Origin of the sequence: Acinetobacter sp. YH12072 (assembly GCF_013419565.1) — a bacterium.
Taxonomy (GTDB): Bacteria; Pseudomonadota; Gammaproteobacteria; order Pseudomonadales; family Moraxellaceae; genus Acinetobacter.
The window spans coordinates 1-57,671 of the sequence record NZ_VOZV01000020.1; the positions used below are offsets into that span (position 1 = coordinate 1).

At 35.7% G+C, this 57,671-nt stretch carries 53 protein-coding genes (1 of these 53 running past the window's edge); 16 read left to right on the forward strand and 37 right to left on the reverse strand.

Annotation, left to right across the window (positions count from 1 at the left end; genetic code table 11):
* Positions 1 to 223 precede the first annotated feature (223 nt).
* The 23 genes from FTU19_RS16325 to tviB all read right to left on the reverse strand — a co-directional run bounded on the left by FTU19_RS16325 (position 224) and on the right by tviB (position 25,692).
* Positions 224 to 577, reverse strand: coding sequence for a beta-1,6-N-acetylglucosaminyltransferase (locus FTU19_RS16325; protein WP_373684947.1), 354 nt, complete (start codon positions 575 to 577; stop codon positions 224 to 226).
* Between the two features lie 186 nt (positions 578 to 763).
* A complete protein-coding gene (galE, locus tag FTU19_RS09840) occupies positions 764 to 1,780 on the reverse strand; it encodes a UDP-glucose 4-epimerase GalE (RefSeq protein ID WP_180130964.1) in 1,017 nt (338 codons plus the stop codon).
* A 22-nt stretch (positions 1,781 to 1,802) separates the two neighbouring features.
* A complete protein-coding gene (gene pgi / locus FTU19_RS09845; RefSeq protein ID WP_180130967.1) occupies positions 1,803 to 3,458 on the reverse strand; it encodes a glucose-6-phosphate isomerase in 1,656 nt (551 codons plus the stop codon).
* Positions 3,458 to 4,714 carry a nucleotide sugar dehydrogenase gene (locus tag FTU19_RS09850; protein WP_180104984.1) on the reverse strand — a complete coding sequence of 419 codons (1,257 nt, stop codon included), beginning with the start codon at positions 4,712 to 4,714 and terminating at the stop codon, positions 3,458 to 3,460. Before FTU19_RS09850 ends, pgi begins: the two co-directional genes overlap by 1 nt.
* A 15-nt stretch (positions 4,715 to 4,729) precedes the next feature.
* Positions 4,730 to 5,605: a UTP--glucose-1-phosphate uridylyltransferase GalU gene (galU, locus tag FTU19_RS09855; protein ID WP_180130970.1), complete on the reverse strand. Its 876-nt coding sequence runs from the start codon at positions 5,603 to 5,605 to the stop codon at positions 4,730 to 4,732.
* A gap of 26 nt (positions 5,606 to 5,631) precedes the next feature.
* Positions 5,632 to 7,506 (reverse strand): nucleoside-diphosphate sugar epimerase/dehydratase, encoded by a 1,875-nt coding sequence (locus FTU19_RS09860; RefSeq protein ID WP_180130972.1) that lies wholly within the window; start codon positions 7,504 to 7,506, stop codon positions 5,632 to 5,634.
* A 135-nt stretch (positions 7,507 to 7,641) separates the two neighbouring features.
* Positions 7,642 to 8,811, reverse strand: coding sequence for a DegT/DnrJ/EryC1/StrS aminotransferase family protein (locus tag FTU19_RS09865; protein WP_180130976.1), 1,170 nt, complete (start codon positions 8,809 to 8,811; stop codon positions 7,642 to 7,644).
* Between the two features lie 17 nt (positions 8,812 to 8,828).
* Positions 8,829 to 9,836 carry an ATP-grasp domain-containing protein gene (locus tag FTU19_RS09870; RefSeq protein WP_180130979.1) on the reverse strand — a complete coding sequence of 336 codons (1,008 nt, stop codon included), beginning with the start codon at positions 9,834 to 9,836 and terminating at the stop codon, positions 8,829 to 8,831.
* Positions 9,837 to 9,844: 8 nt separating this feature from the next.
* Entirely contained in the window at positions 9,845 to 10,732 is an 888-nt protein-coding gene (locus FTU19_RS09875) for a 1-aminocyclopropane-1-carboxylate deaminase/D-cysteine desulfhydrase (protein ID WP_180130982.1), read from the reverse strand.
* A complete protein-coding gene (locus FTU19_RS09880; RefSeq protein WP_180130985.1) occupies positions 10,729 to 11,280 on the reverse strand; it encodes a GNAT family N-acetyltransferase in 552 nt (183 codons plus the stop codon). The genes FTU19_RS09875 and FTU19_RS09880 overlap by 4 nt, the downstream gene beginning before the upstream one ends.
* Positions 11,258 to 11,890, reverse strand: coding sequence for a sugar transferase (locus FTU19_RS09885; protein ID WP_180130987.1), 633 nt, complete (start codon positions 11,888 to 11,890; stop codon positions 11,258 to 11,260). Before FTU19_RS09885 ends, FTU19_RS09880 begins: the two co-directional genes overlap by 23 nt.
* A 15-nt stretch (positions 11,891 to 11,905) precedes the next feature.
* Entirely contained in the window at positions 11,906 to 13,036 is a 1,131-nt protein-coding gene (locus tag FTU19_RS09890; RefSeq protein WP_180130990.1) for a glycosyltransferase, read from the reverse strand.
* Positions 13,033 to 13,911: a glycosyltransferase family 2 protein gene (locus FTU19_RS09895; protein WP_180130993.1), complete on the reverse strand. Its 879-nt coding sequence runs from the start codon at positions 13,909 to 13,911 to the stop codon at positions 13,033 to 13,035. Before FTU19_RS09895 ends, FTU19_RS09890 begins: the two co-directional genes overlap by 4 nt.
* A 2-nt stretch (positions 13,912 to 13,913) precedes the next feature.
* On the reverse strand, positions 13,914 to 14,924 hold the full coding sequence (locus FTU19_RS09900; RefSeq protein ID WP_257225447.1) for an EpsG family protein: 1,011 nt from the start codon (positions 14,922 to 14,924) through the stop codon (positions 13,914 to 13,916).
* Between the two features lie 39 nt (positions 14,925 to 14,963).
* Complete coding sequence (locus tag FTU19_RS09905) at positions 14,964 to 16,082, reverse strand: glycosyltransferase (RefSeq protein ID WP_180130999.1); 1,119 nt, start codon at positions 16,080 to 16,082, stop codon at positions 14,964 to 14,966.
* A gap of 45 nt (positions 16,083 to 16,127) precedes the next feature.
* Positions 16,128 to 17,102, reverse strand: coding sequence for a glycosyltransferase family 2 protein (locus FTU19_RS09910; protein ID WP_180131002.1), 975 nt, complete (start codon positions 17,100 to 17,102; stop codon positions 16,128 to 16,130).
* A gap of 2 nt (positions 17,103 to 17,104) precedes the next feature.
* On the reverse strand, positions 17,105 to 18,178 hold the full coding sequence (locus FTU19_RS09915) for a polysaccharide pyruvyl transferase family protein (RefSeq protein WP_180131005.1): 1,074 nt from the start codon (positions 18,176 to 18,178) through the stop codon (positions 17,105 to 17,107).
* 61 nt (positions 18,179 to 18,239) lie between these two features.
* A complete protein-coding gene (locus tag FTU19_RS09920; protein WP_180131008.1) occupies positions 18,240 to 19,340 on the reverse strand; it encodes a glycosyltransferase in 1,101 nt (366 codons plus the stop codon).
* A gap of 42 nt (positions 19,341 to 19,382) precedes the next feature.
* Positions 19,383 to 20,519, reverse strand: a complete 1,137-nt coding sequence (locus FTU19_RS09925; RefSeq protein WP_017401304.1) for a polysaccharide pyruvyl transferase family protein — start codon at positions 20,517 to 20,519, stop codon at positions 19,383 to 19,385.
* Between the two features lies 1 nt (position 20,520).
* Positions 20,521 to 21,855 carry a Coenzyme F420 hydrogenase/dehydrogenase, beta subunit C-terminal domain gene (locus FTU19_RS09930; RefSeq protein WP_017401305.1) on the reverse strand — a complete coding sequence of 445 codons (1,335 nt, stop codon included), beginning with the start codon at positions 21,853 to 21,855 and terminating at the stop codon, positions 20,521 to 20,523.
* Positions 21,852 to 23,369, reverse strand: a complete 1,518-nt coding sequence (locus tag FTU19_RS09935; RefSeq protein WP_017401306.1) for an oligosaccharide flippase family protein — start codon at positions 23,367 to 23,369, stop codon at positions 21,852 to 21,854. Before FTU19_RS09935 ends, FTU19_RS09930 begins: the two co-directional genes overlap by 4 nt.
* A 1-nt stretch (position 23,370) precedes the next feature.
* Positions 23,371 to 24,396, reverse strand: a complete 1,026-nt coding sequence (locus FTU19_RS09940) for an NAD-dependent epimerase/dehydratase family protein (RefSeq protein WP_180131011.1) — start codon at positions 24,394 to 24,396, stop codon at positions 23,371 to 23,373.
* 18 nt (positions 24,397 to 24,414) lie between these two features.
* Positions 24,415 to 25,692, reverse strand: a complete 1,278-nt coding sequence (gene tviB / locus FTU19_RS09945; protein ID WP_180131014.1) for a Vi polysaccharide biosynthesis UDP-N-acetylglucosamine C-6 dehydrogenase TviB — start codon at positions 25,690 to 25,692, stop codon at positions 24,415 to 24,417.
* A 298-nt stretch (positions 25,693 to 25,990) separates the two neighbouring features.
* Here tviB and FTU19_RS09950 point away from each other — a divergent pair, with 298 nt between their 5' ends.
* From FTU19_RS09950 to FTU19_RS09960, 3 genes are read left to right on the forward strand one after another with little or no spacing between them, the layout of a single operon-like run.
* Positions 25,991 to 27,091 carry a polysaccharide biosynthesis/export family protein gene (locus FTU19_RS09950; protein WP_180131016.1) on the forward strand — a complete coding sequence of 367 codons (1,101 nt, stop codon included), beginning with the start codon at positions 25,991 to 25,993 and terminating at the stop codon, positions 27,089 to 27,091.
* A complete protein-coding gene (locus FTU19_RS09955; protein ID WP_180131019.1) occupies positions 27,091 to 27,519 on the forward strand; it encodes a low molecular weight protein-tyrosine-phosphatase in 429 nt (142 codons plus the stop codon). Before FTU19_RS09950 ends, FTU19_RS09955 begins: the two co-directional genes overlap by 1 nt.
* A gap of 35 nt (positions 27,520 to 27,554) precedes the next feature.
* Positions 27,555 to 29,756, forward strand: a complete 2,202-nt coding sequence (locus FTU19_RS09960) for a polysaccharide biosynthesis tyrosine autokinase (protein ID WP_180131021.1) — start codon at positions 27,555 to 27,557, stop codon at positions 29,754 to 29,756.
* A 184-nt stretch (positions 29,757 to 29,940) separates the two neighbouring features.
* Here FTU19_RS09960 and FTU19_RS09965 read toward each other — a convergent pair whose 3' ends face one another.
* The 13 genes from FTU19_RS09965 to rfbB all read right to left on the reverse strand — a co-directional run bounded on the left by FTU19_RS09965 (position 29,941) and on the right by rfbB (position 43,808).
* Positions 29,941 to 30,873: an IS5-like element IS17 family transposase gene (locus FTU19_RS09965; RefSeq protein WP_180131023.1), complete on the reverse strand. Its 933-nt coding sequence runs from the start codon at positions 30,871 to 30,873 to the stop codon at positions 29,941 to 29,943.
* Positions 30,874 to 31,089: 216 nt separating this feature from the next.
* Complete coding sequence (locus tag FTU19_RS09970) at positions 31,090 to 31,728, reverse strand: sugar transferase (RefSeq protein WP_180131046.1); 639 nt, start codon at positions 31,726 to 31,728, stop codon at positions 31,090 to 31,092.
* A gap of 845 nt (positions 31,729 to 32,573) precedes the next feature.
* Positions 32,574 to 33,539: a GNAT family N-acetyltransferase gene (locus FTU19_RS09975; protein WP_257225448.1), complete on the reverse strand. Its 966-nt coding sequence runs from the start codon at positions 33,537 to 33,539 to the stop codon at positions 32,574 to 32,576.
* 72 nt (positions 33,540 to 33,611) lie between these two features.
* Positions 33,612 to 34,766, reverse strand: a complete 1,155-nt coding sequence (locus FTU19_RS09980) for a glycosyltransferase family 4 protein (RefSeq protein ID WP_180012097.1) — start codon at positions 34,764 to 34,766, stop codon at positions 33,612 to 33,614.
* Complete coding sequence (locus FTU19_RS09985) at positions 34,763 to 35,632, reverse strand: glycosyltransferase family 2 protein (RefSeq protein WP_180012099.1); 870 nt, start codon at positions 35,630 to 35,632, stop codon at positions 34,763 to 34,765. Before FTU19_RS09985 ends, FTU19_RS09980 begins: the two co-directional genes overlap by 4 nt.
* Positions 35,633 to 35,634: 2 nt before the next feature.
* Positions 35,635 to 36,777 carry an O-antigen ligase gene (locus FTU19_RS09990; protein WP_180131025.1) on the reverse strand — a complete coding sequence of 381 codons (1,143 nt, stop codon included), beginning with the start codon at positions 36,775 to 36,777 and terminating at the stop codon, positions 35,635 to 35,637.
* A gap of 131 nt (positions 36,778 to 36,908) precedes the next feature.
* Positions 36,909 to 37,796: a glycosyltransferase gene (locus FTU19_RS09995; protein WP_180131050.1), complete on the reverse strand. Its 888-nt coding sequence runs from the start codon at positions 37,794 to 37,796 to the stop codon at positions 36,909 to 36,911.
* Positions 37,797 to 37,811: 15 nt separating this feature from the next.
* Positions 37,812 to 39,056, reverse strand: a complete 1,245-nt coding sequence (locus FTU19_RS10000; protein WP_180131027.1) for an O-antigen translocase — start codon at positions 39,054 to 39,056, stop codon at positions 37,812 to 37,814.
* The gene (locus FTU19_RS10005; protein ID WP_180131029.1) at positions 39,057 to 40,172 is read right to left on the reverse strand and encodes a DegT/DnrJ/EryC1/StrS aminotransferase family protein; all 1,116 of its coding nucleotides are present in this window, start codon (positions 40,170 to 40,172) and stop codon (positions 39,057 to 39,059) included.
* Positions 40,173 to 40,259: 87 nt separating this feature from the next.
* Positions 40,260 to 41,348, reverse strand: a complete 1,089-nt coding sequence (locus tag FTU19_RS10010; protein ID WP_180131031.1) for an acyltransferase — start codon at positions 41,346 to 41,348, stop codon at positions 40,260 to 40,262.
* 95 nt (positions 41,349 to 41,443) lie between these two features.
* A complete protein-coding gene (locus FTU19_RS10015; RefSeq protein WP_180012109.1) occupies positions 41,444 to 41,869 on the reverse strand; it encodes an FdtA/QdtA family cupin domain-containing protein in 426 nt (141 codons plus the stop codon).
* A gap of 5 nt (positions 41,870 to 41,874) precedes the next feature.
* Entirely contained in the window at positions 41,875 to 42,750 is an 876-nt protein-coding gene (rfbA, locus tag FTU19_RS10020; RefSeq protein WP_104426847.1) for a glucose-1-phosphate thymidylyltransferase RfbA, read from the reverse strand.
* Entirely contained in the window at positions 42,750 to 43,808 is a 1,059-nt protein-coding gene (gene rfbB, locus FTU19_RS10025) for a dTDP-glucose 4,6-dehydratase (protein ID WP_104427030.1), read from the reverse strand. Before rfbB ends, rfbA begins: the two co-directional genes overlap by 1 nt.
* A gap of 747 nt (positions 43,809 to 44,555) precedes the next feature.
* Here rfbB and FTU19_RS10030 point away from each other — a divergent pair.
* The 11 genes from FTU19_RS10030 (at position 44,556) to FTU19_RS10080 (ending at position 54,873) form a co-directional block, all read left to right on the forward strand.
* Entirely contained in the window at positions 44,556 to 45,632 is a 1,077-nt protein-coding gene (locus tag FTU19_RS10030) for a polysaccharide biosynthesis/export family protein (protein ID WP_034170758.1), read from the forward strand.
* 430 nt (positions 45,633 to 46,062) lie between these two features.
* A complete protein-coding gene (locus tag FTU19_RS10035; RefSeq protein WP_180131033.1) occupies positions 46,063 to 48,246 on the forward strand; it encodes a polysaccharide biosynthesis tyrosine autokinase in 2,184 nt (727 codons plus the stop codon).
* 168 nt (positions 48,247 to 48,414) lie between these two features.
* A complete protein-coding gene (locus tag FTU19_RS10040; RefSeq protein ID WP_125279709.1) occupies positions 48,415 to 49,119 on the forward strand; it encodes an FKBP-type peptidyl-prolyl cis-trans isomerase in 705 nt (234 codons plus the stop codon).
* Positions 49,120 to 49,167: 48 nt separating this feature from the next.
* Entirely contained in the window at positions 49,168 to 49,857 is a 690-nt protein-coding gene (locus FTU19_RS10045; protein WP_005233205.1) for an FKBP-type peptidyl-prolyl cis-trans isomerase, read from the forward strand.
* A 163-nt stretch (positions 49,858 to 50,020) separates the two neighbouring features.
* Positions 50,021 to 50,755, forward strand: a complete 735-nt coding sequence (locus tag FTU19_RS10050; protein WP_180131035.1) for a dienelactone hydrolase family protein — start codon at positions 50,021 to 50,023, stop codon at positions 50,753 to 50,755.
* Between the two features lie 79 nt (positions 50,756 to 50,834).
* Positions 50,835 to 51,194: an HIT family protein gene (locus FTU19_RS10055; RefSeq protein WP_005233203.1), complete on the forward strand. Its 360-nt coding sequence runs from the start codon at positions 50,835 to 50,837 to the stop codon at positions 51,192 to 51,194.
* Positions 51,195 to 51,357: 163 nt separating this feature from the next.
* Entirely contained in the window at positions 51,358 to 52,386 is a 1,029-nt protein-coding gene (gene mutY, locus FTU19_RS10060; protein ID WP_218955199.1) for an A/G-specific adenine glycosylase, read from the forward strand.
* A 90-nt stretch (positions 52,387 to 52,476) separates the two neighbouring features.
* Positions 52,477 to 52,980 carry a M23 family metallopeptidase gene (locus FTU19_RS10065; RefSeq protein WP_373684951.1) on the forward strand — a complete coding sequence of 168 codons (504 nt, stop codon included), beginning with the start codon at positions 52,477 to 52,479 and terminating at the stop codon, positions 52,978 to 52,980.
* 15 nt (positions 52,981 to 52,995) lie between these two features.
* Positions 52,996 to 53,241 (forward strand): hypothetical protein, encoded by a 246-nt coding sequence (locus FTU19_RS10070; protein ID WP_004780440.1) that lies wholly within the window; start codon positions 52,996 to 52,998, stop codon positions 53,239 to 53,241.
* Positions 53,242 to 53,264: 23 nt separating this feature from the next.
* Positions 53,265 to 53,846 (forward strand): DNA-3-methyladenine glycosylase I, encoded by a 582-nt coding sequence (locus tag FTU19_RS10075; protein ID WP_111810710.1) that lies wholly within the window; start codon positions 53,265 to 53,267, stop codon positions 53,844 to 53,846.
* Between the two features lie 4 nt (positions 53,847 to 53,850).
* Entirely contained in the window at positions 53,851 to 54,873 is a 1,023-nt protein-coding gene (locus FTU19_RS10080) for an NAD(P)-dependent alcohol dehydrogenase (RefSeq protein WP_166135373.1), read from the forward strand.
* A gap of 86 nt (positions 54,874 to 54,959) precedes the next feature.
* On the opposite strand, the gene FTU19_RS10085 is transcribed toward FTU19_RS10080, so the two are convergent.
* Positions 54,960 to 55,850, reverse strand: coding sequence for a LysR family transcriptional regulator (locus FTU19_RS10085; protein ID WP_180131040.1), 891 nt, complete (start codon positions 55,848 to 55,850; stop codon positions 54,960 to 54,962).
* Between the two features lie 113 nt (positions 55,851 to 55,963).
* Between FTU19_RS10085 and dkgB the strand changes: the two genes are divergently transcribed.
* On the forward strand, positions 55,964 to 56,770 hold the full coding sequence (gene dkgB, locus FTU19_RS10090; RefSeq protein WP_180131042.1) for a 2,5-didehydrogluconate reductase DkgB: 807 nt from the start codon (positions 55,964 to 55,966) through the stop codon (positions 56,768 to 56,770).
* A gap of 9 nt (positions 56,771 to 56,779) precedes the next feature.
* Positions 56,780 to 57,671, forward strand: the 5' portion of a protein-coding gene (locus FTU19_RS10095) for an MFS transporter (protein WP_180131044.1). It continues 284 nt past the right edge of the window; 892 of the gene's 1,176 nt are visible here — the first part of the coding sequence; its start codon is at positions 56,780 to 56,782; its stop codon lies beyond the right edge, outside the window.

Sequence of the window (57,671 nt, forward strand, 5' to 3'; positions counted from 1 at the left end):
CTAGACAAAATGACACCAAATGAGTTTTACTATGATCAGCTACCCCAACAAAACAAGGTGGCTTAACTAGAGCGGAATATCACTTATAAATACGCTTTTAGTTGTTCAAACAAGTGGGACCACCTCTATCGGCACACAGTGATTTTCTAAAGGCCAAATCATAGTCTTTATTATTTTTTATAAAGTCTAAAATATATTGAACCGCCTGATGGCTTAATATAAACTATAAAGATCCTTTATATAGTTTCGGCAACCCTTCTATATTTTGAGTATATAAACCAAGTTTATGTAAAAAAATAATTAGCTTACATTTGATTTTTTCTAAAATTGATTTTTCTTTAATAAAAAAGAAGTCTGGATACAAATATTTAATCCGGTTTTTTGGATCTGCTTGAAGTTCATAACCGATATATTCCTGATCACTGCTTAAAAGATATTTTTCTATACTTTCAATAGACATTAATGGAATATCATCACCGGACAATAAAGAGAAATACTTATATTCAAATTGGTTAGCATAATTTAAAAGTTTTAGAGTGGCCTCAATTTGAGTATAACCACCCCAATGCACATCCACTCTTTCTGTCTAAAATTCTATTTGTGAGCTGCTTGGTAACGATCTCTTTATATGATCAAGATCTGATTTTTTATCTACATGAATTAAAATTTTACTATTAGGACTTTTAATCAGCTCATTTACAAGATAAACAAGTGGATTAGTTAATTGATGACACATAATCCCATAAATAAAATTCATATTTTATTATCCATATCCATGGGGATTCTGCTTTTGCCATTTCCAGCTATCAGCTAGCATATCCTCCAAACCATACTGTGGTGCCCATCCTAATTCTTCTATTGCACGTTTATTATCTGCAAATGAAGTTGCCACATCACCTTCACGACGTGATACAAATTCAAATGCAATATTTATTCCATTTACTTGTTCAAAAGTATTTTTAACTTGAAGAACTGAACTTCCATTCCCTGTGCCAATATTCCAAGCTCTACATCCTTGAGATGTTAGTCGGTTGTTTAATGCACATAAATGTGCATTAGCTAAATCAACCACATGAATATAATCACGTACTCCAGTCCCATCTACTGTGTCATAGTCATTACCAAAAATAGATAGTTTTTCACGACGACCTACAGCGACTTGAGTCACATAAGGCATTAGATTATTTGGAATCCCTCGTGGATCTTCTCCAATCTGGCCACTTTTATGTGCACCCACCGGGTTAAAATAACGCAATAAGGCAATTGACCAACGTGTATCTGCAATCGCTAGTTTTTCTAGAATCTGTTCTACAATTAATTTAGTATACCCATAATTATTACTTGGCATACCTGTTGGCATTTCTTCATTTAACGGAGAAATATTGGCTTCGTCATAGACAGTTGCAGACGAGCTAAATACCAGTTTAAAAACCTGAGCTCGCTCCATCGCTTGCACCAGGCTAATTGAACCAGCAATATTATTATCAAAATAAGCTAATGGAATTTGTTGACTTTCACCAACTGCTTTTAAACCAGCAAAATGAATCACCGCATCAATGGTATTTTCCTGGAATATTCGATCTAAGATCTGACTGTCTCGAATATCACCTTCGACAAATTTCAGGCTTTTTTGAGCCAACTGCTGGACACGATTTAAAGACTCAACCGAGCTATTGGATAAATTATCCAATACTACGACGTCATGCCCAGTATTTAATAGTTCCAAGCAGGTATGTGAACCAATATAACCTGCTCCACCCGTTACTAAAATTTTAGCCATATCTTTCCTAATTCAATTTTAATCAAGCTTTTAGGATTTTAATCAAACCCTGGGTTGAACCATCTAAACCGCTAATATCAGTTTGCTCACCATTCAGTATAGGCAATAACTGATTGGCAATTTCCTTACCTTTTTCTACGCCCCATTGGTCAAATGGATTAATATTCCAAAGCACCGACTGCACAAAAACTTTATGCTCATACAATGCAATCAGCATTCCGAGGCTATAAGGGTTTAGTTCCTGTAATAAAATAGTGCTGCTTGGCTGGTTACCCTCATATTGTTTATAGGCTGGTAAGCCCTGTAACTCAGTCTGATCCAAGGCATCATTACCAAATGCCAGTAAACGTGATTGTGCCAGACAGTTAGATAAAGCCAGATGATGCTGTTCAATCAAAGCATCAGCATTATCGACATAGGTATATTGCTGACTGTTATAACGTTTTACAGGAGCAATAAAATCACAGCTGACTGCTTGGGTGCCTTGGTGTAACAGCTGGTAAAAGGCATGTTGGGCATTTGGTCCAACTTCGCCCCAAATAATCGGACAAGTGTCGAGCTGTACTTTTTCACCATTGCGCTGGATGGACTTGCCATTGGACTCCATTTCCAGCTGCTGTAAATAAGACGCAAAATATTTCAGACGTCCATCATAAGGTAAGATGGCATGGGTCTGTATATCCAGAAAATTTGTATTCCAGGCACCCAGTAAGCCCATTAATACTGGGATATTCTGTTCCAGAGGCTTGTACTGGAAATGCTGATCTACAGCATAAGCACCAGCAAGCAGTTGTTTAAAACCGTCCACTCCAATACTGAGTGCAATCGGTAAACCAATGCACGACCAGAGAGAATAACGCCCACCGACCCAATCCCATAACAATAGCTGATTTTCGGGTGCAATTCCCCAGGCTGTCATTTTTTCAGGTTTAGTGGATACCCCAATAAAATGATGCTTCACGATAGAAGGATGTTGGCCTAAAGATTTTTCCAGCCATAAACGCACTGTTTGAGCATTGGATAAGGTATCAATCGTTCCAAATGACTTGGAAGAAATAATAAAAAGTGTGGTTTCTGGACGTAACTGATGCAGCAATTCAGATAGCTGACTACCATCCATCGTGGAAACGAAATGCACATTCAAAGGTTTGGCAGATTGATATTTGAAATCCGAGAGCGCATGACTAACCATTAATGGTCCTAAGTCAGATCCCCCCACCCCGATATTCACTACATCCTGAATGACTTCACCGGTAGCGCCACGGCGTTGTCCGGCATGAATCTGCTCGACCAAAGCATACATACGGTCTAATTGAGCATGAACTTTAGCTGCCAAATCTTCATGCTGCTGGTCCTCTTTCGGCAAACGTAAGGCCCAGTGCATGGCTGCACGTTGTTCAGTATAGTTAATCGTCTGAGTGGAAAATAAAGACCCGATCCAGGATCTTAGATTTTGTGTCTCTGCCCACTCAATCAGATGCTGCACAGCATCATGATTGACTCTATGTTTGCTATAGTCAAAAACTACCTCCTCAAATTGTACCGAGTATTGGTTAAACCGTTCAGGATCTGCTGCAAAGAGTTGGCGTAAATGGATCGATTTCAATTGTTCTTTTACAGAATTCAGCTTTTTATAAGCATTATTGGTATTCTGGTCTGATTTAAGCTGGTCTAACATCAACGTCCCACCCCAATATAGTTAAAACCGCGTGACTTGATATAAGCAGGGTCATAGAGATTACGTCCATCCAGAATCAAAGGATGCTGCATCAACTTGCTGAGATAAGCATAATCCGGGCTACCATACTGTTTCCAGGCCGTGATTAAACACAATGCATCTGCATCTTCTACCGCCTGATACTGGTCTTCACATAAGATTAAATCAGTACGTTGACCATAAATCTGTTCAATATTGGTCAAAGCCTGTGGATCATGCAGTTTCACTGTTGCACCTTGCGCCCACAATGCTGCCAACATGGCATGTACCGGAGATTGCTGGATACTTGGGGTATTTTCCTTAAATGCAGCCCCCCAGATGGCGACTGTTTTCCCTTGCAGGTCTCCACGGAAATAATTCCACAACTTCCGGAATAGCAACTCTTTCTGTTGCTCATTAATATCCCACACCTGTTCCAGTAACTGGTTTTTCACCCCTGAATCCGCTACGGCGTGAGTCAGCGTCCGGATATCATGAGAAAAGTTTTCTCCACCAAAGCCCACCCCTGGAAATAAATAAGCTGAACCAATACGATTATCTGCCGCCATACCCTGACGGACTTGCTCAATATCAATTCCCAGTTTTTCAGCGACACTTGCCAGATCATTCATATAACTGATCCGGGTAGCCAACATGCCGGAAATACTCAGCTTGGTAAATTCTGCATCCAGAATAGGCATAAACAGATATTGCTGGGCACGAGGGAACAAGGGACGTAACAACTCTCTAACTTTGAGCTGTACATCAGGTTGATCGCAACCCACAATCAGTTGAGTGGCTTGAACGAAACTGCGAATAGCATTTCCTTCCTGAATAATATCTGGAAGATAGACCCAGTCATCATTCGGTAAAAGTTGCTGGAATCGCGCTGTACCATGCAAACCAAAGGTGGATGCATTAATCATCAGTTTAGGGTGTGCAAAGCAGGCATGATGAATGGTATTTAACATCTTAAATGCCAGCTGCTCTTCTGTCGCATTAAAACTAAAGAAAAAGACATCCTGATTAAAATTCAGATGCTGAAAATCACAACAGTTTAAAAAACCGGATTCTTCCTGTTTTTGTAATAATAGTTGTAAGGATTCATCCTGAAAGTAAGTCCGAGCAGGCTCACCTGTATTGAAGCTATTACACCATACGACCTGATGGCCACATTCAGCCAATAGAGCTGAAATAACCCCTGAGAATAAGGTTTTTCCTAATACTGCGACTTTCATAATATCCCTTTTTTATTATAAGGCGAGTTCCTGAATCAATGCTTTAAACTCTGCACCGAGTTTAGGATGATCTACGCCATAATGTAATACAGCCTTAAGATAGCCGAGCTTGCTACCACAATCAAAGGTTTGACCCTTCATCCGATAAGCTTCGACAACCTCTGTTTGCTGTAATAGTGCAATCGCATCAGTTAGCTGGATTTCATTGCCTGCCCCTTTCGGTGTCTGCTCCAGTAGTTGCATAATCTTTGCCGGAAGGATATAACGACCTACCACAGATAAATTCGACGGTGCGGTACCAATCGCCGGCTTTTCCACAATACCTTGCATCACCGTGCTTTCACCTTCCGCAGGCGAAGCAGGCACATCCACAATCCCATATTGATCAACCAGATGATCAGGAACTGCCTCAACCATGATTTGTGATGCCTGAGATTGTTCATAACGTTGAATCATGCGAGACAGGTCATTTTGAGTATCTTGCTCTTTAACCAGAACATCGGGTAACAGGACAGCAAAGTCATCATCACCAATCACAGCTTTAGCACAAAGTACCGCATGACCAAGGCCTAAAGGCTGTGGCTGACGTACGCTAATCACACTAACATGAGGGGGTAAAATTTCAGTAACTTCTTTAAGCAAATCGGTTTTATTTTTTTGCTCAAGTGTAGTTTCAAGTTCAAAGTTACGGTCAAAATAATTTTCAATTGATGCTTTGGAAGAATGCGTCACCAAAATAATTTGTTCAATTCCAGCTGCAATTGCTTCTTTTACGACATATTCTATTGCCGGACGGTCAACCACCGTCACCATTTCTTTAGGAATGGATTTGCTGGCCGGTAAAAAACGTGTGCCAAGTCCTGCAACAGGGAGAATTGCCTTTTTAATCATGTTATTCAACCTAATTATTTCCAACTTTAATTTACTTTAATTTCCTGACCACGCTGATAACCATCGACATAATGTTCAAGCTGCATTAAAGCCCAATCTACATCACTTTGAGTCGCTGTCAGCACATGCATACGATTAAATACTTCCAGAATTTCAGCTAAAGGATAATGTTTTTCTACCGATCTTAAAATTCGCTTATGTGAAGTAATCTCTGTATTTTCCTGGTCAATTAACAGCTCTTCATACAATTTTTCACCTGGACGCAATCCTGTATATTTAATTTCAATGTCACCATCGGGATTTTGACTGTCTTTCACCTTTAAGCCACTCAGTGAAATCATCTGACGGGCCAGATCCTGAATTCTTACCGGTTCTCCCATATCGAGCAGGAATACATCACCACCTGTGCCTAAAGCACCTGCCTGAATCACCAACTGCGAAGCTTCAGGAATTGTCATAAAGAAACGTGTCACTTCAGGGTCAGTGACAGTGATAGGGCCACCCTTGGCAATCTGCTGTTTAAATAATGGGACAACCGAACCCGATGAACCTAAGACATTCCCGAAACGTACAATACTTATCTGGGTTTGATTTTGTGCTTCAGCCATGGCCTGACAATAAAGCTCTGCCATACGTTTGGTAGCCCCCATCACATTGGTTGGACGTACTGCTTTATCAGTTGAAATCAGTACAAAAGTCTCGACCCCTTTTTTGACAGCTGCATTGACACTAAAGGCCGTCCCTACCGCATTATTTTTTAAGCCAGCCAATGGATTACATTCTACTAAAGGAACATGTTTATAAGCAGCAGCATGATAGACAGTTTGAACACCATATTGCTCAATGACCCGTTCCAGTTTACTTTCATCCACTACCGAACCTAGAATTGGAATAATTTCGCAGCTGGCACTAAGACGTAATTCTTTATCGATACTATATAAAGCAAACTCTGTCAGCTCATAGATAATAAGTTTTACCGGTTGATTTTTAATGATTTGACGACATAGCTCTGAGCCAATGGAGCCTCCTGCCCCTGTAACCATTACAACTTTATCTTTGATATTTTTTTCTAGTAGTTCTGCTACAGGAGGGACTGGATCACGTCCTAAAAGGTCAATAATATCGACTTCCTGAATATCAGAAACTCGAATTTCACCATTGACCAGTTTAGTCAGACCTGGAATTTCAGTAATTTTTAAATGGGCAGGTTCCAAGAATTTTACGATCTCGCTTTTACGGATACGCCCCACTGAAGGAAGTGCGATCAGAATTTCATCAATACGTAGTTTGGTAAAAGATTTTAATGCAATTTCTGGTGCATAAACTTGAATTCCCCCAATATTCTGACCGCTCAATGAAGGATTATCATCAATAAACATGACTGGTAAATGTTCATTAGAACGATTTAAAGTTGCTGCAACCTGCTGCCCTGCATAACCTGCACCATAAATCGCAATCCGTTTTTTCGATACTCCGGCATATAGATATGAACGAACAATAAAGCGGATCAATCCTCGACTAAACCAAACCCAGGCAAACATCATGAAGCCAAACATCAAAGGAATAGAAGTAGGAATGAACGCATGGGTCGCATACGCAAGCAAATACAAACCAATGACTGCCAGAACAGTGGCTAGCCCTAATTTAACAATAAAAAATTCATTAAAAGTACGAACAATAAAACGATAAACACCACAAACAAATAAAGCCAATACAGCAATGGTACTGACCCAAACTGTACCAAAAGGAATATTGGGAACAACTTCTGCACCCAAATCGAATTGACGAATGGCATAGCAAAGCCAGATCAGGACGGGAAATATGCAGAAGTCCAAAATAACGAGAAATGTCTGTTTAGCCGCACGTGGGGATTCAACTAAGGGTAGAATGATAGATTTCACTTGCTGTGTCTTCTCAATAATTATTTATAAATTTTTACCCCATATTAAATATTAGAGAGAATTGAGGTAAAAACTTGGATAAATGTTTAAAGTGTACCTATAAAGATACACTTTACATGATTGAATCCTAGAGAATTATATGCGACTAATCACCTGCTGAATAACATCTTTAGTTGTTTGAATATTATTTTCTGTTAATGTCGGATGGACCAAGAACATCAAACTGGTTTCACCGAGTTTTTGCGCATTTTGCAAACGCTGTGTCGGTCGCCATGCTGTACCATCAAAAGCATGCTCCAAATACACCTCGGAACAAGATCCACTAAAACATGGCACACCCAAGGCATTCATCTCTGTCATAATCCGGTCACGTGACCAGCCTTCAGGCAACTGATCTGTATTGACCTGTACATAACATTTATATGCGGCATGGACATACTCATCGGATGGGCGATGAACTGTAAAATATGGGCTATCTGCAAATGCAGCATAAATTTTTTCCATATTTGCATTACGCTGTGCTGTCCATTCGGACATCTTCTTCAATTGAATCCGTCCAATCACAGCCTGCATTTCCATCATGCGCCAGTTGGTACCAAAAGAGTCATGTAACCAGCGGAATCCCGGCGGATGCTGTTTGTTATATATACTGTCAAAGTTTTTACCATGATCTTTATAAGACCACATTTTTTTCCATAAGTTTTCATCATTGGTAGTGACCATTCCTCCTTCACCGCCAGTGGTCATAATCTTATCCTGACAGAATGACCAGGCACCAATATGACCGATTGAACCTGCAGATTTTCCTTTATACATGGCACCATGGGCTTGGGCACAATCCTCAATCACATACAGGCCTTTTTCTTTTGCCAATTGCATGATTGGATCCATATCACACATCCAGCCAGCGAGATGCACACAAATAATCGCTTTGGTATTAGGCGTTAAAACTGCTTCAATCGTACGACGTGAGATATTTTGCGAGTCCATTTCCACATCGGCAAAAATCGGATTTGCCCCAGCAGTTACAATGGAGCTAGCCGAGGCCAAGAAAGTGCGTGAGGTGACAATCACATCATCCCCTGCGCCAATTCCCAAGGCTTTCAAGGCTACATCCAAAGCCACGGTACCATTCGCCAATGCTACTGCATATTGTGTGCCAGCAAATTGAGCAAATTCTTTTTCAAATTCACGGCATTCCTGTCCAGTCCAGTAATTCACTTTGTTGGATAACAAGACTTGGGAGACAGCATCGGCTTCTTCTTGCGTAAAGCTTGGCCATGGTTCAAATGCAGTGTTTAACATGATGTATTCCCTAAAAATTAAATACGAATAAGACGATCACACTTAGAAAATACGAGATCAGCTTTATATTGATTAAAAGAACTCTCTAGTTTTTCACCAGTCAACCAAGCTAAATATGCCTGAATGGTATTCATACCGGCTTCATGTGAAAAAGGATATCCACCACCGAAACGTGGATTCAATTCCAACACATACAACTCACCACCTTCCTCGAATACATCACAATCTAAATTACCAATATGTTTTAAATTAGTTGATATTTTTTCGCCAATATCTGAAAAACGCTGGTCAATAACAGAAACCGCTTTATCTGTTTCTCCAGCCCGCATAGAAAGTTTTTTACGTACTACTGTCGTAAAATATTCTTGATCCAAGTCATTTACGATATCCATGCCATATTCTGGTCCATTCAATTTCTGTTGAATCAAGATGGCTGCATCTAATTCGTTCTTACTCGCCTCAAATAGAATTGTGTTCTTTAATTTAATCATTAGCAGCTTATAAGCTAATTCAAACTCTTCTAGACTTTCTGGAAATTCGATTCCAATTGAAGCACTTCCCCACCGTGGTTTTAAAACGAGTGGAAAAGTTAATTGACCTTCTTTAATCGCTAGTAATGCTTGATTATAATTAGTAAAAGTCTGGGGGGTATTAAGACCAATAGAAGCTAAGAAATCACGCGTTTTAATTTTATCAAAGCAAATATCAATTACCGAACTATCCGATACAATAACTTTTGCGCCCAGGTCAGCAAAGGCTTGTTTATGATGAGCGAGAATAGGTAACTCAAGATCATTTAAAGATATGATCGCATTGATATCATACTCTTTAACAATACTAAGTAAATTTGGAATATAGTCCTCACTATAAATAGAAGGAACAAGTAAGCTGATATCTGCATCAGACATTGCAGGAGCAAGATTACTCATATCCGTAGCCAAGACTATACCTTGACCATTTAATGCTTGCTTACAATAATTAATGAGATAATTACGACGGCCAGCACATGTAAATAAAATATTCATAATTCACTTTAAGCCAAAAAGTTAAAAATTCCGCCAGTATGCCAAAATACAATATTACCTTGTAAATTATGCTTTAAGACGTGCTCTTGCATACCCCAAAATGCCTTACCACTATATGTAGTATCTAAAGTAAAACCATAATTCTGAATTGAATTATCTGATATTTTTTTTAATTCATTATTATATTTTTCATAACCTCCACATAAATATTCATCTAAGACAATTACTTCATGTTTTCTTTGGATAGAAAAAGTATCACATAACATATTATAGAAAGTAGACACATGTTCTTGTGCAGATTGCTGATTTCTTGCTACTGATATACCAATCACTTTACAATCAATATTATTTTGAGATAAACCAGCCATAATCCCTGCTTGGGTAGATCCAGTACCACAAGCTACGAATAAGTAATCTATTAGTACTTCTGAATTTAATTGTTGAACAGCATCAATATAAGCTTTACCACCTTGAAGATTATGCCCACCTCCCCATAGATAATAAGGTTTTAAACCAATATCTTTATATTTACACATAGCCTGATCCATAGTGGGTCCAATATCTATGGGTTGGTCAACAAAAATAATATTAGCTCCTGACATACGCATAATTTTGGCATTGCCAGACTCTTTTAGAAACTTATCTTTATCACCATGTAAAACTAATGTACATTGCAAATGATGTTGCGCACAAAAAACGGCTGTTGCTCGACAATGGTTTGATTGAATACCACCTGTCGTTACTACAGCCTTATAGGAGTTATCTAAGATTTCTTGACCAATACTATCAATTTTTCGACCTTTATTACCACCGCCTAAAGATGGATATAAATCATCACGGATAATAGTAATATTTTGGTTAAGTTGTGATTGATATATTTTTTGATAAATAATCATAAAAGTCTAATCTCTTTATAGTCATAATTAACTTCATATTGAAATAAACTTTTATCTAGGTCATCTATGAAACAACCATAATAATAACGATCTATAAAACTATCTTCTCTTTTAGTTTCATTACGTAAGATTCCTTCTTTCTTAAAACCAATTTTTTCATATAATTTTTGAGATGCAACATTATCTGAATCAATATAAGCATAAACTTTATTTATTTTTAGAATTTCAAAAGCATAAACACATTGTAAGAATAGTGTTTTTTTACCTAGGCCTTTTGCTTTGGTATCTGGGTCAACAAAAATATAAGACTCCATTTTCAAGATATCAGCATCTAGTCCGGTTAAACCAGACATACTTAATACCTCGCCATCCAATGTCTCTAAAACAAAATCTACACGCTTATTATTATTCTTATTAAGGTCAAACCACTGAATTGTATTTGTTAATGAAACAGGTGGTTTGAAATGCATGGTAGAATAAATCCGCGCATCATTCATCCATTGCACTCGTAAAGATAAATCGTTTTTATTTAGTAATCTTAGTTTCATTTTTAGCTCGCTCAATATCTAAAGGCTTTCCAATAGCTCCTGGAACTACGGCAATATCCTTCCTTGCTATAACATTTTTAACAGTCAATAACGCTATTTTTATATCATTCATGAAGCTAATAGTTTCTACATATTGAGCATCCAACTCTAAACGACTATCCCAATCTAAAAAGTTTCTACCATTAACTTGTGCTAATCCTGTTATACCCGGCTTTATACTATGACGTAGAGCTTCTCGTTTCGTATAGTAGGGTAAATATCTTACGAATAAAGGTCTAGGTCCAATTAAAGACATATCACCTTTAATAACATTTAAAAGTTGTGGCATTTCATCTAGAGAGGTTTTTCTAACAAAACCACCAATCCTAGTTAGCCTTTGGGTATCAGGTAAAAGATTACCTTGATCATCTTTAGCATCATTCATCGTTTTAAACTTAATGATGTTAAATATTTTTTCATTCTTGCCAGGACGTTGCTGGAAAAAAAATGGAGAACCTTTATTTGCTATACTCAATAAAATCATTACTGCAATAAATACAGGACTTAATAAAGTAAATGCAATTAATGAAACAATAAGATCTAATAATCTTTTAAAAAAATGAGCATACATTATTCAGACCTTTAGCTATCCTAAGATGTTTTTATAATGCATAATAGCATGCTCTTGAACATCATTTCTTTCATAGTTTTTAGAAATCTTTGTAATGCAATTGATAGACATTTTTTGTAAGCTTGACGCATTAGCTATACAATAAGACATTTTATCGTATAAATCAGCTTTATCCCTTGGATATACGTAGAAACCATTAAACCCTTCTTCGATAATTTCTTCATAACCAGTAATTTTAGTTACAATAGCAGGTTTACCCATTGCATTAGCTTCAATTACAGATAAGCCAAAACCTTCCCTATAAGAGGGGGATACAAAGACATTCATGATTGATAAGAATTTTTTGACATCCCTTTGAAAACCGCACTCAATAATGTTTGGATTATTTTTTATAATACTTAAAGTTTTATTTTTTAGAGGATCCAATTCATGCTCATAACGTCCTACTAGAATAAGTTTAATATTTTTTTGAGATAAACTGTTAAAAGCTTCTACTAGCTCATTTATTCCTTTATCCGAAACAATTCGTCCAACAAAACCAAAAACAAAATCATTTTCACCTATCTCTAAATCTCTTTTTGTTTTCTGAATATTACACGAGTATTTAGTAAAACTTTTAACATCAATACCATTGGGACTTCCATTAAAAATTACTTTAATATTTTTATTTATAATCTCACTTTCTACTTTTAATTTTATTCCATCACTAACAGCAATTATATCTGTAGCACACCAACAGTTAATATATTCAATTAACTTTAACAGTTTCCTTTTTTTACCTTGTGCCCCCTCATATCTAAGACCATGTATATAATAAATTCGTCTTGGGATTCTTAAAATATATCCTACTACCAATGCTAATAACGATGCCTTTGGAGTATTACAATGAATTGCAAAAGGTCTATTAAAACTAAAAAAAATTAATATTTTTATAAATGAAATGATATCTCTCCAAGGAGAAATATCTCTTTGCATAGAGATACCTTTATATTTAACTTTCTCTTCATCAGCAATATCTTTCAACTTATGACTAAATGAACTAATTAAAGTTACATCATAACTTTGACCCAATTCCTTAATTTGTCCGCTAAAAAAATTTAATGAATTAGGTATTGTTGTTAATATATACAACTTTTTACTATTCATTTCAAAATCCTAGTTAATTGAAGATCGAAATCGGAATAATGTTCTGCTTTAATAGCTTCTTTATTTCTGAATTTATAAAGAACTTTCATAATTGATAAAAAATAAAAAGCATGAGTAACTAAAATTTTGCTATATATTTTTAATAAATTTAAAATATATTCATTATTTGATAATATTCCTTCATGATATTTTTTTATTACCTTAATTTGAGTTTTATAGGAATAAAGCATTTTCTTTCTTGTTACATTATCTTCTTCACGATAATAATATAAATAATCTTGCAAAAAACCAACTTTCAAATCATTTTTGATTATAGCACTAACCCAAAGCTCATAATCTTGAGCAGTATATATTTTTTCATTATATTTATTTCTTTTATACCAACTTTTTCTAACTAATAATGAGGCATGAACAATTCCCGAGCTCCCTAATAAAACTTGTTTTTTAGTAGGGGAAGATAACCTACACGTTCTCACTCCATTTAATTCATTATTATTAGATATTGAATATAGCGAAGTTGAAACGAGATCAATATGAGGATGATTAATTAAGTACTCTAATTGTAGCTGAATCCTAAATGGTGACATAATATCATCAGCATCCATTCTAGCTATATAATCATATTGAGCTACTTCAATAATTTCATTTAGTCTTGCAGGTAATTTTTTGTTTAAACCATCAGATAATACTCTAATACGCTTATCTTTATAAGATAAAGCTATCTCTAGTGACTTATCTGTTGAACCATCATCTATAAGTATTAATTCCCAGTTTTTATGGGTTTGAGCCAAAACGGAATCTATACAAAGAGCTAGATACTTTTCTGCATTAAAAAAAGGAATGCCTATGCTTACAAAAACATCATCAGCCTTCATGATTAAAATATCTCAAAATATGGGTTAATAATATAGGGTACATAATTTGCAAAACGATCTAAACGCAACATAAAGTATACTATGAGAAATATTATAACAAATAAATTTATCAACTTATTATTTAGATTTTTCAACACTATTGGAATAATAAAAATTAATGCAAGAATAAAATACGATAATAATCTTTGAGGACCCGAAGGATTTGTCTGAAGGAATGAAATACCTAGTATGAAAAATAGCCCACATGAATAAAATTGAAATAAAGCGTTAAACTCCTTATTATCTTTAATATTAATTTTATTTTTGATTAAATAAATCAAAAGAAAAACAACAAAATAAAATAATAAAATTAAAAATCCACCCGAACTATCAGAAACCTCAGTATATCCTGCATATTTTTCATTTGAGTCAGCAAGTAAGTTAATCATGCTTTTACTCAACAGTAATGAAGATAAAAATATAAATATTATTTTCCACTCAATTTTCCACTTTAAATTAACAATAAAATAAAATGGAATCATAAAAAGTGCACTAATATGAAAAAAACTAGCAAATATACATATTAAAAAATATTTAAGAAAATTTTTATTAATTAAAAACGGTAAAGACACAAAAAAAATTGCCATAGCAATACCTTGCCTTAAACCATTTAGAAAAAATGTATACCCTCCTAATGTAATAAAAATAAATATAGATAAAATATAATTTATACTATATTTTTTTATTACAACCATTTGTAAGAAAACAACAATTATAGAAGTTATAAAGAAAAGCCAAAAATAATTATGACTAATATTTAATATAATGTACTCTAGTAAAAGATAACCAGACTCCATACCTTCATGAAATTCATAATAATCTGGATCTAATTTATTGACAAAGTTTTTAACATACAATCCTGTATCTGTACCCACCGTAGAATTACGAATGGTGGCAAACACTATCAATGCAAAAGATGGTACCCAAAATGCATTTCTATTTAAGGATTTTTTTTCTAAAAAAATCCAAAACATCACAAATCCTAGAAGTAATAGATATGGAAACATTTTAGGTTAATTTCCTATATTCGATTTTTTTAGATCTTTATAAAAATTTAATAAATCTGTTGCATTTTTTTTAACATTAAAACCAGAAGCTTGTAGGCATGTATAAATTTCACTTTGAGAAACAGATTTGTTTTTTTGATTCTTTAAGGCTTCAACCCAAGTATCTACATTATCTAAAGACAAAAAATTTACCAAACCTAAATCTAAATCAACTTCTGGAGCTATTCTATCGGAAATTAAACTTAACAAGCCCACTGCTTGACTTTCAACTAAAACAACTGGAAAACCTTCATGCAAAGATGGCATTAACATAACATCTGCGCCCGCCATCAAATTTGGAACATCATTCCTGACACCTAAAAGAAAAACATTTTCCTCTAAACCATAATCTTGTATATTTTTCTTAATAATATCTTGGAAAGGACCTTGACCTACAATGAAAAAAGTAAAGTTAATACCTAGCTCTTTTAATTTTCTAGCAATTTTTAAAGAAAAATCATGATTTTTAACTTCATTCAATCTACCTACTTGGATAATTTTTAAACCTTGAAGATCACTTTTAACCGCTTTCCAAGAATTTTTATTAGTTAATGAAATTTCATTATATAGTTGCAAATCAATTGCATTATTTAATAACCAAACATTTTTTGATGTATTAAATAAATATTCAGCTGCTTCTTTACCACACGCAATTCTTTTTGTTGATAAACTTTTATTTAGATAGATTGCAAATTTTTCGTAAAAATTAGCTACAATCCCAGATTTAGCATTCTGTGTATTATGCGAATGCGAAATTCGATGTTTAACCCCTGCTTGTTTTGCTGCTAACAAGTGAAAAGCATTATTGAGTAACATATGTGCATGTACAATCTGATATTCAGAATGCTGCTTTAAAAAGCTTGTTAACTTAAACATGCGGTCAATAGAATTATTCGCAATTATTGGATAAATCTTTCCACCTAAGGCTAAAATTTCATCATCGTAGTCACCTTTTTGAGTGGTAAAAGTAATAAAGTCAAATTGGACCTGCGTACGATCAATATTACGATAAAGATTAATAAGCATAGTTTCTGCGCCAGCTCGGTCCATTTTTCCGACTATATGTAAAACTCTAATAGGATTCATTGAACTTTCCAAAATTAAATTTATTCCTTAAAGACTTAGGCTTAATCATCTCTTTATTAAAAAACGTAAAAGTTCTAACATTTTTAGACCTAATATATTTGGTAAGCTAACAATAAGATTGATTATTAAAATACGTATACTAATCTCAAATTTATAATTCTTAGTTTTTAAAACCTTATTAATTTGCTTTGCATCGTTTAAAGCTTGGCCTAAAAGGCCTTTATCGATACGTGTCAAAATACTCCATTGGCTTATCTTTACTTTATTGGCAAATTTCTCTTTTAAAGAAACTGCTTTATATTGTTCTAATAAATTTAAAACTAAACTATGAACTTTAAATAGATCTAAAAGTTTCTTACCTGAAGAACCTGTAATAGAAGTTTTTCGCTGTCTATATAGTAACAATTCAGCAGGAATATGGAATTTTTTATTAGCAACTAGACCTAGCTCCCAATGAAATGGCCAGTCCTCATAATACAATCCAATTGGAAAATATAGTCTTTTAGATTTAACTAAACTCGTCCTAATAAACTTTAGCCAAGCAAAATGTTGTTGATTAAAATAATTTTCACCTTGTTCTAAAACTTTCAAATTATCCACATTTGATAAGTCTAATTGTAGACTTAACTTGATACCATCTTCAAATGCCTTGAAATTATATGTTATAAGATCTGCATCATTTACTATCGCATATTTCACACATAATTCTATAAGTGATAAGTGAACTAAGTCATCCGAATCTACAAACATAATGTAGTCCCCTTTCGCAGCATCTATACCTGTATTGCGTGCTGCTGAAAGGCCACTATTCTTTTCATGACGAATAAGTTTTATACGCTGATCGTTAAGGTGCTTTGACAAAACTTCCAAGGATTTATCTGTAGAACAATCTTCAACCACAATAATCTCTAGATTCTCATATGTCTGTTGACGTATTGAATTCAAGCACTCATCAAGATATTGCTCAACATTATAAACAGGCACAATCACACTAACTAAAGGATTATTTTGACAATTCATTTTTAAGATAGAGCCTTAAGCAATGGTTTATATTGATTCAATTCAACAGGTGAATCAGTTAAATTACCACGAGGTTGAGATAAAAGTTGATCTATATATTTTGGAACCTGATTAAAATTTTCAAGTTCGACAAAAATTAGCCGTGGATGATCTTTCAACCAGTCCAAATAGGTTTGTCTTATTTTATGATTTGAATTGGGCAATACCAAGCAAGGCGTGCCTGAAAGGATACATAAAATCATACCGTGTAAACGATCTGTGATAACTAACTGAGCTTCAGCAAACTGCTGAATTTTATTAGAAAGCAATGTATTACATTCTGCTTTGCTTAAACCCGAACCACCTGCATGTGTATCTGTCTTAATAATAGTAAGACTGGTATCACCAATAGCACTATCTAAAATGGCATAGTGTTCAGCTTTTAAAGCACACTCCTTATCATTTCTTAGACAAGTCAAAATACCTTTAGGCTTTAAACTATTTACCACCCCTAACTGTTTAGCAGATGAACTCATTACAATATCAGGGACAAAACCAATCTTTACATTTTTTTGGCCATTGAATACGTCTTCTAGTTTCTTGTAAGTTATTAACTCTCTTGCAAAAACATGAATATCTGAATGACTAGCATATATTTTTTCTATCTTTTTAAGAGCTTTAGTAGACGATTGAGATTCCTCCCAATCTAAAGTTTGTGGAAAGCAAACAATTTTATTATATGGAAAACTTTGAATTACCAATTGTCTTAAATCCTCTATATCAGGATAAAGTGATCCCATATTACCACCACCAATAATGGTAATAATATCTTCAGAAGTCACCTGATTCTTAATTGAACCTAACCAAAGTCTAGTTTTACTGATAGGGACTGGAAAAACTTCATAATCTAGTAAATTTTCTTCTAGAAATTTTTCCTGAGCAGCAGAAATTGCTAGGTCACCAATATTTCCATAATCTGCCGCCAAGAAAATAAATGCCCGTTTCCTTACAGGTAGATCTACTTTTTCACAGTTCAAAAAAGTATGAATATATTGCTTAAACTTTAAAGGGAATATCTTTTTAATATGATTAAACATCCAAATAAATCCATAAAATTAATAAGATTTTCTAAAAAGTAGAACCCTAGTATTTAAAGTATTAACTTTTACTAGAGTATTTTATCTTTAATAAAAAATTAAGCAAATTAAACATTCTTGAATTAAGCAAAAATATTATTAAATATTGCCCTTTACTATCTACATTCCACTTCCACTTAGTGCATATCGTAAAAAAATTACTTTCAGAAATTCGTTTAAGTTCTTTTTTTCTTTCACTTTCAGGTAAATACATAATATTATTAATTAACCAAGGCAAAATATGTCCTAGATAGTATTTAGATATGTCTAATTTTACAACACTATCTAAAGTCTCATGCACTTTAAGTCTATTTTCAAAATGATGCTCCATATTTTCAAGCAATTCATATTTATAAGTAGGACTAGAGAGTGAACCCACATTTTCATAGTAAGAGTATAAAATATTTGAAATTCTTTTAATCGATTTAGCATTTTTTACAGCATATAAATTAAAAATAGTATCTTCACCTAATTTAATTTTTTGGTCAAAACGAATATTTTTGACTAAATTATAACTATATATTTTGGACCATGGATACCAAAATAACTCTTTATCATCTACAACATTAATTAACTTCTCATTTCCACCAAGCTCTCTTTTTGGTTCAGGAGAAAATTTTTTAACCTCTGTATTAGCTAAAATTTTTTCATAACCAAATACAACTAAATCAGGTTTATCAAGAGTAAACTTTTGTAAAACTTTAAAAAATTCAGGCTTAATTTCATCATCACAATCAACAAAACCAATATAGATGCCATTCGCTATTTCTAATCCAAAATTTCGTGCTGTAGATGCACCTTGATTTTCTTGATAGAAATATTTAATCCAAATAAATTTTTGAGTGAATTCATCAATAATATTTTTTGAGTTATCATTAGAACCATCATCAACTATTATCAATTCAACAAAAAACTCATTAACAGCATTAACAGCATTAACAGCATTAACAGCATTAACAGCATTAACAGCATTAACAGCATTAACAGCATTAACAGCATTAACAGCATTAACAGCATTAACAGCATTAACAGCATTAACAGCATTAACAATACTATTTAAGCATTTTTTCAAGTATTTTTCCCCATTGAAAATGGGCATAATTAAAGAAATATTATTTTTCAAAATACAGCACCTATATTCACAATATCTTAAATAATAAAAAAGTTAAAACAAAGAATTTTCAAGATAATCTAAAGATTTCCCCCTAAGTTCAATAATTTTATTATTGATATTATTATAATCTATTTTGCTATTTATTAAATTATCATTAATATCACCAATATCACTAACCATTCGACTTGTTAAGTTCAATTGACTTAAGAAAGAATTGAAACGTGATGCTCCTCTTTCTTTATTCACTATTGAGATAAATGGCTTATTAAAAATAATTGAGAATACTGTTCCATGAAAAGAGTCAGTGATAATAAAATCAGCAGCAGAAAATGATCCAATCCAATCCTCGATTGATGGATAAATATAATCTTCTAAATTTTCAACAAAACAACTATCTTTAACTTTATTTTTAGGTTGATTATAAAAAACTTTTTTATCTAATTTTTGGGAGATTATCTTAATTATTTTTTCCTTACTTTCATCTCTATCAAGTATATATACAAAAATTTTACCAATATTCTTACTACTATCCTGCTTAGAATTTAGTAATCCCATATATTCCCTTGTTTCTAATAGGAGTGTTGGGTCTAGAGTATGTTTAACGTCTATATCTAAATATTGCTGACATAAATGAACTGCAGAATTTTCTCGCACTGACACAGCATTAAACTTTTGTAATAGACTCTTAATATCTAGAGTTTTTTCAGAATTAAATTGCCATTCATCTATTCCGAATGATGCAGAGTATGCTATTTTTTTAATTTTGTTACTGTGATTTAAAAAATCCAAGAAAAAACTTTCAATTCTTGGTGAATATGCAACACGCCAAACCTGATCGCTTCCGACAATAACAGCATCAAAATTATTTTCATCAAAGTATTTCTTTAAATCATCTACTGAATAAAGAATAGGAGAAATATTTATATTATTACTTATAAAACGCGTATGTTCAATTCTTAAAGCTTTTAACTCTTTATCAAAAAAAGGATAATTAACTTTCTTGAATAATACTCTACTTTTAATTATTGAAAAAAATCTTCTAAAATCAGATGCTTTTTTCCACTGATAATTAAGAGTTTGTACTTCATAGCCCATTTGGAGTAATTTTTTTTGCAAAGCAAAATTTTGTAGGGTGCCACCAAAATTAACATGAAGAGGCTGAGTTAAAATTGCAATTTTTTTAGTCATTTTAAACACTCTTACCCAAAAGGATTTTTTTTAATTTATTTACACGATGATTCCATATAGTAAAAAACTTCAAATCTTCAAAATATGGCTTCATTTTCATTTTAAAATCTAAATTATCCCTAGTCTCTAACCAAATTTCTAGACTGTTTTGACGAGTTTTCAATCTTGATTTTTGAATAAAATTAAAAAAAATATTTTGTTTAGTTAAATATCTTTGCCGTTTTATAGGGAAATTTTTTCCAGATTTAATTGCATGCTCTACCCTATAAAGTAAACCTTTATGTCTATGATTAAAACTGCCATTTTGAGATAATAGTAGTTTTTCTTTATTTAACTTATCTAAATTAAGGTGCTTTTTATCTAATCCATTTCTTATTAGATTTTCTGCTATTTCAGTTCTAGTAATTACAATACTGTTACCTAAACCACTTTTATCATAAGGATCAATCCAGGCATCACCTAGTGAAATGTCTGCCAATTCAGTTACTACATCATCACAAAAATCACATGCATTTGATTTAAATAAACCCGTTCCCCACATATCTCCTAAAGAACGCATTTCTACCATATGAATTCTTTTGGTTAATTTTTCTTCACAGGAAAACTTATAATCCAAGGCATAACTCTGCTCGTTTTTCACTCTATATTGAGCATGACTATATTCACTTTGACAACCTGCTTCTTGTGCTAAGTAATCTGTATAATACTTACTCTTTAATCCCCCACAAATAATTCCTACCACAAATTTTATTTTTTCTTTTAATTCTGGATTATATATTTGCTTCAAACGTATTGCTTTAACAAAACAGGCAACCCCAGAAACTGCAACTGTTCCATCTATTTCCGAAATTTCTTGAAATAGCTTCTCTAGAGTTACAGGGGTATATCTTGTTTTTGATATCTGAGTAATTTCTTTAACATTAGAAAAGAATTGATAAGCATATTGCCCATCGACCTCCTTAACAATGAATAAATTATCTACTAATTTATTTTCTAACAATGTTTTGAATATATATGTTGCTATTCCACCAGATGAAGATGTTTCACGAAATTCCTTACTATATCCTGCATAGAGTTCATAATAATATCCAATTTTATCCTGATATTGATTTTCTGGTTGTTGTAGAAACATCAACCCTAATTCATCTTCATTTTTTTGCTGTAGTGCAAAAGGGCATACTTTTATCATTTTATCTTGAGTTGAATTTTGACCTAGTGAAGGTACAAGAAATCCCTCATTATTCCATACCATTTTTGCCTGATGACTTTTATCTTCAGAAATACAAACTCCACAACCCGTGCATAAATTATTTGCAACAATAGAATTAATACTCATTTTAAGTAACCCTTTATCTTATTTTGAATAAATTGTCTTTCTGCAGATGAAAGACCGAATAAAATGATACTGATCACTACAATTAATACTGTAACAACTGATGATATAAAAAATGAAATCATTTGATAATGTATTTCAAAATTTTTATTGAAAACCCAGGAAAAGATTCCAGAACTACATACTACAGAAAGTACTTTAACTAAAACTGATTTTATATATATTTCTATACTGAATTTAGTTAGTTGGCTTAAAAAATACAATCTTAATCCTAGGCTTATAAAAGACATCAACAATGCGACCCAATATACAACCCAAGGATCAGATAAAAATTTTAATGCTAAATAAGATAGAGGAAGGTTCATAAAAACTGAAATACTCACTACAACTTGGTATATTTTTATTTTCCCTGTTGCTTGTATTCCTGTCATTAATGTTCCTGAAAGACTATCTATCAGCATGACAACTAGCGCTAACTCTACAAAGCTTACTAAGTACTGTGGTATTTCATGGAGCCATAACTCTAATAAATACTGAAGATTAAATATGATTGGTGAAATAACAAGCAGGCAAAAAAAGAAACTAAATTTTGATCCAATGTTAATTAATACACTAGTACGTTCATAATTTTCTTGAGCATAACTTTTATATATTTGTGGATTAATAGCTGTTGTAACTGAATTTATTAAACCTACAATAACCCCACTTATTGTATTTGTAAGAGCATATACTGCATTTAAAGCAACTCCAAAAAATAAATTTAATAAAATATTAATACCTTGAAATTTGGCAACCGATGCAAAATTACCAAAAATATTCCAAGATGAATAAAAAAATATTTCTTTTAACAGTGAAATATTTTCAATCTTAATAATAGTATTTTGATTAAGTTTCTTCCAACAATACAATATATATATAACGCAAGTTAACAAACTAGAAAAAACATATAACAGTGTATATTTAACTAATAAAGGATCTGACAGCCAATATAAAATATAAACTATTAAAAGTTTAATTACTCCATTTAATAAAGATATTTGAGCATAAAAAGACATTTTTTCTTTAGCTAATATCAAAGCACTAAATGGTGACTGAAAAATAGTAATAAACACAGAAACTATAGCTAAATTAAAAATAAAATATGAAGCTTCTTTATATTCTAGATTAATGGATAGCAATCCATTCAAAATAAAATCTTTAGAAAAAAATAGGCTTAAACATACTATTATCCCTATCAATAAATGTAAAAATAAAATATTTGACCATACTTCATTTAATTTTTTTTGATCTTTATTACCGATATAGTAAGCTAAATACCTTTGACTTGATGAAATCATCGCGCCATTAATAAATGTGAATAAAGTAGCTATTCCAAATATTAAATTAAATAAACCATAATCTTCAACACCTAGTAGTCTAAGTACTTCTCGGACTGTAAATAAGCCAATTACACTTAATATTAGTGTACGAATGATTAGATATGAAGTATTTTTTAAAATTACAGTATTATTTGACATATTAATTCATTTTAGCTACATACCAATTTACTGCTTTCTTTATGCCTATACTTATTGTGTGACTTGGTTGATAATTTAGATTCAATTTAATTTTCTCAATACTAGCCTGAGAATGTCGAACATCACCAACACGAAAATCACGATATACAGGCTCTTTCGTATAAGTCACACCATTTTCATTTAACGCAGCTTTAATCGCATTAAACAAATCATTGAGTGTGGTACGATCTCCGACTGCTACATTATAAACCTGATTTTTAGCTTCATCATTTTGCGTAGTTGCTGCCAGAATATTGGCCTGCACTGTATTTTCAATAAAACAGAAATCACGGCTGGTTTCACCATCACCATTAATGAATACATCATCACCGGCAATCATGGCTGCGGTCCATTTCGGAATCACAGCAGCATAGGCACCATTCGGGTCTTGACGCTTGCCAAAGACATTAAAGTAACGTAAACCGATGGTTTTGAACCCATAAGTTCGGGCAAAGACTTCAGCATACAGTTCATTTACATATTTGGTGACTGCATATGGTGAAAGTGGCTTACCGATATTTTCTTCAACTTTTGGTAATGCCGGATGGTCACCATAAGTTGAACTGCTGGCAGCGTAAGTAAAGCTTTTGACGCGCGCATCACGTGCAGCAGTCAGCATATTTAAAAAGCCAGTAATATTGGCTGCATTGGTGGTAATCGGGTCAGCGATCGAACGTGGTACAGAACCTAAAGCAGCCTGATGCAAAACATAGTCCACCCCTGCACATGCTGTCTGGCAATCTTCAAAATTACGGATATCACCTTCATAAAACTTGAAGTTTGCCCACTGTTCAGGTTTGACCAGACTTTGCACTTCATCCAGATTATGCTGATGACCTGTGGCAAAATTGTCCAGACCCACCACATTTTGGTTCAGCTTTAACAGGGTTTCCAGTAAATTTGAGCCAATAAAGCCTGCTACACCGGTAATTAACCAGGTCTTAGGTGCTTGTTCTAATTGCTCACATACAGTTTGATATTGGCTCATGTTTATGGTCCCTAGAAATTACAGACGAAGGTCAGATTCAGATTGATCCAGTACATATTTCAGATCATATAAAATATGTATTGATTTACCCAGAGCACGTAATGCTTCGGCCCCCATGGCTTTAAACTGATCATGCGCAACAGCTAAAATAACTGCGTCATATTGACCTTCCTCAAGATTTGCGACTGGATTAATGCCATACTCATGTTGAGCTTCACTTGCATCCACCCACGGGTCATATACATCGGCAACAATATTGTATTCTTTCAGTTCATTCACAATATCAATAATTTTAGTATTACGAATATCCGGACAGTTTTCTTTAAAACTTAAGCCTAAAACCAGAACCTTAGCACCTTCGACCTGAATTTTCTTCTTGATCATCGCCTTGACTAGCTGGGTAACCACATAGGCACCCATGCCATCATTTAGACGGCGACCTGCCAGAATAATTTCAGGGTGATAACCAATAGATTGCGCTTTATGAGTTAAATAATAAGGGTCTACACCAATACAATGCCCACCTACCAAACCTGGACGGAATGGCAAGAAATTCCATTTGGTACCTGCAGCCTGTAATACTGCTTCAGTATCAATTCCCATTTTATTAAAAATCACTGCCAGCTCATTAATTAGAGCAATATTGACATCGCGTTGTGTATTTTCAATGACTTTTGCCGCTTCAGCTACTTTAATACTTGGTGCTTTATGCGTACCTGCTTCAATAATCAAATTATATACTTGATCAACGAACTCAGCGACTTCAGGAGTTGAGCCTGAGGTAATTTTTAATATATTGGTGACACGATGCAGCTTATCGCCCGGGTTAATTCGCTCAGGACTATAACCGGCAAAGAAGTCCTGATTGAACTTCAGGCCTGATACCTGCTCCAGAACCGGAATACAGGTCTCTTCAGTTGCCCCCGGATATACCGTAGACTCATAAACTATGACATCGCCATTTTTAAGCACTTTACCGATACTGGTCGAGGCTTTGACTAAAGGTGTTAAATCAGGCTGTTTATATTCATCAATCGGTGTGGGAACAGTGACAATAAAAAAATTACAATTTTTTAAATCTTCTAAATTAGCAGAATAGCTTAAATGAATAGCTTGTTTGAGTTCTTCTGGAGATACTTCTAATGTATGATCTTGGCCATTTCTAAGTTCATCAATTCGTTTTTGATAAATATCAAAACCTACTACTGGTACTTTTTTCCCAAATTCTACTGCAAGTGGTAAACCTACATAACCTAAACCAATCACCGCAATTTTTAAATCTGCAATAGATAGCATGTCAACGCCTTATTTATACGTGCTTATAGAGAGAAAATCTTCCGGCACGAATAGTATCAGAAAACAATAAAACTTCTATTATGATTTATGCTCAAATAACTTAAAATATAAAGTAATGTATATTTTTTGTGAAAATTTGGTGTTTTATTTATTATAATTATTGTCTGTTATAAACTTGACTTTTTCCCTTTAAAAAAATTGGTAATAAGTTACAAATTGTTATGTATATAACTGGTAACTTCGGTAGAATAACTCCAATTTGAATGAATCTAAAAATTAATATTATTTAGGAAAGCCTGTGCGACACTTTCGATTAGCTGTTTTATTGGCAGGTGGTATCACCACTACAGGGTGTGCAATCACCTCTGGTCTACAAACAAATGACTTACCTAGTGAGGGTGTTTATCAAACTGATCTCGGCACTACAGTAAATGTCATTAAGCTAGATCAAGAATCAATTATGGCTGCTCAACCAGCTATACAGAATATTCAACAAGAATATGCTCATCTTTTTAGTACGCCACACCACAGTTATCACTTGAGCTCAGGTGATGTATTATCTATATATTTATGGGCTTATCCGGAGCTTAGTTCTCCTGGGGGCATTAGTAGTGATCAATCTGCTCAAGCAAATGGTTTTCAAATTGATTCGGAAGGTTATATTCATTTCCCTATCATAGGCCGTTATCAAGCAGCTGGTAAATCACTGAAACAAGTCACTCGTGAATTACGCAATCAGCTGTCGCGTTATCTAAAAAATCCAGACGTAATAGTACGTATAGTATCATATCAAGGACAGCGTTACTCTGTTCAAGGAAATGTTATTAAAAGTGGTCAATTCTATTTAAGTGATCAACCTGTTAGTGTTTATACTGCCTTAGGGATGGCGGGTGGTATTAATACCCAACAAGGCGATAATACGTCTATTACATTGGTTCGCCAGGGACGCTCATATAATTTAAATACAGTAGAATTAGAAAAAGCTGGATTCTCTCTACATAATTTATTAATACAGCCTAATGACACCTTATATGTCAATAATCGTGAGAATCAAAAAATTTACGTTATGGGTGAGTCAGGTAAAAACCAGTCCCTACCTATACGTGACCAAGGTATGAGTCTTAGCGATGTAATTGGGGAAAGCTTGGGATTAAATCCACTTTCTGCTAGTCGCAGTAAAATCTATGTAGTACGAAGTAATGTAAATTCTCCAATGACAGAAATATATCATATGGATCTCAGTAATATTGGGGACTTTGGCCTAGCAAATCAGTTTAAAATGCGTAGCAATGATATTGTTTATGTAGATGCTTCAGGTCTTGCACGCTGGCAACGTGTAGTTAACCAGGTTATTCCTTTCTCAAATGCATTGTATAATTTAGATCGTTTGGGGAACTAATGAAAATTAACAATATTTTAGTGGTCTGTATTGGTAATATTTGTCGTAGCCCAATGGCAGAATATTTTTTAAAACAGGAATATCCTCATTTAAATATTGAATCTGCAGGTATTTCTGGTTTAATTGGTCATGCAGCTGATGAAAAAGCGAGTCTATGTATGGAACGCTTTGGAATTGATATGAGTTCTCATGTTGCAAAAAAACTGAATGCAGAGCTCATTAAAAAAGCCGACCTGATATTAGTTATGACCCAGAATCAGCAAAAACATATAGAACAAACCTGGCCTTTTACTAAAGGTAAAACCTTTAGACTGGGACATTGGCAAAGTAAAAATATTGCCGATCCTTATCAGCATGATCAAACAGTCTTTGATGAAACTTGTAGATTAATTCAAGACTGTATTACTGACTGGAAAAAATATATTTAAGTTTTTTAATATTTTCACTTTTTGATATTTAAATTATGAGCCAAACTGCCAATACCGAAGACACTATTGATTTAAAGGAATTATTTTTTTCCTTAATTGCTCAATGGAAACTGATCACGATCTGCATATTATTGAGTTTAATTGCAGCTTTATTATATCTACGGATCACTCCAGATACCTATAACGTAGATGCCTTGGTACAAGTAGAAGATAGTAAGGGAGCATCAGCAGCTTTATTAGGTGATCTTTCTAATATGATTGAGCAGAAATCTCCTGCTCAAGCTGAAATCGAGATTTTAAAATCGCGTCTTGTACTTGGCTCAGTGATTAACCAGTTAAACTTGGACCTTGTAATTTCTGGTACTGAAGATTCGATCTGGAATCGATTATTAAAAAATCATAACTATGATATTCAGTATTCAACAAAATCCGTACTCTTTAAAGATAATCAACAAAGTTTTGATGTAAGACTGTTTGATATTCCAAACTATTATAAAAACAAAAATCTTTTATTAAGTTTCGATCATAATAAATATAATTTAACTGATGCAGCAACAAATGATATTATATTTACTGCTCCTTTAAACCAAACCAGTCAAATTCAATCAAGATATGGTCTTTGGAAAGTCGCCATTTATAGCAAAGATCCCTTAGATTCTACTTATAATATTAAAAAGCTGACTTTACCTGCAGCAGTGCAACGCATACTTAATAATTATTCAGTGGCTGAAAAAGGTAAAATGACGGGTGTACTTGGATTAAATTATCAGGGCCAGGACAAACAGCATATTACTCAAGTATTGAATGCCATCTTAACAGCCTATAGTCAGCAAAATATTGAACGTCGTTCAGCTGAATCTGCCCAAACATTGAAGTTTCTAGATGAACAACTCCCTGAGTTGAGCCAGCAGCTAGATCAGGTAGAACGTGAATTTAACCAGTTCCGTCAGCAATATAATACTGTGGACTTAACTAAAGAATCAGAATTGTATTTGACTCAAAGTATCGCTCTAGAAACACAAAAAGCCGAACTTGAACTTAAAGTTGCTGAAGCTTCTGCACGTTATACTGAAGAACATCCAGTAATGGAACAAATGAATGCTCAACTCGGTGCAATTAATAGCAAAATTGCAACATTGAGTAATACTTTAAAGCAGCTTCCTGATTTACAGCGCCGTTACTTACAACTCTATCGTGAGGTTGAAGTTAAACAACAGCTATATACGGGATTACTTAATACTTATCAGCAGCTTCGCATTGCTAAAGCCGGTGAAATTGGCAATGTGCGTATTGTTGATACTGCCGTAGAACCTATTCAACCAGTTAAGCCAAAGAAATTACAAATTATAATTCTATCCATTTTCTTAGGCGGTTTTTTAGGAACACTACTTGCTTTATTACGCAATATGATGCGTTCAGGAATCAAAGATTCAGCACAAATTGAAAGAGAGTTAGATCTGCCTGTATATGCAACAGTTCCTCGATCTCCCCTCCAAGAAAGTCGCGTCAATTTGCTGAAAAAGAAAAAGAGTATTCCTATTCTTGCGGTTAAAGATAGTAGTGATATTGCAATTGAAAGCTTACGCAGTATGCGTACTGCAATCCATTTTGCTTTGAGTAATGCCAAAAATAATATTATTGCACTTTCGGGTCCAGCTCCTGAAATCGGTAAATCATTTATTACTACCAACCTAGCAACTATTTTAGCCCAAGGCGGAAGCCGCGTATTAGTGATTGATGGCGATTTACGTCGCGGTTATTTAAATAAATATTTTAATAAAGAAGTACAACCAGGTTTATCCGAACTATTAAATCATCAAAATAGTTATGAAGATGTAGTTCAAAGCTCACAGGTTGATAATTTATTCTTTGTTACTCGAGGTAAAAGTCCAGTAAACCCATCTGAATTACTCAGTACAGATAAGTTCAAAGTTTTTCTTGAACAAGCTTCTGCTAATTTCGATTACGTATTAATTGATACTCCGCCGATATTAGCCGTAACCGATGGTATCATCATTGCACAATATGCTGGTGTGAATCTATTAATTGCACGTCATGGTAAAACACAAATTAAAGAGCTTGAGATTACTGTCACTCGTTTTGAACAGGCTAATGTGAAAGTTAATGGTGTTATTCTGAATGATGTACAAAAAGGGCCAGGTAATGGTTATGGTTATGGTTATGGGTACGGATATAACTATGCGTATGCTTATAAGGCTTCAAAAGATGGTGATTAAGATAAATTTAATTCATAGCAATTAAATTTATCCTAAATATAAAGATAACTTCATTGTTATCATAAAGCTTCAAACTAAGTTAGAGTAATCAAATTAGTTTGAAGCTTTTTTATATTTATATCACTATGAAATGGCTTTGTTGCACAAAGATTTGAAATGCAAAGCGCCCCTAATTGAGCCAAATTTAAGGCGTAATTTGGGTAAGTGGTCGACCTAATTCCGTAAATCGGTTGAGGACTGCTACACGTGCATGAATTTCATTCACCTGACTAGGAAAGCTTCTTGCCATTAATTTATCGCCTAATAATTTGATGCAATGCATCTTGGTTTCCACCAAACTGCGGCGATGATAGCCTGACCATTTTTTCCATAATGTCCTGCCTAAACGTTTAACTGTTCGAAGTAATTCATTTCGCTCTAGCGAGCTACTCTTTCTATCTTTCCATGGTTTCGCATTTTTTCTAGGTGGAATCACCGCATGTGCTTGCCGATCTGCAATGACCTGACGGCATTGCTTGGTGTCATAAGCTCCATCGGTATAAACAGAGTCAATCTGCTCATCTTGTGGAATCTGATTAAGTAAATCACCAAGCACCTGTGAATCACTGACATTATTGGTTGTGAGCTGAATAGCGCGTATTTGTAGGGTTTTGGCATCTATACCAATATGTAGTTTACGCCATTGGCGACGATATTCAGCTCCATGTTTCTTGCGTTTCCATTCGCCCTCACCTAGAAACTTCATGCCTGTAGAGTCTACAAGTAGATGCAGCCCCTCGCTACTTTTTTGGTAGCTGATTGCAATATCAATATGCTTTTGTCTTCTACAAAGCGTACTGTAATCTGGTGCGGTCCAATTTAATCCGCAAAGTTCAATCAGACTTTGCACAAAGCCAGTGACCATACGTAAAGATAGACCGAATAAGGATTTAATCATTAAGCAGCATTGGATAGCTGCGTCGGAGTAGGTTTGATTTCGCCCTTGTTTGCCTTTTGATGGAGCATACCATTGCGTAGCAGGATCAAACCAAATGGCAATATTTCCGCGACTCATGAGTACTCGGTTATATGCGGGCCAATTGGTTGTGCGGTAGATTTTATGTGTAGGCTTCTTCATTTGAAAATTATATCGCTGAAAAAGCCTTTACAGATAGGTTTGTGCAACAAAGCCGATATTAAATATAACTAGTAAAAGCATCTAATAATAAGATTAATATATTTCAACCAGAAATAATTAAAAAAATAATAAACCTTTATTAAAATAAAAGGAATCTTCTAAAAAATAATTAGGAGAAGTTAAAAATATTTTTTAGTAATAATGAACTTTATTAAATTATTTCACTTCTTTTGCACGTAAAGGGTTTTCAGTGACCTCCTTTCTACAAAATCGTGCTGCACCAACTTCTTGATCTGGCGCATTAATTCCTTCTTGATTAAACATCACCTTAGCTGTTTTAAACATAATTTTAAAATCTAGCCAAATATTATTTTGCTCAACGTATTGAACATCTAAGTCAAATTTTTCTTCCCAAGATAAATTATTACGTCCACTGACTTGAGCAAGCCCTGTCATACCGGGTTTTACTTCATGTCTTCGCATTTGTTCAGCCGTATAATGTTCTAGAAATTCTTTCATTTGAGGTCTAGGACCTACAATACTCATATCCCCTTTTAAGACATTTATAAGCTGAGGCATTTCGTCCAAGCTGGTAGAACGTAGTTTTTGACCAAAGGGTGTAATTCGAAATTTATCTGGTAAAGGATTACCTTCTTTATCAAATGCATTTCTCATAGAACGAAACTTAATCATTTTAAAGAGCTTTCCATTTTTACCAGGTCGTTCTTGATAAAAGAAAATTGGTGAGCCTAGATTTCTACGTACTTTATAAGCAATGACGATAAAAACAGGCAATAATATAAATATAGCAGTAAGAGAAATAATAATATCGATTAATCGCTTAGCAACTTTTATATCATTCCTAAAAAGGTCAGTACTAGAATATAGATGAGGATAAGATGTTAAAGAATTTTTTAAAATTAGATCTTTCTTCCCTCGATAATACCAGGATTTTTTTTTCTCTAGCTTAGCCACTTTATTTATTCGTGGAGAAAATTGAATAATTTGGTTCTTATACCCTTCTTTTTCTACAAGGTTTTTTTTTAAGAAAATATTATCTTTTTCAATAAATAAAGATTTACGTGTTGTAATAGAGTTTTTCACAAAGTTTTCGATCTTATTTTTTTCTTGTTGTAGATCCATTAATAAACACCTCACTATGTCTATCTACGCATCATATCAATTGTATTTTTATTAAAGTAGAGAGACTATTGTTAGCCAATTTTATATTTTAGTTTTTTAGAAATATTATTATTATTTTTATTAAAATATATATTTAACTAAAATTAATTAAATTTCACTTAATAATAAAATTAAATTTATATTTTTTTGTATAAATATTAATTACTTACACCAAATTAAAGTAAATAATTTATAATTACAATAGATCAGTTGATAATGAAATATATTTTATTATTAAGAGAAATAATTTTTTTAAAATATAGCAAATCTCACACTAAATAAAATGTGACAAAATGTAATATATAAATAATTAGTGAGCGCTATATCACAATAGAATTCCATTTTAATTTTATAATTTAATATATTTCTAATTAATTATATAACCAAGATAACGTTATTTTTATTCTATTGAGGCAGTCTTAAATATATAAAACCAGATAAGATATAAAATTTAAGAAAATTAGAAATCCACCTCTGTCTAATAATGAGGTGGAGTAATTCTAGTTCAGATTAGGTGATCATAAATCTATACTATAATAATCATGCACAATACCACGTGCACCAAATCTTTCTTTTTGATCAATCAATCCAATGTTTAAGTATTTCCCTTCATTTTCATTAGAAGTACCGAAATCAAATATTTTGGCATTTTTCTTACTTTTTTCTATTAAATGATCAATGAGATAATCTAATACCTTTTTCTCCCTACCTTTATCATTGCTAGCCAAATATTGAGTATGAACTACTCTTTCAGTTTCAAAAGTCACTGCTCCTGCCACAATATTTCCATCAAGACAACATTTATATGCTTTTATATTATTAGGGAAACGACTTTTTAATAAATCTATTTCATCTTCATTATGTACAGGTTGTTGGTTATGATGCTGACGCAGTACTTCCCGGATTACTCCCCAAACCATACTAGGCTGTTCTACCTCCTCACAGCTAACCCCATTTTTTTTGAGCTTATTGACTGATCTTCTTTTACTTTCTGAGTATGAATATTCTTCATTTAAATCAATAGAAACACTAATATCTCGTCGGTAAAGCTTGGCATCATTTCGAAATAAAGCATACAAGTCTTCTTGAGCAGGATAATTATGATAAATAACAGGAATGCATTTATATATAATCTTATCAATATTTTTTTGTTTTAAATAAATTTTTAATAAATTAAATAATTCTAGCATGTCAGCGGCATGAATATCTCTATTAATTAAAAAACCGCCAAAAGTTAAACCTTGATGACTATAAAAAATATTATCTTTAATATTTCCAGGCAATAAGGCTACAATTTTCCCTTTTTCATTTTTAAATATCAATGAGAAATCCTCAAATCGATCAGCATGATATTCCATAAAATCACGATTAAACATAAAATGATAATTTTTACATTTTAATAAAAATTCATTCCATATTATTTTATCTGAAGTTTCATATTTATGTATTTGAAAACCTAAGTCTTCTTTCATTATAGTACCCATATCTATATCCTAGTTATTATTTTTAAATCAAATATAATTTTTCTATTTATTAAAAAAATACTATTACTTTTTTTAAAGCCCATTAATGCCCATCATTTGTAATAGTCTATGGTTTATATGATCCGCATTAAAATTCTTTCTAGCATAGAGAAATCCTTGATAGCCCATTTTATTTATTTGTTCAGGATGTTCTATAAAATAAGTCATTTTCTCTACCAATGCAGCCACATCCCATTTAGGAATTAGGAAACCTGTCAACCCATCGACTACAGTCTCATTGCAGCCTGGAACATCAGTAGTGATGACTGGACGTCCTACAGCCATTGCTTCTTGTGTACTACGGGGCACCCCCTCTCGATAATAAGACGGCAATACAAAAACCGCGCTATTACGTAGCCTTTGATCTACATCAGTCACAAAACCATTATATTCGATAATACCTGTTTGTATTAGCTGATCTAATTCAGCTTGCTTTAAGCCAGTTGGATTTTCAGGATCTAATCCACCAATAATTTTAAACACAACTTCAGGATATTTTCTTTTTACTATTCTTGCTGCTTCTATATATTCAAATATTCCCTTTTCAGCGATCAATCTGGCTATAAATATAAATGATATATTTTCCTGATTATTCCATTTTGTATAAGCATAATCTTGTAAATTAAGACCAATTGGTCCCAAGACTTCGATCGCATTTTTTTTATGTGGCAAATTATAATGATGGACTAAATCCTTAGGATCATCATGATTTAAAAAAATAATTTTATCTAGATATGGAAATGCAAGCCGATATAGTGACACCTGCACAAAACGTATGAATTTAGCCTTTAAGCTTTGGCCATATTTATGAATAGTGAAAGGTGATCCTAGTCCTTCGATCATGCCATAAATATAAGGTACTTTAGTCTTATAGGCAGCTAGCGTTGCATAGATAACAGGCTTAGTTGAATAGGAGAATACGATATCAGGTTGAATTTCTTTTATTTTTTTAGCCAACTGATAAGTTGAACGTAGATCAGCCAAGGGATTCAATCCTCCTCGACTAAGCTGATATGTCACTAAGGTGACTCCTAAATCTTGAATTTTGGCCAACCATTCATTTGTATATTCAGATACAAAGGCATAAACATGATAATTCTGTGCCAGACAAGACAAAATAAAATCTTTGCGAAAACCGTAAAGATTAGAGGCAGTCGTTCCAATGATGATAATTTTTTTAGAGATCATGGCTTTATACGCTCTATGAGTTCTAATTGTGCAGCATAAAAATTTTTATCAGAGTCAGAGACTGATGTAACTCTACGCTTATGTAGTATCTGCATTAAGTTCAAAAAATTTAGTACTTTTACAATAATTTTTTTAATTTCAAACTTTAAAACAATCTTATTTTTTTCAAGATCGGAAATAGTACTATTATAATATTTATTGATTACTCCGATCTGGGTATTATAACCACGGATCATTTTTTCTTTTTTTACATTTTCAACTTCTCTATAAAAATATAAAGGTTCCTGTAAAACGACGTAATTAAAATCATTTTTTATCGCAGCTGAAAGCCATAGTTCATAATCTTCAGCTAAGCAATTATCGACTTGGTACGGGTTTCTTTTACACCACTCCTTTCGGGCAAGTAATGAAGGATGCAGTATATTAGTAACACCTTGCAAAATTTCTTTGGGTTGCATTTGATGATTAGAATAGATTCTCTTTCCTAAAATTTCATTCTTGTCTCCAATTGAATATAAGCTGGTGACTACGACATCAATATCTGGATTTTCATTTAGTACTTTAATCTGTTTTTCAAGACGATCGACTGCCATTAAATCATCGGCATCCATACGTGCAATAAAATCATACTTTGCTTCATTGATAATCTGATTTAAGCGGTAGGGTAATCTTCTATTATGCCCATCAGCTATGATACGGATTCTCGGATCATTAAATGAGCGGGCAATCTCTAAAGATCGGTCTGTTGACCCATCATCTACCAGAATTAATTCCCAATTTTGAAAAGTTTGCGCTAATACCGATTTAATGGCATCTTCTAAATATTTTTCAGCATTAAAAAATGGTATTCCTATAGAAATATACATATTTATTCTTCCTTATTATTATTTGAAAATAGTAAAAAAGCGGCCAATAAAAACCAAAAAATCAGTGTTCTTGCGCTATAAGTTGTAAACCCATATAGCATCGGCCCCAAGAATATCAACTTGTTTGAAAATGATAATTTTTTAAATATTTGATATAAAAAGATTAAAAATAAAGAGATGCCGACGATCCCATAATAAAAAAGGATACCTAACCAGGTTGAATGAATTTCGTTTCCTTTCGGATTATATAACCAGTGTGCACCTTGGCCAGCACCAAAAATTAAATATTGAGGATATTCAAGGAAGTTAAAAAGACCTCGTCCTTCCGCCTGGCTGTCTTTTTGATCTAGGGCTTCGACAAAACGCAGAACAACACTATCAAAAGCTCCTAAATGATATAAAAAGTAACTGAGGGTACTAAAAATGACTAATATTCCAAAAAATACAAATATTCTTTTATTCAGATCTCCTTTTTGACTAAATATAAATCCTAAAGTCAGCATTAAGAAGCCAATTGAAGCAGATCTTGACATGGTCAAAAGAATTAAGAATAAAGCTAAAAAATAAACGATTATCTTTTTTAAATTACTTTCAGAAATATATAAAAAGATAGCACAGGTAGTTAAAACCCAAAATGCCATCTGATTGGGATCATTAAAAAGACCATTATATCGTGGTTCAAAATTGTAACGACCTAATCCACTTGCCCAGATCGCAATTTCTATTACATAGGAAAATGGAATAAGAAACAGTATTTTTTCATAAAAAAAGTTAACTTGAGAGGAACTCAAATTCATTAATAATAAAAAAAACAACAAGTTAAAGATCCAGTAAATGGTAGAAACCATATAACTAGGATCTAGAACGATCAAATACCAAGCAAAATTTACACAAACTGTATATGCGACAAAGATTAAGGCTACACTTGAGTATTCGATGGTTATTTTTGAGCTACGGCTGAATAATAAAAATATAGCCGCCATAATAAAAAGGTGACTAAATTGTGGAACCCCACTAGACCAAAAATAAAACTGAGATAAGAAAAATGACAGCAAGACAAAGTATATAACCACTTTATCTTTTAAATTAATATCATCTAAAAAAATAATGTTATTTTTTGAATTACTTTCATTTAAAATAATCATTATCCATTCCTTTTATTATTATCTAATGCCTAGAATCAGCAAAAGAAATGATTAATATTTTTATATTACTAACTAAATTATTTGATTAAATATAGTTAAAATATAATTATTTATATAAAATTTTTTAATTATTAAAAATCTTTTTTAATTAATAACCAATAAAAAAATCTAAAAAAATCATATGTTAAAATTTCTGAAGGATACTCTTGTAAAATTTTTATCATCTTTTCTAATGATTTCTTTTTAGATAATAGCCCAAGCTCAAATGCATTAATCCATAAAGCTCTTTTTTTTGCTTTATTAAATAAAATATGATGTTGATATTCACTTAGAATCATCATTCTTGAATCGTGCATAAGATTCGTTTGCTTATGCATATTATTGTCATGCAACCTATATTTTGCAAAAAGCACAGGAAGATAGCATAACTCCCCTGCTTGCGCTAAAAGTAGCCACATATACCAGTCTTCTATTTGTACTTCTGGATTGTAGCCACCTATTTTTTTTAAAGCTTGAGTACGAATAAGTTGTGTAGTAGCCGGCAAATCATGTTCTAACAATAAAATCTGGTCGAAGGTATAACTTTTTCTTTTTTTAACTCTATTTTTCACAAGATTAGAATTATTATCAATAATTGATACTCCTCCAAATACAGCTATACAGTTCTTATTCTGGCTTAGAAATTTGGTTTGTATTTTTATTTTATCTTTTAAGATTATATCATCAGAAGCAAGGGAGGAAAAATATTCCCCCTGTGCCCATTCTAATGCTTCATTTAGAGTTGCGCTTAAGCCCTTATTCGGACGATGTCTAAACTCAAATCGGGTAAACCGTTTTTCACATAATGGAATTAATTCTTGTATTTTTTCTACTGAAGCATCTGTAGATCCATCATCAATAATAATTAACTCAATATTCTGATAAGACTGGTCAATGACACTCTTGATGCTATCACGTATAAACCTTTCATGATTATAACTTGGTATAACTATAGAGACTAAGGGTTGTTCACTTATCATCATATTATTCCCTCTTTATTTTAATTGTTTAAATATAAATAAACTGATTACGATCCAATACAGCCCATAATTTATGAGATGGGCAATAGAAACACCTTCGAAACCAAATACTTGAGTACATATATAAGTTAAAGCAATGAGTGACACTGTAAATATAATCTCTGTACAAATATAGAGTTTAGTCATTGCTTTGCTGAGCATTAAATAAGCCAGTATCCAGCTTCCTATCTTCAAGGCATCTCCCATCATTTGCCAAAGAAATAAATCCTGCATGGGGGCAAAAGATGGACTAAATAATAAGTTGATAATCCAATCACGTAGTATGAAAACACAAATTCCACCTACAACAGCAAGTGGAAAAATAAACTTATAGCCTAAATAGACCTCTTTCTTAATTTCATCAATTGCATTTAGTTCTGATAAGCGCGGCAAGTAATACACACCTAATGTAGTGGTTACGAGCAAAAGATATACTGTGCTTAGACGGATCATCGCCTCCCAATAGCCCGCATAAGCCAGGCTAAATTCTTGGGTTAAGTAAGCCCGAATTAACATTTGCGATAGCGGCACACAAATCGCACTGACTAATGCCATAAGAATAAATGAGGCAAATTTTTTGGTAATTCCTAGGTCTATTTTTCCTAATAGTGAAGAAAACTCAAACCAGTCTGCTCTATGACAGAGTATTAATGTCACTATAAATGCAATCGATTGATAAATGGATAATGCAATTAAAGCCCCATATAACTGCAGCTTGATTGCCAAAATACCAGTGATCACAAGTGCAAATAAACTACCGGCAATATTTGCAAGCACCAGCTTTAAGATTTCTTTTTTCCCATTCAATATGGCTAAAAATAGCGTATTGAAATTGAAAAATATTAAAAAAATAGCAAACCATATAAAAATCGTTTGGTATTTAAGTGATTGAAATATATATAATGCCAGTTGCTTTTGAAAAATAAGTATGAGAATCGCGAAAACGAAACTAAATAGAAAAACAATACTCCCTGCTGTTTTCCAGACTGCACGTTGTTTAGTCTCATCTTCATGATATTCAGCCGTATATTTAACTACTGCGGTATTAATGGCACTACCAGCAAAGGTCGTCACCATTTGAATAAAATTCTGGAATTGGCCGATCGCTGCATATCCAGTGGGTCCTAGATATACAGCCAGAATTTTATTTAGTACAAACATGGTGATGGTTTTAATCAAAACGGCTACACCATTCAGTACACTGGTCCTAAATAGATTCATCTATGCCTGAAAACCATTACATAACTGAACAACCTGCTTTGCTTCATCCATAGATAAAGTGGGTCCAATCGGTAAGCTTAGGACCTCAGCATGAATCTGTTCTGAAACTGGAAAACTTAAACCATTCCATTCCTGATAAGCCTGCTGCTGATGAGGCGGAATTGGATAATGAATGAGTGTCTGTACTCCGTTTTCTGCTAAATATTGTTGTAATTTTTCCCGATATTTTGTTCTGATCACAAATAAATGCCAGACATGTTGTGCATATGTCTCAGTGTCTATATTTTTGCACGGGAGCTCAATTGCGGGATTATGAATTTCTTTTAAATACAGATCTGCAATATGCCGACGATGCTGATTCTCCTGATCTAAAAATTTAAGTTTCACATTCAGGATTGCAGCCTGAATTTCATCAAGACGACTATTTACACCCGGTACCAGATTTTTATATTTTTCATGTGAACCATAATTACGTATAGCTTTAAGCATCTGCGCTAACTCAGCATCGTTGGTGGTAATTGCTCCTCCATCACCGAGTGCGCCTAAGTTTTTACCAGGATAAAAACTGAAACCTGCAGCATTGCCCCAATTTCCTGCTTTTTGACCATTTATTTCAGCACCATGACTTTGGGCTGAATCTTCTAAAACCAGCAAGTTATATTTTTTGGCAATGGTCATAATTTCTGGCATTGCAGCGAGCTGTCCATATAAATGCACAGGCAAAATTACCTTTGTTTTTGGAGTTATGGCTGTCTCAATTTTCTTGGTATCAATATTAAAAGTCGTTATATCCGGTTCAACCAGTACCGGTTTCAGATTATTCTGTGAAATTGCTAAGATACTTGCAATATAGGTATTTGACGGGACAATGACCTCATCTCCTTCATTGAGTTTTCCTAATTCTTTCCATGCGCGTAGCGTTAAAATAAGCGCATCCAAGCCATTAGCAACACCTATGGCATATCGTGTTCCACAATAATTTGCAAAATTATGCTCAAATTCTTCTAATTCTTTGCCACAGATATACCAACCAGAGTCGATTACCTGAGTGCAAGCTGCAATCAGTTGATCACGGTATTGAGTATTTATCGCTTTCAGATCAAGAAAAGGAATCATTTTTATCAATCTCATATAAAAATTTATATTTATTTTTTAATCTCATATTAATTAAAATTAATATACCTATAGTATTTAAATACAATCCTATTTATTTAGTTCGTAACCTTTAGATTTAAATCTTGGCTCCAATAAAAATTGTTTTACTTTCTTATTTAGCGGTTTTTCAATAAATCTATACATTATAAAGCTAGCGATTAGAGTGACAATAAATATAAAAAATGAAAACAGCATTAAGTCCATATTCAATGAAAATATTTTTCTTATATAATTTAAAATTTGTATTTCCAAAACATGCAGCAAGTAAAAAGAAAAACTAATTTCCCCTGCTAACACCATGTATTTATTTGACAAAAATTGGGTAATTATACTTTTCTTCTGAGCAACATGAGACAGTGCAAAAATTAAAATAATTGCTGCCATAGGCAACCAATAGTAAATTGAATACCTGTAACTTATATCTATTTTATTATGAAATACAAAGAATAAAATAAAAAGTAAAATAGCTCCTAATTCAAATATAACTACAGGTTGCTTAATTTTGGAATAGCCCACTTTTAATTTTTCAAAAATATCAAACAGGATAATACCCAACAAAAAGTCAGAAAAACGCACATATGGTGAAATATATAACCAATAGTGATCCTGATTTTTATCAAGCTGAATATTTAGAATCAAAATACCTATAAGATAGAATATAAAAATATAACTTCTGATTTTTTCAGAAATCAAAAATGCAAATGGAAACAGCAGGTAGAAGAACATTTCATCCGAGATGCTCCAGGAAGGAGAATTCAATGAGAAATGGATCTCTTCTGAAGTAAAAAAGCTTTGTATCAGAAAAACATGCTGTATTAAATATTCCCAACCCTTGCCAGACTGAGCAAAAGTTAATAAAAATACCAGTGCTGTTGTGGCAATATGTACGGGATATATTCTGGCTAAACGAGAAATATAAAATTCTCTTTTCGAAATATTTCCGATTAAAAACTTTTCTTTATAATTGTAGGCTAAGATAAATCCACTCAAAATGAAGAAAAAGCTGACCCCTAAAAAGCCTTCGTCAAAAATACCATTAAAAATATTGGCATAATTGGTTTCTTTTAGAAAAGCCAAATGACTCAGAAAAACAAAAAGTGCGAAAAACATACGCAATGATGTAAGCGGCTTAATCACGTCATATATCTCCTTAATATTTATTATTATTTTTACAATTCTATCTTCTGAAGCTTCTTCTTTTGCAAGGCCTTCATTCTAATGAATTAATTTTATTATTTAGTGATCTGCTCAATCAAAGTCTGATCTACTTCTTTTAGGAACTGGTCGTAATTACGAATGTAATCACTTTCATCATAGTAATCACTTGCCAGTACCAATAGGATGCAATCTTCTGAAAAATCATGCATCTCATGCCAAACCATAGGTGGGATCAATAATCCCTTATTAGATTGAGCAATTAAAACTTCCTGTTTTTCTCTGCCATTATCCATCAGCATTTTACAGCTACCTTGAATTCCAAAAGCAATCTGTCGAAGTTGCTTGTGTGCATGGAATCCGCGTGGAACATCAGGTTGAGCGCCAGCAATATAATAAAGTCGCTGTATACTGAAGGGTATATTCCGATTGGCTTCTGCGACGACCAGACTGCCGCGGTGATCTCCCAGGTTAGGTAATTCAATCCACTTAATTAAGTTCATGCTCATTACCCCACCAAAGAAATCAGATATTGGCCGTAGCCATTCTTATGCATGGTGTGGCCAATCGCTAAAACTTGCTCTTTACTCAACCAGCCATTGTTCAAGGCGATTTCTTCTAGACAAGCAACTTTATAACCTTGACGTCTTTCCAGGGTTTCAACAAATTGAGCCGCTTCAAGCAAACTACCCTGGGTACCTGTATCTAACCAGGCAAATCCACGTCCCAGAAGTTCAACATTTAGGTCACCACGTTCCAGATAAGCCTGGTTAATTGAGGTAATTTCCAGCTCACCCCGTTCTGAGGGTTTGACCTGTTTGGCAATCTGGATGACATCATTGTCATAAAAATATAAACCTGTCACCGCAAAGTTAGATTTTGGATTTTGGGGCTTTTCTTCAATTGAAATTACCCGTTGCTGTTCATCGAACTCTACGACACCAAAGCGTTCAGGATCTTTCACCTGATAGCCAAATACTGTTGCACCTTTTTGTCGTGCTGCGGCCTGACGTAACATCGGTGTAAAACCTTGGCCATAAAAAATATTATCGCCTAGTACCAGACATACATTGCTTTGACCGATAAATTTTTCACCCAGGATAAAGGCTTGTGCCAGACCATCAGGACGAGGCTGGATCGCATAACTCAGCTCCATGCCAAATTGCGAACCATCCCCTAATAAGCGCTTAAACCCCTCAATATCTTCTGGTGTACTAATCACTAGGACTTCACGAATACCGGCCAACATTAATACAGATAAGGGGTAATAAACCATTGGTTTGTCATAAATTGGAAGTAACTGCTTTGAAATTCCTTTGGTAATAGGATGCAAACGCGTACCTGAACCGCCCGCCAAGATAATCCCTTTTGTCGTTCTTAACATTATACTGCCTCCCCTAAACGTTCACGCTGATAAGAACCATCCTGAACACGCTGACACCATTCCAGATTATTCAGATACCATTGCACCGTTTTCCGGATACCTGTTTCAAAGGACTCTTGTGGCTTCCAACCCAGTTCGCGCTCGATTTTTGAAGCATCAATCGCATAACGTAAATCATGACCTGGCCGATCGTTAACAAAAGTAATGAGGCTTGTATAAGTTTTTCCCTCCAGACGAGGCTTGAGCTCATCCAGAATTTTGCAGATGGTTTTAACCACCTCAATATTCTGTTTTTCATTATGCCCCCCGATATTGTAGGTTTCTCCCACGATGCCTTCGGTTGCAACCTGATATAAAGCACGCGCATGATCTTCTACAAAAAGCCAGTCCCGGATCTGTTGACCATTGCCATAAACCGGCAATGACTTACCATCCAGGGCATTTAAGATCATTAAAGGAATCAATTTTTCAGGAAAGTGATAAGGACCATAATTATTTGAACAGTTCGTGATTACGACTGGCAAACCGTAGGTTCTATGCCAAGCCCGAACCAAATGATCCGAACTGGCTTTACTTGCTGAATAAGGTGAGCTTGGTAAATAAGGCGTAGTTTCAGTAAATAAGTCTGTTGTACCTTCTAAGTCTCCATATACTTCATCCGTTGAAATATGATGGAACTTGAATCTAGACTTTTTAATCGTAGATAGATTTTGCCAATACTTTCGTGCTACTTCCAATAAGGTGTAAGTTCCCACAATGTTTGTATTAATAAATTCTGCCGGACCATCAATCGAACGGTCCACATGAGACTCTGCAGCCAGATGCATAACGATATCTGGCTGAAACTCTAAAAATAATCGGGTTAAAGATACATGGTCGCAAATATCAGTTTGCGTAAATTGATAACGAGGATGATCCGATACAGAAATAAGTGACTCCAGATTACCTGCATAAGTTAACTTATCAACATTTAATACATGATGTTCAGTCTCGTTAATGAGATGCCGAATGACGGCAGATCCAATAAAACCGGCCCCACCGGTTACCAATATATTCATCACCATTTTGATTATCCTTTAATATTTTTTATTTTACTTTTCACAAATTATTTTTAATGTATTGGTGCCGTCTAGGCACGTCTGTTTTTATTGATTTGTCTATAAGATATATTAATTTTATTACACAAACTACCCATAGAACAGCTAATCATCAAATGTAGTTACATTTTACAAATCCGGATAATGTTTTTTAAACTTAATCCATCTTATATAGGCTTTTAGTTTTCAGATAATTTTCCACTAATATTAATTTAACAATCACCTAAACTAATTAAATATTATTTTAATTAACAACGGATTATTTTGATTAATATAAAAATAAAGTATCTTAAAATTCCTCAAAATATAATTGAATATTAAGAAAAATCAATGATCTAAAAAACCTCTAGATTAGATAAAAATTATATGAAAATACTTTTCTATATTAATTTCAGGGCTTAATTCCTTCTATCATTGAAGAATAGTACTTATTTAAAAAATAACAATTGGAAACAATTAATATTCTAATGCTATCTTAAGCAATTCACTATATCTCTATAGCTTATTTAATCACGGTTTCACGTCCATTTTCGTCAATCTTACAGTTAAATTTCAGCTCAAACTTGTTAAATTGACTTAAGAATAGCTATAGACAAGGTATGTGATCTATTATATTTTTTAGACGTTAATCACATAAACCGAATTCAAAAAAATTAATAATTATTAATAAATACCAATTCTGAACATATAAAAATAAAGGGGTTTCAAGTGAACTATAGACACCTTTTAGGTACTTTTACCTTAAGCCTATCTCTGGTTGGATGTGCAGCAACATCCGGCTTTCAAACGTATGATTTACCGACAGAAGGAATCTATCAAACTGAACTGGGAACTCCAGTCAATCTGGTGAAACTGACTCAGGATACATTACCTGTAGTACAGTCTGCGCAAACGCATAATCTCAGTCATTATGCTCCTCTATTTCAGACTGAGGTGCAGGATTACCGCTTGAATCCAGGAGATATTTTATCTTTCCAGTTATGGGCTTATCCTGAAATTAGTGCAGTTCCTACAGCTAGTGACAATAACAATGGTTATCAGATTGACCGGAATGGTTATATCCAGTTTCCATTTATCAATCGTTATAAAGCAGCCGGAAAAACCCTTCCACAAGTGAATCAGGAAGTACGACGTCTGTTAATTCCTTATTTGAATAATCCAGATGTGGTCGTGAGAGTGATTTCCTATCAGGGACAGCGTTATTCAGTAGTAGGGAATGTGAAATCAGCTGGACAATTTTATCTGACTGATCAGCCGGTAAGTGTGTATACGGCGCTGGGCCTGGCTGGCGGGATTAATGAGCAAGGTGATTCCACTTCAATCCAGCTCGTACGCCAAGGAGTGACCTATGATCTGAATACGATTGCTTTGGAAAAAGCGGGTTATTCCTTGCATAAGCTACTGATTCAACCCAATGACACGCTGTATATCAGTCCTCGGGAAAACCAGAAAATCTATGTCATGGGTGAAGCCGGCACCAATAAACCATTACCTATCCGTGATCAGGGCATGACACTCGCTGATGTACTGGGTGAAAGCGAAGGGATTAATCCATATTCTGCCAATCCGAGTCGAATTTATGTCTTGCGTGGCAATTCTGACAACAAGATGACTGAAATCTATCACTTAAGTCTAAAAAATCTGGGAGATTTTGGTCTGGCTAAACAGTTCAAGATGAATAGTAACGATATTGTCTATGTTGATGCTACTGGTCTGACCCGTTGGGAACGCGTAGTGAGCCAGATTCTTCCATTTTCATATGTCGCTGGTTCAGCTATACGATAGGTGAAAGTATGAAAATTAAAAATCTTTTAGCAATCTGTTTTGGACATGTTAATCATCAATTAGTGAATAAACATTTATTTATAAGATCTATCCGTACTTTCAGATTAAATCTATAAGGCTGGATCAACTAAATAATGACTGTTAGTACTAATAAAAACACTATTTTTAATTCCTCCATGGACTTCACCTGTAACTCCATGGTGCCCGAAAACCAGATATGAAACAGATTAGATGAAAGACAACATTATTCTGATCAGAATCAGAATGTCTGGTCTTTAGCGGACTCGACATACCCAGAGAGGATAAAAAACAGAATATTGAGAATCCTTTCTCGCAGGGCAGCAAGTCATTGATGCAGTCTTTTTTGAGTTAATTCAAAATGGCATCAGCGACTGGAAAAATCACTTTTAAACTTTTAGATAGTAAAATTATGAACAAAAATAACAATACCGATAATATGATTGACCTAAAAGGGGTGTTCTTTTCCCTGCTCGCGCAATGGAAGCTCATCCTGCTATGTGGTTTGCTCAGCCTGATTGTAGTGCTGCTTTACATACGTACCGCAGCAATTAACTATAAGGTTGATGCAATCGTCCAGGTCGAAGAAAGTAGAGGCTCATCAGCTGCTTTACTTGGCAGTCTGTCCAGCATTGTGAGTCAGATGTCTTCATCCAATGCCGAGATTGAGGTTTTAAAATCACGTACGATTCTCGAATCCGTAATTGACCGTTTAAATCTGGATCTGCATATTGCCAGCACTGAAGACTCTTTTATCAACCGTTTGATTCAAGGCAGAACTTCTCAAACTGAATATCAGACCGAAACTGTACGCTTTAAAGATGGTCAAAAAAGCTTCGATATCCGTCAGTTTGAAGTCCCTGTAGCCTATCTGGATAAAAATTTGCTGCTGAAATTTCAACAACAGAGCTTTAGCCTGATCAATCCACTGACCGAAGAAATCGTCTTTCAAGGCGCACTAAACCAGCCGGTTGAGGCTAAAGCTGCACAGGGCGACTGGAAAATTGCCATCTTTACTCAAGATAATCTTGATAACAGTTATCAGGTGAAAAAGCTCTCATTGCCTTCAGCGATCGATTCTATTCTCGCCAATTATACAATTACAGAAAAAGGTGATCTGAGCGGTGTTCTACAACTTCGCTATCAGGGTCAAGATAAACAGCACATTACTAAAGTCCTGAATACGATTTTAGCAGTTTACAGCCAGCATAATATTACACGCCGTTCAACAGATACTGCACGAACACTGGCTTTCCTGGATGAACAATTGCCGGATTTAAGGAAACAGCTTGATGATGCAGAGTTTGCCTTCAATCGCTTCCGCCAAAAATATAATACTGTGGATATCACCAGAGAATCAGAATTATATTTAAATCAGAGCGTCAATTTAGAATCACAAAGAGCCCTACTTGAACAGCGACAGGCGGAAATAGGTGCCAAGTATGCAGCTGCCCATCCAGCCATGCGTGAAATTACCGCCCAACTTCGCGTAGTGAATGGCAAGATTCGTGAATTGAATTCAACACTTAAAAATATTCCAGAGATTCAACGCCAGTATTTACAACTGTCTCGTGACGTCGAAGTGAAACAGCAACTGTATACCAATCTGGTAAATTCTTATCAGCAACTGCGTGTTGCTAAAGCGGGTGAAAGCGGTAATGTTCATATTATTGATACCGCACTTGAGCCAGTTGACCAGATTCAACAGAAACAGCCTCTGATTTTATTTTTAACCTTCTGCTTTGGTATTTTCCTGGGCATCCTGGTGGCATTGTTGCGTAACATGCTACGTTCTGGTGTGAAAGATAGCAGTCAGATCGAATACCAGCTGGATCTTCCAGTCTATGCCAATATCGCGCACTCTACTGTTCAGAAGCCCGGCCTGAAATTACTGAAAAAGAAAAAAATGCCTTTCTTATTGGCATTGAAACACAGTGATGATATGGCAGTTGAAAGCTTAAGAAGCATTCGTACAGCGAGCCACTTTGCTCTGACTCAGGCCAAAAACAATATCATGATGATTTCAGGTCCAGCACCAAAAGTTGGAAAATCTTTTGTTGCCAGCAATCTGGCCGTCATCATGGCAGAGAAAAATAAGCGTGTACTGATCATTGATGCAGACCTGCGCCGTGGTCATATACACAAATATTTTAATCTGGATAACCAGTATGGATTAACTGAATATCTGAATGAACACGTGTCTTTGGATAAAGTGGTACAAACCACCAATGTGCCGAACTTAAATGTCATTAGCTGTGGTGAAAATGCAACTAATCCAGCTGAGCTTCTGAATTCAGAACGCTTCCAGGAGTTGTTGCAAAAACTGATTCCACACTATGACCATATTATTATTGATACTCCACCGGTACTGGCTGTTACGGATGCGATCATTGTTTCCCGATACGTCGGACTTAATCTGGTTGTAGCACGCTATGCAAAAACCCAGATGAAGGAACTGGCACTTACAGTAAACCGCTTTAAACAGGCTGGCAGTACTGTCAATGGTCTGATCCTGAACGATATCCAGCGTTCAGCAGGTGGCAGCTATAGCTATGATTATACATATAGTTATAAGCCGAAAGCCAAAACCAGCTAATCTAATAGCTCCTAAAAAAAACCAGCAATCATTGCTGGTTTTTTCTTTTTTGAGTCGTACCAAATGCAGGTATTCACTTGCTAAAAAACCACCCGTTCTACAAGATTTCTTAAAATTTTCTGCTAAGATGGACTGAACCTCAACGATAACATTAGATTGGACAAATACATGAGTAAGGCCTTACCGATTGCCGTCGCTGTTCTTTTAGGCGGTGCCGCGCTAGTACCTGTTTACTATGCAACTCAAAACCCTGCTACTCAAACTACAAAAGCATCTAAAGATGCCTCTGCTGTCTCTAAAATCAGCTATGCACTCGGTTATGAAGTGGCGCATCAGACTCCTCCTGAGCTGGACATTAACAGTTTTGTGACCGGTGTACGTGAAGGACATGCGCGTTCTGCACCTGCCTATACGGAAGAAGAATTACAGGCAGCTTATGAGCAGTTCCAGAAAGAAATGCAACAAAAGCAGCTTGATAGTGCAAAACAGGCTCAAGCTTCAAGTGATACTTTCCTGACTGAAAATGCGAAAAAAGCAGGTATTAAAACAACTGCTTCCGGCTTACAGTACCAAGTCACGAAAGAAGGTACAGGTAAACAGCCAAAAGCCTCTTCAATTGTGAAAGTACATTACACTGGTAAACTGGTAGATGGCACTGTATTTGACAGTTCAGTAGAACGCGGTGAACCGATCGAGTTTCCATTAAATCAAGTCATTCCAGGCTGGACTGAAGGTCTGCAGCTGATGAAAGAAGGCGGTAAGGCAACTCTATATATTCCGTCAAATCTGGGTTATGGTGAACAGGGTGTCCCTGGTACGATTCCTCCGCATAGCACTTTGATTTTTGATGTGGAATTAATCGAAGTAAAATAATACAAATAGGGAGAGCGACCAGCTCTCCTTTATTTTTGAGAATTGATAATGAAAATACAAATCAGTTTAATGGTTTTGCTGCTCAGTTCAGGCAGCCTTTTTGCTAAAGAGATCAATAATACAAGTAGTGAAGCTGAGAAGATTGGTTACAGCTTTGGTTATCTGATGGGTCGCAGTAATGCAGACACTTTAAAGGATCTTGATTTAGATGCATTTAGCCAGGGCTTAAAGACAGCCGCTGCTGGACAAAAATCCAGTTTAAGCGATGAAGAAATGACCCAAGTGCTGACTCAGTATAAACGTCAAAGTGATGCCAAAGAACTGATTGTGCTGAAACAGAAAGCTGAAGAAAATGCCAAAGCTGGCAAAGCATTCTTGCAGGAAAATGCGAAAAAGCCAGGCGTTAAAACTACCAAATCTGGTCTGCAATACCTGGTACTGAAAGAAGGTAAAGGGAAATCACCAAGTGCTAACAGTAATGTCCGTGTGCATTATGAAGGTCGCCTGATTGATGGTACCGTTTTTGACAGTTCGATTGCCCGCCAGCAGCCAGTCGATTTCCGTACCACCCAAGTGATTACTGGCTGGACAGAAGGCTTACAGCTCATGAAAGTCGGTGCTAAATACCGCTTCTTTATCCCCGCTGATCTGGCCTATGGACAGATTGGTTCGGGAGATATCATTGAACCAAATAGTACCCTGATTTTTGATATCGAATTACTGGAAATTATTAAATAAAAATTCCTTTAATTGTAAAAGTTAAAAAGAGAGGCAAATTATTTGCCTCTCTTTTTTTGTACTGATGAGAAACGAATTAGTTGGCGGTTTTCATGTATATTCATAGCAGTTTTGCTATTTTATAGTGTAATCAAGATATTCAACAACAATAGAGGACTTCAGCATGGCAGCAATCAAGACCCGCGAAATTCAATATACTGCGCAGGATAGCAGCACTTTGATTGGTTATTTTGCCGCACCAGAAACTGATGCACCTGTAGCCGGTGTTATTGTGGCACCCGAATGGTGGGGCCGCAATGACTATACTGAACAGCGTGCCCGTGAGCTGGCGGAACATGGGTATGCCGCGCTGGCAATTGATATGTATGGTGACAAGAGAGTGACCACCAACTCTGATCAGGCCTATCAATGGATGATGCAGACTTTTGAAGATCCAGACACTATTGTGAACCGTGCAAAAGCTGCTTTAGATACTTTGGCGGCACAGGATGAAGTCAATCCGGAAAAACTGGCGGCAATTGGTTTCTGTTACGGCGGTAAAGTGGCTCTGGATCTGGCTCGCTCAAATGCACCGTTAAAAGCTGTGGCTACTTTCCATGCCAACCTGTCTCCTAAAGCACCTGCACAGAAAGGCCAGGTACAGGCAGAAATTCTGGTCCTACATGGCGAAAAGGACAGTATGGTGAGCCTGGATGATGTCGCCAGCTTTAAAGAAGAAATGCAGGCAGCTAAGGTCGAGCATAATATAATTGTATTTGAAAATGCCAAGCATGGATTTAGCAACCCGCTTGCGGATGAGCGCGCCAAGGCCAATGGTGTCGATCTGGGCTACAATGCTGAAGCAGAGAAACAAAGCTTGGCTGCCATGTATGAATTACTGGCACGACGACTCGCTTGATAACAGATAAATTGATCCGGCTCATGATCGAGCTGGGTCATACATGAAAAAAATAAATTCAATGAAAGGAGCCAATATCATGACTGAAAATAACTGCCCGTACTGTAATTTTGACGAATACGATATTCTGGCTAAAAATGATTTTGCTGTCGTGTTACCTGAACCGAACTCGCTGTCCAAAGGACATTATGTAGTTACTCCATTACGTCATGTGGCGTCATTTTTTGAAATCACAGATAAAGAGCGTAAGAGCATGATGTCCTTACTTGAACAAGCACGTAATGAATTACAGTTACGCTATCAGCCTTCCGGTTTTCATGTCGGGTTTAATGATGGTGAAGTATTTCAGGAAAAATCAGAACATTTACACATTCATATAATCCCACGTTATGAAGGCAAGGTATTAAAGCTGGATGCACGCTGGGGCATTGAAGAATAAGAATTTAATTTTTTTGCCGAGTGAATACTTTTCGAAGTGTTCACTTGTCCCTTCTATTTATTCATTTTACTCTTATTCAGTCTTGCTGTTTTAGCAGACTTTTCATCTTTTAGCTGAGGCTCTTCAGTTATACTAAGCCTCGTTTTCCAGTTTTTATATCTTCATGTTTGTATTTTCAGATGCCCTTTTAGAATGGTTTGATGTGCATGGCCGCCATGATTTGCCGTGGCAAGTGGCTGATGATCCCTATAAGGTCTGGGTCTCTGAAATCATGCTACAGCAGACTCAGGTCAAAACCGTACTGCAATATTTTGAGCGGTTTATTCAGCGTTTTCCGACAGTACAGGACCTCGGTACAGCTTCTTGGGATGAAGTCGCACCCTATTGGGCTGGGCTGGGCTATTATGCCCGTGCCCGCAATTTGCATAAGGCAGCCGGTATTGTAGCAAGGCAGGGACATTTCCCGACGAGCCTAGAAGAATGGATCGCCCTGCCCGGCATTGGCCGCTCAACCGCGGGAGCCTTAATGTCTTTGGGTTTACGTCAGTACGGCGTGATCATGGATGGTAATGTCAAACGGGTGCTGGCACGATTTTTTGCGATCGAAGATGATCTGTCTAAACCGGTTCATGAACGTGCCTTGTGGGAGCTTGCTGAACAGCTTTGCCCGGTTGAACGGAATCATGACTATACCCAGGCGATTATGGATCTCGGTGCGACCGTCTGTACTCCGAAAAAGCCTTTATGCCTGTATTGTCCAATGCAGCAACATTGCAAGGCACATCAACAGGGTCTGGAAAATGAATTGCCCTTTAAAAAAGCCAAAAAGCCGGTACCGGTCAAAGCAGCTCAAGTGCTGTTGATCCAGTCAGGTGATGAATGGCTATGGCAGCAACGTCCTAATAGTGGTCTTTGGGGCGGGCTTTGGTGTCTGCCAATTATTGAAGATACTTATGAGTTTGAACAATTGTGCCAGCAACTCGGTCTGAAAAATCTCGTACAAAAGGCCCAGATCAGCCACAGTTTCACCCATTTTACCTGGCAGCTTGAAGCCATGGTTTTTGCAGTCGATGCAGATCAGCAGGAACATCTGGCGATTGAGTTACAAGGCTTCTGGATGAACCCGGAAACTGCAGTCAATGCAGGTATTCCAACCGCCATGAAAAAATTGATTTCTACCGTAAATTTATGACATAGTCTGGGACAAGAAGAATCATATTGGCCTCATTTAAGGATAAATATTTTGCGCCATTCTCTTGCGTTTGTCGGGCTTTCTTTGGTGATGTTATTTCTGGTGGCGTGTAGTAGCGCACCGAAACATCCTTCTGCGGTTCAGCTTAATCCGGCACTGGTCAAAAAACTGAATCATATGCGTATGCCCTCTTCTCTGCCGATTCCGGTAGATCGGGTTCAGGCTCGTGAATTGAAAGATACTTGGGGAGCTTCGCGTAGTAGTGGCCGTTTGCATGAGGGCATTGATATTCTGGCTTCACGTGGAACCAAGGTTCGTAGTGCGACGCCTGGTCTGATCGCGGATTTACGGAATAACAATTTGGGTGGTAAAGTAGTCTGGATTCTGGGTCCAGGTGGTGCCTGGCATTATTATGCACATCTGGATGGTCATAAGCGTGGCCTGAAAGTTGGTGACTATGTCAAAAAGGGCGATGTCATTGGTTATGTCGGTAATACTGGCAATGCCCGGCATACTGCGCCACATCTGCATTATGGTCTCTATTTAAATGGTAAGGGCCGTGGTGTTGTTAACCCTTATCCATATTTACGTTAATTTTAGGAAGTTTACATGTCAGAAGCGTTGATCAACCGTCTGGTCGAATTTGCTGAATCAGGCAATCAACAGAAAATCGTGCTCAATGGCCAGACCTATCAGGGCTGGATCATGGAAATTACCGAAGAGGCGCTTCTGATCAGTACTGGTTATGCCGATAAAAGTGGTAAGGATATGTGGATCCAGTTCAGTGATCTGCAGCAGGCAGAACTCTCCTACTGGGACAATCAGCAAGATCAGTGGACGACATTTAAATTATAAGATAATCAAAAAAGGAGCATCCCTTGACGATCCAACGCTGTGGCTGGTGCTCTGATGATTCTCTGTATACTGCTTACCATGATCAGGAATGGGGACAGGCGCTGCATGATGAAAAACGCCTATTTGAAATGCTGTGTCTGGAAGGGCAGCAAGCCGGTTTAGCCTGGATTACTGTACTCAGAAAACGTGAATCTTATCGCAAACATTTCTTTCAATATTCTATTGAAACGATTGCTTCTTTTACAGATGAGCAACTCACCGCAAAACTGCAAGATGCTAGTCTAATCCGGCATATCGGTAAACTGACTGCGATTCGTGATAATGCCCGGGCCTGGCAACAGCTTAAATCTCAAGAAATTGATGTGGTCACATGGTTGTGGTCCTTTGCCCAGCGGCCCCGATTGAATAATGATGTGGCAGATTATCGTCAGGCTCCGGCACAAACCATTGAAAGCCAGAACATGTCCAAAGCCTTAAAAAAAGCAGGCTTTAAGTTTGTCGGTCCTACGATCTGTTATGCCTTTATGCAGGCAGTTGGCATGGTCGATGACCATGAAAATCACTGTCACTTTAAAACAATATCCTCCCATTCAAATAAGAGCTGAATCTATGTCCACTAATACTATTCAAGCCTATGCCGCAATGTCTGCCGGTGCTGCTCTGGAACCTTATCAATTTGATGCAGGTGAACTTCAGCCGCATCAGGTCGAAGTGAAAGTTGAATACTGCGGCCTATGCCATTCTGATATTTCAGTACTCAATAATGACTGGGGATCTTCAGTATATCCTGTGGTGGCCGGACATGAAGTCATTGGAACCATTACACAACTGGGTTCTGAAGCCAAAGGTCTAAAAGTAGGTCAACGTGTCGGTATTGGCTGGACTGCGGAAAGCTGCCAACATTGCGATCCTTGTATTTCAGGCCAGCAAGTGCTGTGTACCGGTGGTCAGGTTGCAACCATCGTCGGTCATGCAGGCGGTTTTGCAGATAAAGTCCGTGCTGGCTGGCAATGGGCAATTCCCTTACCCGAAGATCTGGACCCAGAAAGTGCTGGCCCCCTGCTCTGTGGCGGGATTACTGTATTTGACCCGATTCTAAAACATCAGATTCAGGCCATTCACCACGTTGGTGTCATTGGTATTGGCGGTTTGGGACATATGGCGATCAAGCTGTTGAAAGCGTGGGGTTGTGAAATTACCGCCTTCACTTCAAATCTGGATAAAACCGATGAGCTGAAAGCCATGGGTGCAGACCATGTAGTGAATAGTCGTGACCCAGCAGCGCTTAAACCGCTTCGTGGTAAATTTGACCTATTAATGAGTACTGTGAATGTCACACTAGACTGGCAGGCTTATTTATCAACTTTAGCGCCAAATGGCACTGTACATATGCTGGGCTTACCACTGGAACCTATGCAAATTTCTGCAGGTTCACTGATTGGCGGTGCTAAATCAGTGACTGGCTCGCCGACAGGTTCACCAGCAGCTTTACGTCAATTATTAAAATTTGCGGCACGTAAAAATATTGCGCCACAAATTGAGTTATTCCCAATGTCGGAAATTAATGCTGCGATTGAACGTCTGCACTCAGGCAAAGCCCGTTACCGGATCGTACTGAAAGCCGATTTCTAATTTGTACCAATCATCAGTAAATCTAGATCTGCCCTAGCCTCATGTTAGGGCAGATTTTTTTATGGCTGTATTTATAAATAATTGGTTTATAAATATTTAGCCAGCTTCTGAGCTAGAAATTCAATAAATAGATGTACCCGTTTAGGCAGATGCTCCTGACAGTAATAGACTGCATGAATTTTTTGATAATGTAGCTCAATCTGATCTTCAAATAACGCCTGTAAACGACCCGCCTGCAAATCGTCCTCGACCAGAAAGCGTGACAGACAGGTAATACCTACCCCGTATAAAGCTAATTGACGGACAGTTTCCCCATTGGGTGCTCGAATCTTTGGCTTTACAGTGATAGGTTCGCCATCCAGCCGAATCGGCCAGGTGTTCAAATGTGTAGGCTGACTAAATCCCAGCAAAGTGTGCTCCGATAAATCTGCCACTGATTGCGGTCTGCCTTTCTGCTGTAAATATTCAGGACTGGCCACAATATACAAACGGCTGCGGCATAATAATCTGGCATGCAGGCTGGAATCATGCAGTTCTCCAAAGCGGATCGCGACATCGGTTTTATGTTCCAGCAGATCAATCACCTGATCATGATTATTTAGTTCAATTTCGATGTGGGGATAACGCTGCATAAATTCCTGAATTAGCGGCACGATTACATGCAGTACAAAAGGTGTCGCTGAATCGACCCGAATCAATCCTGAAGTATCACTATCTGATTTCAGTAAGGCATCTTCAGCTTCTGCCAGATCATTGAGAATTTTGCGCGCCTTTTCTAGAAATAGCTGGCCTTCTTGAGTCAGTTTCAGCTTACGTGTGGTTCTTTCTAAAAGAGTAACATTTAACTTATTTTCCAGACGTTGCAATGCCCGACTGACACCCGAAGTGGTTTGTCCCAAACGCTCTGCCGCCATGACAATAGAACCACTATCCACAATAGTGACAAAAGCCTGTAATTCTTCAATCGTCGATTTCATTTGTCACTCTTTTATTGATTTTCGGTCAATAATATTTTGCAAATTCAGCTATTTTTTCGCAACAATAAAAAGCACAAAATACTCAACATCGAAAATACTTAAAGATTAAAGCTATGAATATTGTTCCTCAATTTGGTGTCGGTACCTTTCGCCTGTCTGGACAGACCGTCATTGATTCAGTCAAAACAGCCCTGGAAGTCGGTTATCGCGCCGTAGATACGGCACAGATTTATGCCAATGAAGCGGAAGTGGGTCAGGCTATTGCAGAAAGTCAAGTTAATCGTAACGAGCTATTCATTACCACCAAAATCTGGACAGATCATTACGCACCAGACAAATTAATTCCAAGCCTCAAAGAAAGCCTGCATAAACTACGTACCGATGCAGTCAATCTAACGCTCATTCACTGGCCTGCTCCTCGCTTAGGCGTTCAAATTCCTGAGCTGATGCAGACTTTATTAGAAGCCAAACAGCAAGGTCTGACTGAGCATATCGGTGTGTCCAATTTCAATATTGAGCTGACCCAACAAGCCATTGATAGTATTGGTCTGGAGCATATCGCAACCAACCAGATTGAACTGAGTCCTTATTTGCAAAATCAGCCTCTGGTCAGTTTCCTACAATCTCAGAAGATTGATGTCACCTCTTATATGACACTAGCTTATGGCAAAGTGCTGAATGATCCCATCCTGCAAGGAATTGCTGCCCAGCATCAGGCTTCGACAGCACAAATTGCATTGGCTTGGGCCTTACAAAAAGGCTTTGCGGTGATTCCTTCTTCAACCAAACGTGAACATCTGCTTGCCAATCTGGCAGCGCAGGAGATACAACTGTCTCAAGAAGAAATGGCTTTGATCAGCACCTTGGAGCGCAATGGCCGCGAGGTTGATCCGGACCAGCTTGCGCCTATCTGGGATTAAACAGAAACCATGAAAGTTAATTTTCCTTTGCTTGCACTGGCGGTTGGCGCCTTTGCAATTGGTACCACTGAATTCTCTCCTATGGGTTTTCTGCCAGAAATCGCCCGCGATCTGGAAATTTCGATTCCTCGTGCCGGGATGCTGATCAGTGCCTATGCCTTAGGGGTGATGTTGGGTGCACCACTAATGACCCTCTGGTTAAGCCGTTATTCCAAACGTAAGTCTCTCATTTTACTGATGGCGATTTTTACGATTGGTAATATTCTGGCGACATTAGCGCCTAATTATCTGGGGCTGATGGGGGCACGCATCATTACCAGCCTGAACCATGGTGCTTTCTTTGGGATTGGTTCAGTTGTCGCTGCCAGTGTCGTTCCGAAAGATAAACAGGCCAGCGCCGTAGCCATGATGTTTATGGGCCTCACCATTGCCAATATTGGCGGGGTGCCACTAGCAACCTGGATAGGACAACATATCGGCTGGCGTATGGCTTTTCTGGGTATTTCCCTGCTTGGTTTGCTAACCATGTTCTCCTTATGGAAAGCCTTGCCTGAAGGCCAAAGCAGCCAGAAACCAGATGTAAGGCAAGAACTACAAGTATTGACCCGCCTGCCCGTTGTTTTAGCTTTATTGACCACTGTGATGAGTGCGGGGGCCATGTTTGCCCTATACACTTATATTGCGCCAAGTCTGCAAAGCTTTACTCAAGCCTCACCGGCATTAATTACCCTAATGCTTGTGCTGATTGGAGTAGGTTTCTCGATTGGTAATCATCTGGGTGGCAAGTTTGCAGATCTATCCCTAGATAAAACCCTGATTGGCTTTTTAATCTTGCTCATGCTGATGATGTTGCTCTTCCCGATTCTGGCAAGCACGGCTCTTGGCGCAGGTCTGACATTAA

What these genes read in the sequence shown, in the direction of transcription:
- FTU19_RS10085 (WP_180131040.1), bottom strand. Translation starts at nt 55,850, where the DNA reads ATGAAATCGACGATTGAAGAATTACAGGCTTTTGTCACTATTGTGGAT.
- dkgB (WP_180131042.1), top strand. Translation starts at nt 55,964, where the DNA reads ATGAATATTGTTCCTCAATTTGGTGTCGGTACCTTTCGCCTGTCTGGA.
- tviB (WP_180131014.1), bottom strand. Translation starts at nt 25,692, where the DNA reads ATGCTATCTATTGCAGATTTAAAAATTGCGGTGATTGGTTTAGGTTAT.
- FTU19_RS09995 (WP_180131050.1), bottom strand. Translation starts at nt 37,796, where the DNA reads ATGATAAGTGAACAACCCTTAGTCTCTATAGTTATACCAAGTTATAAT.
- FTU19_RS10005 (WP_180131029.1), bottom strand. Translation starts at nt 40,172, where the DNA reads ATGATTCCTTTTCTTGATCTGAAAGCGATAAATACTCAATACCGTGAT.
- rfbA (WP_104426847.1), bottom strand. Translation starts at nt 42,750, where the DNA reads ATGTTAAGAACGACAAAAGGGATTATCTTGGCGGGCGGTTCAGGTACG.
- FTU19_RS09930 (WP_017401305.1), bottom strand. Translation starts at nt 21,855, where the DNA reads ATGAGTATTAATTCTATTGTTGCAAATAATTTATGCACGGGTTGTGGA.
- FTU19_RS09865 (WP_180130976.1), bottom strand. Translation starts at nt 8,811, where the DNA reads ATGTTAAACACTGCATTTGAACCATGGCCAAGCTTTACGCAAGAAGAA.
- FTU19_RS10045 (WP_005233205.1), top strand. Translation starts at nt 49,168, where the DNA reads ATGAAAATACAAATCAGTTTAATGGTTTTGCTGCTCAGTTCAGGCAGC.
- FTU19_RS09935 (WP_017401306.1), bottom strand. Translation starts at nt 23,369, where the DNA reads ATGTCAAATAATACTGTAATTTTAAAAAATACTTCATATCTAATCATT.
- FTU19_RS10055 (WP_005233203.1), top strand. Translation starts at nt 50,835, where the DNA reads ATGACTGAAAATAACTGCCCGTACTGTAATTTTGACGAATACGATATT.
- FTU19_RS09960 (WP_180131021.1), top strand. Translation starts at nt 27,555, where the DNA reads ATGAGCCAAACTGCCAATACCGAAGACACTATTGATTTAAAGGAATTA.
- FTU19_RS09915 (WP_180131005.1), bottom strand. Translation starts at nt 18,178, where the DNA reads ATGTTTAATCATATTAAAAAGATATTCCCTTTAAAGTTTAAGCAATAT.
- galE (WP_180130964.1), bottom strand. Translation starts at nt 1,780, where the DNA reads ATGGCTAAAATTTTAGTAACGGGTGGAGCAGGTTATATTGGTTCACAT.
- FTU19_RS10015 (WP_180012109.1), bottom strand. Translation starts at nt 41,869, where the DNA reads ATGAACTTAATTAAGTGGATTGAATTACCTAACCTGGGAGATCACCGC.
- FTU19_RS09905 (WP_180130999.1), bottom strand. Translation starts at nt 16,082, where the DNA reads ATGAATCCTATTAGAGTTTTACATATAGTCGGAAAAATGGACCGAGCT.
- FTU19_RS09910 (WP_180131002.1), bottom strand. Translation starts at nt 17,102, where the DNA reads ATGAATTGTCAAAATAATCCTTTAGTTAGTGTGATTGTGCCTGTTTAT.
- FTU19_RS10070 (WP_004780440.1), top strand. Translation starts at nt 52,996, where the DNA reads ATGTCAGAAGCGTTGATCAACCGTCTGGTCGAATTTGCTGAATCAGGC.
- FTU19_RS09980 (WP_180012097.1), bottom strand. Translation starts at nt 34,766, where the DNA reads ATGATCTCTAAAAAAATTATCATCATTGGAACGACTGCCTCTAATCTT.
- FTU19_RS10040 (WP_125279709.1), top strand. Translation starts at nt 48,415, where the DNA reads ATGAGTAAGGCCTTACCGATTGCCGTCGCTGTTCTTTTAGGCGGTGCC.
- FTU19_RS09985 (WP_180012099.1), bottom strand. Translation starts at nt 35,632, where the DNA reads ATGTATATTTCTATAGGAATACCATTTTTTAATGCTGAAAAATATTTA.
- FTU19_RS09940 (WP_180131011.1), bottom strand. Translation starts at nt 24,396, where the DNA reads ATGAGCCAATATCAAACTGTATGTGAGCAATTAGAACAAGCACCTAAG.
- FTU19_RS10050 (WP_180131035.1), top strand. Translation starts at nt 50,021, where the DNA reads ATGGCAGCAATCAAGACCCGCGAAATTCAATATACTGCGCAGGATAGC.
- FTU19_RS09895 (WP_180130993.1), bottom strand. Translation starts at nt 13,911, where the DNA reads ATGAAGGCTGATGATGTTTTTGTAAGCATAGGCATTCCTTTTTTTAAT.
- FTU19_RS09900 (WP_257225447.1), bottom strand. Translation starts at nt 14,924, where the DNA reads ATGTTTTGGATTTTTTTAGAAAAAAAATCCTTAAATAGAAATGCATTT.
- FTU19_RS09990 (WP_180131025.1), bottom strand. Translation starts at nt 36,777, where the DNA reads ATGATTATTTTAAATGAAAGTAATTCAAAAAATAACATTATTTTTTTA.
- rfbB (WP_104427030.1), bottom strand. Translation starts at nt 43,808, where the DNA reads ATGAATATATTGGTAACCGGTGGGGCCGGTTTTATTGGATCTGCCGTC.
- FTU19_RS09880 (WP_180130985.1), bottom strand. Translation starts at nt 11,280, where the DNA reads ATGAAACTAAGATTACTAAATAAAAACGATTTATCTTTACGAGTGCAA.
- mutY (WP_218955199.1), top strand. Translation starts at nt 51,358, where the DNA reads ATGTTTGTATTTTCAGATGCCCTTTTAGAATGGTTTGATGTGCATGGC.
- FTU19_RS09875 (WP_180130982.1), bottom strand. Translation starts at nt 10,732, where the DNA reads ATGATTATTTATCAAAAAATATATCAATCACAACTTAACCAAAATATT.
- FTU19_RS09885 (WP_180130987.1), bottom strand. Translation starts at nt 11,890, where the DNA reads ATGTATGCTCATTTTTTTAAAAGATTATTAGATCTTATTGTTTCATTA.
- FTU19_RS10065 (WP_373684951.1), top strand. Translation starts at nt 52,477, where the DNA reads ATGTTATTTCTGGTGGCGTGTAGTAGCGCACCGAAACATCCTTCTGCG.
- FTU19_RS10035 (WP_180131033.1), top strand. Translation starts at nt 46,063, where the DNA reads ATGAACAAAAATAACAATACCGATAATATGATTGACCTAAAAGGGGTG.
- FTU19_RS09975 (WP_257225448.1), bottom strand. Translation starts at nt 33,539, where the DNA reads ATGGGTACTATAATGAAAGAAGACTTAGGTTTTCAAATACATAAATAT.
- galU (WP_180130970.1), bottom strand. Translation starts at nt 5,605, where the DNA reads ATGATTAAAAAGGCAATTCTCCCTGTTGCAGGACTTGGCACACGTTTT.
- FTU19_RS09890 (WP_180130990.1), bottom strand. Translation starts at nt 13,036, where the DNA reads ATGAATAGTAAAAAGTTGTATATATTAACAACAATACCTAATTCATTA.
- FTU19_RS09925 (WP_017401304.1), bottom strand. Translation starts at nt 20,519, where the DNA reads ATGACTAAAAAAATTGCAATTTTAACTCAGCCTCTTCATGTTAATTTT.
- FTU19_RS10000 (WP_180131027.1), bottom strand. Translation starts at nt 39,056, where the DNA reads ATGAATCTATTTAGGACCAGTGTACTGAATGGTGTAGCCGTTTTGATT.
- FTU19_RS10080 (WP_166135373.1), top strand. Translation starts at nt 53,851, where the DNA reads ATGTCCACTAATACTATTCAAGCCTATGCCGCAATGTCTGCCGGTGCT.
- pgi (WP_180130967.1), bottom strand. Translation starts at nt 3,458, where the DNA reads ATGTTAGACCAGCTTAAATCAGACCAGAATACCAATAATGCTTATAAA.
- FTU19_RS09955 (WP_180131019.1), top strand. Translation starts at nt 27,091, where the DNA reads ATGAAAATTAACAATATTTTAGTGGTCTGTATTGGTAATATTTGTCGT.
- FTU19_RS09870 (WP_180130979.1), bottom strand. Translation starts at nt 9,836, where the DNA reads ATGAATATTTTATTTACATGTGCTGGCCGTCGTAATTATCTCATTAAT.
- FTU19_RS09965 (WP_180131023.1), bottom strand. Translation starts at nt 30,873, where the DNA reads ATGAAGAAGCCTACACATAAAATCTACCGCACAACCAATTGGCCCGCA.
- FTU19_RS09850 (WP_180104984.1), bottom strand. Translation starts at nt 4,714, where the DNA reads ATGAAAGTCGCAGTATTAGGAAAAACCTTATTCTCAGGGGTTATTTCA.